Consider the following 57671-nt stretch of genomic DNA (forward strand, 5'->3'; position numbering starts at 1 on the left):
GCTGTTTGTTGTCTATTGTGGTTCATGCTGCCAATATTCATGACACAAAAAGTGGAATATCTACCGCCAAACGAGCGCATGAACGGTATCCATCTATTCAGAAATTCTGCGCAGACGCCGGATATCGGGGCACCTTCGTTTCTGATTTGAAGGACCAGCTTGACCTTAATGTCGATATTTCAGAGAAAATCAAGCCCCACCAATGGGAAAGACTCCCTTGGCGCTGGGTAGTTGAACGCACCCTCTCCTGGCTCAATCATTCCAGACGTCTCAGTAAAGATTATGAGATATCCGTCTCATCTGCTGAGACTATCGTCAAAATTTCTCATTTCCATACCTTGCTTAAACGCTTATGAATACAGCTTCTAAGGGCGCGTTCCGGGCCAAGTTCCTCAACGGCGAACGGGTCAATTCGATGGCTCCCTTCGGCTATGTGAAACACCCTGACATCAAGAACAAGCTGATGATTGATGAAGAGACTGCCTGGATTGTCCGCAAGATTTTCGACCTTGCTTTTCATGGTATGGGTATGTCCAGAATTGCACAGACATTGACCCGCGAAAAGATTCCCTGCCCCGGCTGGTTCCAGTATACCCGAAACGGAGGCTGTGCCCGCTTTTTTGAGGGTCAGCCGGAAGAGAAAAAGTATATGTGGTCACTTCCCTATCTCAAGGTTCTGTTAAAAGATGAAACCTATATCGGTAACACGATTCACAACAGGTGGGGAACTGTATCTTACAAGAATAAGCGGATGGTTCGAACCCCGGATGAGAAGTGCCTGCGGATTGAGGGAACCCATGAAGCGATTATCACGCCGGATGTTTTTGAATCGGTGCAAAAGCAGATTGCCAGCCGCCGCCGAGAATGTAAGAATAAGAGGGTTCATATCTTTGCAGGACTCTTAAAGTGCCCTGACTGCGGCTGGGGGATGCGCTATGGTCTGAGTACTTCCAAGAAGCCGTATGGCTACTATATGTGCGGCAAGTATCGTGACTATCAGACCAGGGGATGTACCACGCACTATGTTCGCTATGATACGCTCTATGCGTATGTGTTGGCGAGAATCCAGCACTGGTCGGCAAGGGCCATTGAGGACGAGGAAAAGCTGCTGAACCAGCTTTTGAGCGCCGGGGATCGGGAGCGGAACGCTACTCAGAAAAAGCAAGTCGCAGAATTAAAGAAAGCCGAGAAGCGCAAAGCCGAGGTTGATGGGCTGTTTGCGAAACTCTATGAGGATTGGGCAGTTGGACGCATTACGGAGTACAACTTCAATATGCTCACCAGCAAGTACCAGACCGAGCAGGGCGAATTGGCAGAGAAAGTTGAGGCGCTGACTGCTGAGTTGGATACCGTAAAGCAGACGGAGAGCGACGCCCGAAAATGGATCGATCTCATCCAGCAGTACGCCAATCCCACCGAATTGACCGCCCCCCTGCTGAACACTCTGATTGAAAAGATTCTTGTCCACCAGAGCACCACGGGCGAGGACGGTGAGCAGGAACAGGAAATTGAGATTTTCTACCGCTTTATCGGCAAGATTGATTGAACACAGGATTTGTATCCTTAACAACTATACACAGAGGTCCTCTTTCGAGAGAAGGGTGTCCGGTTCATCGCCGTCGGCAACAGCGTGGACAGCGCAGACCGTAGTTCGGGAGAATTTGTGCCGTTTCTTAATATCGTAAACGAATGGTTTTTGCGAGATTGCAGCCGGAAACAGTGCGCGGCATATCAGGCCAGAGGACACGCTGGCAAGCCCACCACCAATCACGCGATCTACGGCTACCGGAAGGACCCGGAGGACAAGCACCACTGGCTGATCGATGAGGAGGCCGCTGCCGTTGTGCGGCGCATCTTTCATCTGAGCATGGAGGGACACGGCCCCCATGAGATTGCTAGCATCCTTCGGGATGATAGAATTGAGCGGCCCTCAGTCTATATGGGCAAGCGGGGGCAGGGAACGCAGCGGAACAGCTACGATGACAGCCGCCCCTATGACTGGAGCGGCACGTCTGTCTCGAATATCCTCGCCAAGCCGGAGTACATGGGGCATACGGTCAACTTTCGTTCCTATAAGGAATCATACAAAGATAAACACGCCATCAAGCGGCCTCCAGAGGAATGGACGGTTTTCGAGCATACCCATGAGGCCATTGTGGCCCCGGAGACTTGGAAACTGGCACAGCAGGTCAGAAAGACCGTCCACCGTACCGACACCACCGGGGAGGCCAACCCGCTGACCGGCCTGCTCTACTGCGCCGACTGCGGCGCAAAGATGTATAACCACCGGGGCCGGGCGCAGGCCAACAAAGAGAACCGGGGCAAAGACCCGGTAAGCGGCCTCTATCCCTATGACCACTACGACTGCTCCACCTACGTGCTGACATTTCGCCATTACCATCAGGAGTGCTTCGGCCACTACATCAGCACCAAGGCGCTCCGGGCGCTGATTCTGGATACAATCAGAACCGTCAGCGCCTATGCGATCACCAACGAGGCGGAGTTCATTGAGAAGGTCCGGGCGGCATCGGAGGTCCGGCAGGCCCAGGCCGCGAAGGACTTGAAGCGGAAACTCAACAAGGACCGCAAACGGTCTGGCGAGCTGAATGGGCTGATAAAGAAACTCTATGAATCCTACGCCACCGAAAAGATTTCGGAGAAGCGGTTTGAACTGTTGTCCAGCGAATATGAGCAGGAGCAGGAGACGTTGGAGGAATCCATCGCCAAGGCCCAGGCGGAGTTGAATGCTTTCGAGGCGGACACGACCAGGGTAGACCAGTTCCTGGCGCTGACGAAGAAATACACCGACTTCTCCGTACTGACCACACCGATGATCTACGAGTTCGTGGACAAGATCCTCGTCCACGCGCCGGATCGTTCCACTGGTGATCGCACCCAGGCGGTAGACATCTATCTGAAATTTATCGGCAAATTTGATGTCCCTCTGCCGGAGCCGACAGCGGAGGAATTGGCCGAGATGGAAAAGCAGCGGAAACAGCGGGCTTATTACCGCGAGCGCAGTAAGCGGCAACGGGAACGGGACAAGCAGAAGCATTCAAAAAGCGCATAACCCATTACGAGGGCTTGCCATGTGGCAGGCCCCCTTTTTGCTCTGTGAATTTCAATCCATGTGAAATCAGCGAACAAAACAGTATCAGCGTAACAATTTATCGTGAAAATACGCAACGCTGGACAGCGAATACAGTACGCTGCCCTCTGCTGGTATTTCGCCGTTTCACATAACATCACGCTGAATATTGAAATCCGATGTGCGCTCCCGTGACCTGGGCATGGTGAACAGGCTACCCGGTTCACTGGGGGTGCTTTCTATTTCTACGCCGGATGGCGAACACAATTTTGAAAAGGAGAACGATTTTTATGAATATCAGGAATGAAATCAAAGCCTACATTGTCCGGGAGGGCTTCACCATGAACGAGCTGGTGGAGAAGCTGGCCGAGCAGTACGGATGGAGCCCCAGCGTCCCCAATCTCTCCGACAAGCTGCGCCGGGAATCTCTGCGCTACAAGGAGGCCGTGGAACTGGCTGACGCTCTCGGTTACGACCTCGTTTGGCAGAAGCGGAGATAAGGGGGAGAGATCATGAAAGTTGCGATCAGTGAGATCAAAATAAACCCAGGGCGGCGTCCGGCCAACCTGGATGGGATCAACGAATTGGCACGGAGCATTTCCGAGATTGGACTACTCAATCCCATCACCATTGACCAGGAATATATCCTTGTCGCTGGCCTGCACCGTCTGGAAGCCGCAAAAATGTTAGGATGGACGGAGATTGAGTGTAACGTCTGTACCCTTGATGCCCTGCAAACGGAACTGGCTGAAATTGACGAGAATGTTGTGCGTACCGAACTGTCCGTGATAGAGTACGGTGAACTGCTGGAACGCCGGAAAGAGATTTATGAATCCCTCCACCCGGAGACGAAAGCGGGTCAAGCCCAGGCAGCGGGGATGAATCGGGCGATTGGGAACAACGTCAGCGACAAAATGTCGGTCACGTTGAGATCATTCGCCCAGGATACCGCCGACAAGCTGGGCGTATCGTCCCGGACGGTAGAACGAACCATTCAAATGATGAACGGCCTGACGGAAGATACACGGGAAGTCTTTCGCCATTTTCCCAATTATAAGCTCAATCAGAGCAATGCAATGAAACTCTCGCGTATGGAACCCGGCAAGCAGAAAACCACCGCTATCTTGCTGGCTTCCGGTCAGATTCGATCCTTGGACGAGTATCAACCCGTAGAGGTACGCGCCGCTTCAGGACACGCAAAATCGGCCCGGCAGCAGAAGGTGGAATTTTTGGAGAGCGTTGCGGACCTGAAGGACCCTACCAAAGATTGTAGGCAGTCGCCGGAAGCCTTTATTTTGGAATACAGCGCCTTCATTGAAAGAGTTCAGCGAGGTGTGGAGAGTTTCCATCTGCCCAATTATGAGGAAGTGCTTCCCAATCTTTCACAGGAACAGCTTCACACTTTGATGGGTTTGACTGATTCCTGCCGCAAAACACTGGAGGACTATCTCAGCTTTGTTAAGGAGGCCTGCGCCAATGTCTGAATGCGCCAAAGGCAAAAGCGGCGGCATCTATTTCAAAGTTACGGACGAGGAACGGAGGTTGATTGAGCAGAGGATGGCTCTGATGGGCGTTCACAACATGAGTGCCTATATTCGGAAGATGTGTATTGACGGCTACATTGTCCAATTGCAAATCAAGGAGCTGGACGAGTGTGCCAAGCTCCTGCGGTATACCTCCAACAATGTGAACCAGATCGCCCGCCGGGTCAATTCCGGCGGCGGTGTCTATCCTGACGAAGTGGATGAAATCTGCGGCAAGCTGACGGAGGCCAGCGGCCTGTTCGGCAGCATATTGGAACAACTATCGAAAATCAAATGACAGTCTGGTGGTGGGCGAAGATTTTTCGTCCACCACCATTTTCTTTTGAGGAGAGGTTTTGAAAATGGCAACAACACGCCTGATGCCCCTGCACAGTGGCAAGGGCCGGACCGTGGCCGAAGCCCTGGGCCGGGTGACGGACTATGTGAAGAATCCAGAGAAAACCAACAGCGGCGATTTGGTCACGGCCTACCACTGTAACCCGTCTATCGCTGACCAGGAGTTTCTATTTTCCAAACGGCAGTATGCCGCCATTACCGGCAGGGAACGGAAGGACAATGATGTGATCGCCTACCATCTGCGGCAGTCCTTCAAGCCGGGGGAGATTACACCGGAACTGGCGAACAAGATAGGCTATGATCTCGCTATGTCGCTGACCAAGGGCAATCATGCTTTTATCGTCTGCACCCATGTTGACAAGCACCACATTCACTCGCATATCGTGTTCAACTCGACCGCCATAGACTGCACCAGGAAATTCCGGAACTTCTGGCGCTCCTCATTCACAGTTCGGAGAATCTCCGATATGATGTGCCTGGAAAATGGGCTGTCGGTGATTGCGGAGCCGAAGCCCAGCCGGGGCAGTTACGGTACATGGCTGGGGGAGAGTAAGCCACCTACCATCCGGGGACAGTTGGAGCGGATGATCGACACCGCCCTCGGTCAAGGCTGTAAGGATTTTGACAGCTTCCTCGCCGATATAAAAGCGATGGGCGTGGAGGTAAAGCGGGGTAAGCAGCTGGCGTTCAAAATTCCCCACGGCAAGAGGTTCGTGCGCTGTGATTCCCTCCGCGCGGACTACTCCGAAGCGGCGATTATGGAGCGCATATCCGGCAAACGAATTGTCGCTCCCAAGGCAAGGACGGCGGTGAAGTCCAAGCCCAATTTGCTGATTGACATTCAAACGAAAATGCAGCAGGCCAACTCGCCCGGATTCGAGCGGTGGGCGAAGATTTTCAATCTCAAGGAGATGGCAAGGACGGTCATTTACTTGCAGGAAAACGGATTGACAGACCTCGGAGAATTGGAAAAAGCCTGTGATGCGGCAGTCCAGAAATTTAACGATTTGGGCGATCAGATGAAAGTCGCTGAACGGAGAATGAAAGACATTTCCGAACTGCAAAGGCAGATCGGTACCTACGGAAAAACACAGGAGATTTACGCGCAATATCGGAAATTGTCGGACAGGAAAAAGGAGAAATTTTATGAACAACATAGCAGTGAAATCACGGCTTGTCAAGCGGCGAAGCGGTACTTCAATTCACTTGGTTTGAAAAAGCTGCCCTCCATGCAATCGCTGAAACAGGAGTATGCCGTGTTGCAGGCTGAGAAGAAAAAACGGTATCCAGAGTACAGGCAGGCGAAGGAAAAAATGACAGAACTGCTCATAGTCAAAAACAACGTGGAGCGGATTTTGGGCCTGATGGAGAAAGAGAAAAATCGTGACCGCCAGCAGGGGGCGCGGTGATGATTTTTCCTTTCCCTGCGGGTAACAGCAGACGCCGAAGGCGGCTTAAAAGGACCGGCGCAACTGCGCCGGTCCTTACGGGGGCTTGGGGGCGGCAGCCACCAACAAGCGAGCGCCGGTATATACCGGCGCATTGCTTGCCACTACCACTACGCCACTACCACTACGATCAATTTTACACTAACTTTACAATACTTGTCTTTTGACTTTTACACAGCGGCAGTATTCTTCTCTCGTACCCAAAAGTTGAAAGGAGAGAATTTGAACATGAAAAAATTTGCAAGTCTTATGCTGGTTGCTGTGCTAGCCCTGTCGGTTATGGCGGGATGTTCACAGAAAACGTCCGGCACCGTCACCACCGACGGCTCCACCTCCATGGAAAAGGTAATCGGCGCGTTAGGCGAGGCATTCGAGGCGCAGAACAAAAATGTGACTTTTACCTACAACCCCACTGGCTCCGGCTCCGGCATCCAGGCGGTTTTGGAGGGGCGCTGCGACATCGGCCTCAGCAGCCGCGACCTGAAAACGGATGAATCCGCCCAGGGGCTGACCGGGACGGTGCTGGCCTATGACGGCATTGCGGTAATCGTCAACCCCGACAATCCCGTTTCTGATCTCGATGTAGATACCATCGCCAAAATATATATCGGCGAGATCACCAACTGGAAAGACGCGGGCGGACAGGATGCGGAGATCGTCCTGATTGGCCGGGAAGCGGGCAGCGGCACCAGGGACGGCTTTGAATCCATCACCGGCACATCGGACAACTGCCAATACCGCCAGGAGCTGACCTCTACCGGCGATGTGATCACCGCCGTGTCCCAGAACCCGGACGCCATCGGCTACGCCTCCCTCGCCTCCGTCAAGGACACCGTGCGGGCCGTCACAGTAGGCGGCGTAGCACCCACAGAGGATGCGGTGAAGGACGGCAGCTATGTCATTCAGCGGCCCTTTGTCCTGGTCACCAAGACGGACACGCCTCTTTCGGAACCGGCGCAGAAGTTTTTCGACTTCGCTATCTCCCCTGACGCGGCAGAACTGATTTCCAATGCGGGCGCTGTGGCGGCAAATTGACGATGCGTAGCAGAAAACAACTGGCGGAAAACGCCGTCCACGGGATATTTCTGATGCTGGGATTGGTTACGGTAGGCTGTGTCTTGCTGATTACCGTATATTTGGTGGTCTCCGGCATCCCTGCCATCCGGCAGATCGGGCTTGTGCCCTTTCTACTGGGTGACACCTGGGAATCTACCGCCGCACAGCCCTCATACGGCATCCTCCCGTTCATTCTCACCAGCATTTACGGCACAGCGGGCGCTATCCTGTTCGGTGTCCCGGTAGGATTTTTCGCGGCGGTTTATCTGGCGAAAATGGCCCCTGCAAATGTGAAAGCCGTTGCGGAATCCGCCGTCAGCCTCCTGGCGGGTATCCCCTCGGTGGTCTATGGCCTGGTGGGGATGCTGGTGCTTGTACCGGGTATCCGGGCGCTGTTCCATGTGCCGGACGGGGCCAGCCTGCTGGCGGCAATCATCGTCCTGTCGGTCATGATTCTGCCCTCCATCATCAAAGTATCCATTACCGCGCTGGAGGCAGTACCGAAAGAGTACGAGGACGCATCCCTGGCCCTCGGCGCGACCTCGATAGAAACCTATTTTCGGGTATCCGTCCCTGCGGCGCGAAGCGGCATCGCGGCGGCGGTGGTGCTGGGAGTAGGCCGGGCCATCGGGGAAGCTATGGCGGTGATGATGGTATCCGGCAACGCGGCAAATATGCCCTCACTGTTTGAAAGCGTCCGATTTCTTACCACGGCGGTATCCAGCGAAATGTCCTATTCCAGCGGCCTACAGAGGCAGGCGCTGTTCTCCATCGCCCTGGTGCTGTTTCTGTTCATCATGCTGATCAACGCCGTGTTGAATTTCTTCCTCAAGGGGCAAAAGGAGGGCTGATTATGCTGGACAGACCAATCTCCCCATCCCGGAGGGCCTATATCGGTGTAATGGGGCTGCTGTGCGCCCTGTCGGTGCTGCTGGTGTGCGCTCTGGCGTTGTTCCTCATAGGCTATGTGCTGGCTGCGGGCCTCCCCAACCTGACCTGGGAGCTGCTGACCACCAAGCCCAGCTACTTGTCGGACACCATCGGTATCCTGCCGGACATTTTGAACACCATCTACATCATCCTTGCCGCCCTGCTGATCGTCCTGCCTTTGGGGGCAGGGGCGGCGGTCTATCTGACCGAGTACGCCGCAAATAAGCGTCTGGTATCTGTCATCGAGTACGCGGCGGAAACCCTCTCCGGCATCCCGTCCATCATCTACGGCCTTGTGGGGATGCTGGTATTTACCGGCGTGTTGGGAACCTCTCTGCTGGCGGGTGCGCTGACGCTGGTTATCATGAACCTGCCCACCATCATGCGAACGACCCAGGAGAGCCTGAGAACTGTGCCCCAGAGCTACCGCGAGGGGGCCTTTGGCCTGGGGGCCGGGAAGTGGCGGGTCATCCGCACGGTGGTACTGCCCGGATGTGCGGACGGCATCATCACCGGCTGCATCCTGTCGGTGGGGCGCATTTTGGGTGAATCGGCGGCGCTGCTGTTTACGGCGGGCTTTGCCCATGCGCTGAACGGCTTTATTACCGGCCTGACCAGTCCGGGAGCCACCCTCACCGTGGCGCTGTACGTCTACGCAAAAGAGCAGGGAGAATTTGGCGTGGCATTTGCCATCGCCGCGATCCTGATGCTCCTGACGCTGGCGGTCAACCTGACTGCCGCCCTGGTGGGCCGCTGCTTCAAGAAAAGGAGGGCGTTATGAATCACGCGATCACCGCAAAAAATCTATGCCTGTGGTATGGCAGTACCCAGGCGTTGAAAAATATCAATATCCAAATCCCAGAAAAAAACATCACCGCCCTGATCGGCCCTTCCGGCTGCGGAAAGTCAACCTTTCTGAAAACGCTGAACCGCATGAATGACCTGATCCCCGGCGTCAGGATTACCGGGGAGGTGCAGTATCAGGATACGGACATTTTTGCCCCCAGCCTGGATGTGAACGCTCTGCGTAAGGAAATCGGCATGGTGTTCCAGAAGCCCAACCCCTTCCCCATGAGCATCTATGATAACATCGCCTACGGCCCCCGCACGCACGGCGTCAAAAACAAAGCCAAGCTGGATGAACTTGTGGAGCAGTCCCTCCGGGGGGCGGCCATTTGGGACGAGGTGAAAGACCGGCTGAAAAAGAACGCCCTGGGCCTGTCCGGGGGCCAGCAGCAGCGGCTTTGCATCGCCCGCGCCCTGGCCGTGGAGCCGAAGGTGCTGCTGATGGACGAACCCACCAGCGCCCTGGACCCTATTTCCACCTCTAAAATTGAGGAGCTTGCAATGCAGCTGAAAGAGCGGTACACTATTGTTATCGTGACCCACAACATGCAGCAGGCGGTGCGTATTTCAGACCGCACGGCGTTCTTCCTCTTGGGAGAGCTGATCGAGTATGACGAAACGGAAAAGCTGTTCTCTCAACCGGAGGATCAGCGGACCGAGGACTATATCACAGGGAGGTTTGGGTGATGCGGAGCAGATTTGACAGCCAGCTCGCCCTTCTGAATACGGAGCTGATCCAGATGGGCGCGCTGTGCGAGGAGGCCATCTCCAAGGCGGCGAAGGCGTTGGAGAATGGTGACAGCACGTTGGCGGAACAGGTCAAGCCATTGGAGGGCGGGATCGACCAGATGGAGCGGGATATTGAAACGCTGTGTCTGAAACTGCTGCTCCAGCAGCAGCCGGTGGCCCGCGACCTGCGGCAAATCTCCGCCGCCATGAAGATCATCACAGATATGGAGCGCATCGGAGATCAGGCCGCCGACATCGCGGAGATCATTCTGGCAATGCTGGCCCAGGGGTATGTGCCGGAGGATGTGGGCCATATCCGGGAAATGGCGGCGGAGGTCATCAAGATGGTCACGGAAAGCGTGGATTCCTACGTCCAGAAAGATACTGTCCGCGCCAAGCTGGTGATTGCCCATGATGACATTGTGGATCAATGCTTTGACCGGGTAAAACAGGTGCTGATCGGGAACATCGCGACAAACCCCGACTGCGGCGAACACGCCCTTGATCTGCTGATGATCGACAAATACCTAGAACGCATCGGAGATCACGCGGTCAATATCGCGGAATGGGTGATTTTTGCCGTGACCGGGGAACACAAAGGAGAAGCGCTATGATTTGGTGTGTAGAGGACGATGCCAGCATTCGGGAGATTGAGCTTTACACCCTGCGCTCCACCGGCTTCGAGGCCAGGGGCTTTGAGGACGGCGGAGCGTTCCTGGCGGCGCTGGAAACAGAGCGGCCGGAGCTTGTCATTCTGGATGTCATGCTGCCGGGAATGGACGGCGTGGAGTTGCTGCGGCGAATGAAAGCGGCGGCGCATCTTGCGAATATCCCAATCATCATGGCCACCGCCAAGGGCGCGGAGTACGACAAAATTCAAAGCCTGGATTTGGGCGCGGACGATTACCTGGTGAAACCCTTCGGTATGATGGAAATGGTGTCGCGGGTAAAAGCCGTCCTGCGCCGCTGCCAGCCAGCATCTCCGGCAAAGCAGTTGACAGCCGGTGGTCTGACGATGGATCTGGAAGAACGGACAGTTACCGCAGACGGAGCGCGTATCCCGCTTACCTACAAAGAATTTGAACTGCTCCGGCTGTTCCTTTCCCGCCCCGGTGTTGCGTTCACCAGAGAACAGCTTTTGTCCGATATTTGGGGCGTGGATTATGCCGGGGAAACGCGGACGGTGGATATGCACATCAAAACGCTCCGGCAGAAGCTGGGGGACTATGGCAGGATGATTGAAACGGTGCGGCATATCGGCTACCGGTTGGAGGCAAAGGCATGACAAAGAAAATCTTCCGTTCGATCCTGCTGGCGGCGGTTTCCGTTCTCCTGGCAAGCCTGGTGATCATCATGGGCTGTCTGTATGACTATTACAGAAACGTCCAGGAGAAACAACTGCGGGATGAACTCCGTCTGGCCTCCTATGGAGTAGAGGCGGACGGCTTGGATTACCTGGAGCAGTTGGCTTCCCCCTATCGATTCCCATCCACAGCAGATTTTCGTCTGACCTGGATCGCCGCTGACGGCGAAGTGCTGTTTGATACCCACGTCCCGGCGGCGGAGATGGAAAACCACGCGGGCCGGGCGGAGGTAAAAGAGGCCCTGGCCGAAGGTGAAAGCGACGGGGTCCGCTACTCGGAGACACTGACTGAACGGACGCTGTATTATGCACAGCGGCTGACGGACGGAACCATCCTGCGCATTTCCATCAGCCAGCTGACGGTGTTTGCTCTGGCAATGGGGATGCTTCAGCCGATTTTGCTGACTGCAATCCTGGCGGTCATTCTCTCCGCGCTGCTGGCCCGCCGGATGGCAAAGCGCATTGTTGCACCGCTGAACCGTCTGGATTTGGATAAGCCTTTGGAAAACGACGCCTATGAGGAATTATCTCCTCTCCTGGGACGCATCCACCAGCAGCACAGGCAGATCGAGGCGCAGCTCCGGGAATTGAGAAGGAAAACCGAGGAATTTGAGCAGATCACAGAAAACATGAGTGAGGGGCTTGTTCTGCTGGATGGGAAAGGCGTCGTTTTGAGCATTAATCCCGCTGCGAGGATGATCTTCCGTGCAGGCGGCTCCTGCGTTGGACAGGAATTTCTTGTGATAGACCGTGACCATACAATCAATCTTGCTATTCAGACCGCGCTGGAAGGGGGACATAGCGAAGTCCGCGCTGTGCGAAATGACCGGGAGTACCAATTTGACATCAGTCAGATCACGGCGGATGGTGCTGCGGCGGGAACGGTGCTGCTGGCCTTTGATGTTACGGAGCAGGCCGCCGCAGAACGCAGCCGCCGGGAGTTTACCGCCAACGTGTCCCACGAACTGAAAACCCCCTTGCAATCCATCATGGGCAGCGCCGAGTTGTTAGAGAACGGCCTTGTCAAGCAGGAGGATCTTCCGCAGTTCGTGGGCGTGATCCGCACAGAGGCGGCACGGCTGGTAACGCTGGTGGAGGACATCATCCACCTGTCGCAGCTGGACGAGGGAATCGCACCGGCAAAGGAAGAGGTAAACCTTCTGGAGCTTGCGGACAGCGCGGCCTCCGCTCTGCGGGAGCAGGCGGAGAAACGGCATATTTCCCTGTCCGCGACTGGCGAAAGCGCCAAGATAAGCGGAGTGCGGGGCTTCTTGTATGAAATGCTCTATAATCTGATTGATAATGCCATCAAATACAACATAGACGGCGGCAAGGTGGAAGTTACTGTTTTAACAGGTGATACTGCCGCAACTGTTTCCGTGAAAGATACCGGGATCGGCATCCCCCCGGAGTATCAGGCCAGGGTGTTTGAGCGGTTTTTCCGAGTGGACAAAAGCCGCTCCAAGGCCTCCGGCGGCACCGGGCTGGGGCTGTCGATTGTCAAGCATATTGCGCAGTACCATCATGCGGAAATCAGACTGCAAAGCGGAATTGGAAGAAGCGGAACCAATATTGAAGTCTTATTTGGCTTGAGTAAAGTGGGAGATTCTTGAAACTTTCCCTTGACAAAAGCTCTCTGAGGACAATGTGTCCGGCAAGCTGACGGATGAGCGTTTTATGAAGATGTCCCAGCGATATGATGAAGAACAGCAGCAGCTCAAAAAGGATATTGAGGAATTGCAGCGCCAGTGTGACAGGGAAAACGACCGGGCCTTCTGCAAGGAACAGTTTTTGAAAGCGGTGCGGAAGTTCATGGAGATGAAAACGCTGACGCCCACCATTCTGCATGAGCTTGTGGAGCGTATCGACGTGTACCAGACCAAAGGTAGGGGAAAGAACAGGACACAGCGCATCGTGATCCACTATAATTTCATCGGCGTCCTGGATTTGCCGGAGGTAGAGGAATACCCGGAGAACGTGGTGCTGGACAGCCGCCAGGGTGTGGCGATTGAGTATCTTGTCGGCAAGGCCGGGTAAAGAAAACGGAGCGGCCCGAAAGCCGCTCCACCGGGGCAGACCGCCCCATAGAAATAGCAAAGGAACAGCCTTTCGACTGTTCCTTTACATACGAGTGTTCAGTTGCGTTATGAACACTCGACATGGTGCGGGTAACAGGACTTGAACCTGCACAGCCTTGCGACCATTAGAACCTGAATCTAACGCGTCTGCCAATTCCGCCATACCCGCGAATCAATTTCGATTGTGTGGTTATTATAGCGTATCCATTTGTAAATGTCAAGCATTTTCAGAAATTTTCCCATCATAAAAATGTGAAACAAATTTCAATCAGGGGAAAATCCTTGCCTCACGCTTTTTATCCACTGTCAGCGGCAACAGGTTACAGAGATCCGAAAAAACACTTCCCAAACGATCCTCCGCTGAACAGCTGCAAAACCAAAAAATCGTTTGGGCGTGTCCTTGCTGAAGCAGTTTATAAAATAAGAAAACAGCATAGCACACATGCTATGCCGTTTCCAATCAGGCTGCTATTTCGCGTATTCGATCGCGCGGTTTTCCCGGATGCAGTGCACCTTGATCTGTCCCGGATAATCCAGCTCATTCTCGATCTTACGCACGATGTCGCGCGCCAGAATCGTCATCTGGTCGTCCGATACAACCTCAGGTTTCAGCATAATCCGTACCTCTCGTCCGGCCTGGATTGCAAAGCATTTATCCACGCCATCGAACGAATTGGCGATCTCCTCCAGCTTCTCGAGCCGCTTGATATAGTTTTCGAGATTCTCACGGCGTGCACCCGGACGCGCTGCCGAAATCGCGTCCGCCGCCTGTACAAGGCAGGCGACAACCGTTTTCGGCTCAACATCGTTGTGATGGGCTTCGATCGCGTGGATGACCTCCCCGCTCTCCTTATACTTTCTGGCCAGATCGACACCGATCTGCACATGCGACCCTTCGATCTCGTGGGTCATCGACTTACCGATATCGTGGATCAAACCAGCGCGGCGCGCCTGAGTCTCATCCGCGCCCAGCTCCGCTGCCATCATGCCCGCGAGCTGGGAAACCTCGATCGAATGGCTAAGTACATTCTGCCCATAGCTGGAGCGGTAACGCATCCGGCCGAGCAGCTTGACCAGCTCGGGATGCATCCCGTGGATACCGCATTCCATAACCGCGCGCTCGCCATCCTGCTTGATTTTGCCTTCGATCTCCCGGCGCGCCTTCTCGACCGTCTCCTCAATCCGCGCCGGATGGATCCGGCCGTCCTGAATCAGCCGCTCGAGCGATATTCTTGCAACCTCACGCTTCACCGCGTCGTGGCTCGACAGGGTGATTGCCTCCGGGGTATCGTCAATAATCAGGTCAACACCGGTGAGCGTCTCAAGGGTGCGGATATTGCGCCCTTCACGCCCGATGATCCGGCCCTTCATCTCGTCGCTCGGCAGCGGCACGACCGAAACCGTGATCTCCGCCACATAATCCGCCGCGCACCGGCCGACCGCAGCCGAAATGATCTCCCGGGCGCGCTGGTCGGACTCATCCTTGAGCTGCGCCTCAAACTGTGAGATTTTCAGCGCTTTCTCGTGGGTCAGTTCCCCTTCGAGGTTTGCCAGCAGGTAGTTTTTCGCCTGATCCGAGGTAAACCCGGAAATTTTTTCGAGCATCTCGACCTGATGCGATTTGATCTCTTCAGCCTGTTGCAGCTTGAGGTCGGCCTCCCGGAGCTTGTTCTGGATGAGCTCCTCTTTCTTTTCGAGGTTGTCGAGCTTTTTGTCGACCGACTCCTCCTTCTGCTGGATCCGCCGCTCGAGACGGGAAACCTCCGACCGGCGCTCCTTCATTTCCTTTTCGTTGTCCTGCTTGAGCCTGTAGATCTCGTCTTTCGCTTCTACAATGACTTCTTTCTTTTTGCTTTCTGAAGTTTTGATTGCGTCGCTGATCAACTTTTTGGCCTCTTCCTCTGCGGAACCGAGGGTGGCTTCCGCAGATTTCTTCCGATATTCCACGCCCAGGAAAAAGGCGATGACCGCACCAATTAAAAACGCAGCAATAACACAGACTGCAAATGGGATGATGCCTACCATCAGAAATGATTACCTCCTTTATTCAATTATCAATGTCCGCAACCTGCACAAAGGCAGAGGATATATTTTCGGTGGCGCCTGTATGGTTTCCACAAAAAGATGAAAAGCTACAGCCGCCATAAAACATGATGCATGACACTCTATATTCTATATAGAAAACCGGGAAATGTCAAGAAATTTATCTATTGACAAGCCTTTCGGCTGGTGATAGTATAGGAGCTGTGAAAGGCAGCTTTCAGACGATGCTGTCTGACTGCATCATCCCGAACAGAGCGCAAAAGTGCGATGAAAGGGGACGTCCACCGCTTATCAATGCGTCACAGAGAGGCATGGCAGTCCGCTGTGAGCTGTGCCGGCGTATGGCTGGGAGACGACCGCCCCTTGAGCGTGTGCGATGAGCACAACGGCTGACCCCGTTACCGGTCTGCGAGCGGCAGGTTTTCTGCAATTCGGGTGGAACCGTGGAGTTTTTGACTTCATCCCGTGGTATACTCGGGATGGAGCTTTTTTTTTCCTGCGCATGTTCTGGAGCGCAATGGCAATTTTTCGGAAAGGGGAAACAAAAGATGAAAGTAACATTAAAAGGCGGCGTGGTCCGGGAGTACGATGCCGGCACAACGGCTGCGGAGGTTGCCAAAAGCCTGGGAGCCGGGCTTTACAAAGCGGCCTGTGCTGCAAAAGTAAACGGCGAGCTGGCAGACCTGCGGACCGTCCTGAATGAGGACTGCGAGCTGGCAATCCTCACCTTTGATGACCCGGACGGCAAAAAAGCCTTCTGGCACACCGCAGCGCATGTGCTCGCGCAGGCAGTCATGCGGCTGTATCCCAACACCAAATATACCATTGGACCGGCGGTGGAAAACGGGTTCTATTACGATTTTGACGTTGAAAAACCGTTTACGACCGAGGACCTTGCCGCGATTGAAAAAGAGATGGCCAAGATCGTCAAGAGCGGTGTGGAGGTCAGCCGGTTCACCCTGCCGCTCGACGAGGCCAAGCAGCTGATGAGCAGCCAGCCGTACAAGCTCGAGCTGATGGAGAAGCACGCGGCAGAAGGCGGTGAGCTGAGTTTCTACAAACAGGGGGATTTCACCGACCTCTGTGCAGGCCCGCACCTGATGACCGTTTCACCGCTCAAGGCGGTCAAGCTGCTCCAGAGCACCGGCGCCTACTGGCATGGCGACAGCAATCTCCCGATGCTCTGCCGGGTTTATGGCATCGCGTTCCCCAAGGCGGGCGAGCTGGACGCCTACCTGACCATGCTGGAGGAGGCCAAAAAGCGTGACCACCGCAAGCTCGGGCGGGAGCTGGACCTGTTCGACCTCTATGAGGAAGGCCCCGGTTTCCCCTTCTTCTTCCCGAAAGGGATGATCCTTCGCAACCAGCTCGAAGCCTACTGGCGCGCCGAGCATACCCGGTGCGGTTATCACGAGATCCGCACCCCGATGATCCTGAGCGAGGAGCTGTGGCACCGCTCGGGGCACTGGGATCATTACAAGGACAACATGTACACCACCAAAATCGACGACCGGGATTTTGCGATCAAACCGATGAACTGCCCGGGCGGAATGCTGGTCTACAAACGCCGGATGCACTCCTACCGTGACCTGCCGCAGCGGATGGCCGAGCTTGGCGTGGTGCACCGCCACGAGCTTTCGGGCGCGCTGCATGGCCTGATGCGGGTACGCTGCTTTACGCAGGACGACGCGCATATCTTTATGACGCCCGAGCAGATCGAAGAGGAAATCCTCGGGGTCATGGAGCTGATCGACAGCTTCTACAATGTCTTCGGGTTCGAGTATATGCTTGAGCTTTCGACCCGTCCGGAGGATTCGATGGGCACCGACGAACAGTGGGAGACCGCAACCAACGCGTTGACCGCTGCCCTGAAAAAGAACGGCAAGGAATATATCATCAACGAAGGGGACGGCGCCTTCTACGGGCCGAAGATCGACTTCCACCTCAAGGACTCGATCGGACGCACCTGGCAGTGCGGCACCATCCAGCTCGACTTCCAGATGCCCGAGCGGTTCGACCTGACCTACACCGGCAAGGACGGTGAAAAACACCGTCCGGTGATGATCCACCGGGTTGTGTTCGGAAGCATCGAACGGTTTATCGGCATCCTGACCGAACATTTCGCGGGCGCATTCCCGCTCTGGCTCGCCCCGGTGCAGGCCAAGCTGCTGCCGGTCACCGACGAGCACAACGCCTATGCCGAGCAGGTCGCGGAGAAATTTACCGCTGCGGGCCTGCGGGTCGAGGTGGACAACCGCAATGAGAAGGTCGGCTACCGGATCCGTGAGGCCCAGCTCCAGAAGGTCCCCTACATGCTGGTCATCGGCGAGAAGGAGATCGAAGCGGGCGGTGTGGCCGTACGTTCCCGCCGCGATGGGGATAAAGGCGTCCTGCCGGTGGATGAGTTCCTCAAACTCGCACTCGAAGAGATCGAAACCAAAGCACGATGAGATGGCAGAGGTCTGGTTTCAGACCAAACCTCCGGGCGCAGAGCGCTCTCCTCGAGATTCGTCCGCCTTCTGCCCCGGCCCGCAGGGCGGCAAGCGGGGACCTTTTGCAAAAGAAAAAGCCTTCTCCAATTGGCCTGGCGGCATAAGTCATGCCGAAGGTTGATTGGGATAGGAATTTTAGCATTCTCTTTCCAATTAGGTTTCTGAAGCCGGATTATTAGAACCTGTATTCATAATCAGAGGATGCCGGATGGGCGAGGGATTTTGCTGCCCTGCAAGGCGAAAAAACGCAGACAATACTTTGTGTATTGCAAGATTTTTCAACGCGGCAGGCCGGCAAAAGACCCGCTCAGACGGTGTCGAATGGTTGTGAATACGGGTTCTTACAATGGTCAAAAAGAAAGGAAGCGATTTTTATGGCAAAAGCAACATTTACAGCCAAGGAAGGCGAGCAGGTTTTTGCACAGAAGGTAGCAGCGGACTGCTGGCGCCAGCCCGCGGTCATCGGCAAACGGCAGATCAGCGGAAGAGCCTATTTCACCGACCAGCGGGTGGTTTTTCTGGCCAGCGGGCTGGTTGGAACCGACAAGGTCAGCTGGGAGATCGCATTGAGCGACATCCAAACCGTCTCCCCCTGCCTGACCCCGCCGTTCTTCCCGTTCGGCGTCAAAATGATCCTGAAAAACGGTGACACCTATCTTCTGGGAATCATAGGGCGCAACAAATACGTCCAATGGATTTCGGAGCATCTTTCCTGATATATCCTGTCCGCGCGGCCGTTGGAACGGCCGCGCGGTTGTATTTTAGGGATGCCGGCTGGTTTATACACAGGTTATTCACAAAATGATGAAATTATCGCCATATCTCTCGTCGCATCTACACAAATCCCCCTGTAAATTTGCCGCAACGCTATCCAAAACCGCTAAACTTACCCCTCGCATACTTGCTAAAACTGTGTTTTTAAGATATAATTATATTCGAGTGATCTGAAAAGGCGTCTGTTTGCAGGCCCGCCTTTTCGGAATCCGGCAGAGTCTTGACAGAACGACCTCTCACCCCCCTGCCTGACGATATGCGGCAGAGCCGGGACTTCAAATGGAACCGCGTAATCGGCGGAACAGGCTCGGAAGGAGTTGATGCGCTTGAAAAAAGAGAGGGACGATGAACGTTACACCGGCGAACCGGAAAGCCCGCAGGAGCCTGGGCAGCCGAATCGCACGAGTGAGGAGAATACCCCGGAAAAAGGGGATCAGATAGAGAAAAAACGCGGCAACCCGATCAAGCGGGCATACTATTATTGTGTGAACCGCATCTATCGGTATCTGTATTTTGTCGGCATCCAGCTTCTGCGTTCCACCAGAACCCGGCGGCGGCATCTTTCTGTGCGGCTCTCCGGCCTTGGAAGATGGTTCCAGGCCCGGTTCCTCCGGCTCCGAAAGGAAACCCGCATCCACCTGCGCAACCTGCGGCACGAGCTTACCAGCCCGATCCGCGACCTCAAGGAAAAACGCCGGCGCTTCCGCGTGGAACTGGAAAATGCCAGGAAGTTCAGCGGCGAGGCCGGCGTCTACCGCAGCTATCTGCGTATGGCAGGTCTGCTCCTCACCGGGTTCTGGCGTGCAGCCGGCTTTGTCTTAAGCTATCTGGCGCCGCTCACCGCGCTCATCGCATTGGTGCTCCTGCTCCAATTTTTCAGCGGGCTGACCCTTGCGCTCAACCTCGTTTATGATGGGCGCGATCTCGGCTATATCGCGGACGAATCGGTCTTTACCCAGGCCGAAAACGAGATGAAAGCCCGTATCGTCAACGAACAGTACATAAAACCGGAAGACATCATCCCCCGGTTCCAGATCACCATTCTGAAAAAGGGCGGCAGTTTTCTGAATCCGGACGACTATATCACCGAAGACGATCTTCTGGAAGTGGACGAGCTTACCAACCTGCTGATCCGGGCCTCGGGCAACGAGCTGGAGGAAGCGGTGGGGCTTTATGTAGAAAACCGGTTTGTCAGTGCGGTGATGGACGGAGATGCGCTGCTTGACTATCTGGACAGTATGCGGGAACAGTACCGCACCAACGATATGAGCCGGGATGCCGAGATCAGCTTTATGAAGAAGATTCAGGTCAAAAAAGGCCTTTACCCAGTCTCCTCGGTCAAGCCGTTTGAACAGCTTGCCGAGATCCTCAGCAGTGAGGAGGAAGGCGAAAAACGGTACACCGTTATTGCGGGGGATACCCCCATTATGATTGCGGCCAAAAACGGCATCACCTTCCGGGAGCTGAAACGGCTCAACCCCGAAGTAGATATCAAACTCTTCCCGGGCGACAGCCTGCTGATCTCCAATTCGGTTCCGTATCTGGGCGTAAAGGTGATCCAGACCGAAATCTATGAGGAGGAGGTCGGCTACAAGATTGAGCAGCGGACCAATCCCAACCAGAATATCGGCTGGACCAGAACGGTCCAGGCTGGTGAAGCTGGAAAGGCCCGCGTGGTCGAGCAGGTTACCCTTGTGGACGGCGTGGAAACCGAGCGCAAAGAGATCGACCGTACCGTCCTCCAGCCGGCAGTCCCGCAGATCATCGAGGTCGGCGGAAATCAGCCGCTGGCGTTCATCCCGCAGGCGTCCGACAAACCGACGCCCGCCGGCACCTGGGGCTGGCCGACCGTGGTCGCCCGCATCGGCACCGGCTACGGCGGATATTACGGCCATACCGGCTCCGACCTCACCTGGAGCGGCTGCTACGGCTCTCCGGTTCTGGCCTCCCAGGCAGGTACCGTCGTGGTTGTCCGCCAGAGGTACTACGGTTACGGCTTCCACGTTCGTATCGACCATGGCGGCGGCGTGCAGACCCTATACGCCCATATGAGCCGGATCGACGTCGTGCCCGGCCAGCAGGTCCAGAAGGGCCAGCAGATCGGTCTGATCGGAAGCACCGGAAACAGCAGCGGACCGCATCTGCACTTCGAAATCCTGATCGGCGGTACACCGGTCAATGCGGCGCCCTACCTCTACGGGCAGAAATAAGAGCGTTGATCCCCCATCGGAAGGTCTCCGGTGGGGGATGCTTTTTGATAACGGATATCCAGATTCCAAACCGAATGCTCCGGCTCGGAAACCGGGCATTTGGGCTGGTGAAACAGCATTTTGTAAAATTCAGGGAACCCATGTCTGCGGTTTAGCGCAAAAAGCGCTTCAAAACTGGCTGCTAGCCGTTTTAAGGCCTGCTTTGGAAAAAATTCCTCCTATATTTTCATGGAAAAAGACAAAAAATTCCCTTTTAATTCGGCTGAGTTGGTGTTATAATAGATGCAGAGAAAAACTGCTGTTTGTTTCCCACATGGTGCGCGGAAGAACAGTCACATCTGCTGTTTCTGATGTCTGGCACCGTATTTCAAGTTGTCTGGAAAGCTGTTTCAACGGCTTTTTCCTGCCCTGATTTCGATTTCACATTAACATCACCTGGAATCCGTAAAGTGCGGCTGCTGCCCGCGGCTGCGGATTCTGGTTTTGCCTCGGTATTATGTGAGGTAAAATATTGGAGGTTTCATAAACTTGGAAAAATATGTTGTTGAAGGCGGGACCCGTCTGAAAGGCGAGGTCATCATTAGCGGCGCAAAAAATGCTGCTGTTGCGATCATTCCGGCCACTGTTCTGGCGCAGGGCAAATGCGTCATTGAAAATATTCCCAATATCAGCGATATTTCTGTCCTTTTCAAAATCCTGCGCTCGTTGGGCGCACAGGTGCGGGTGCTCGACCGCACCACTGTCGAGATCGACACCACCTATATCGGTGAGCCGGTCGTCCCTTACGAGCTGGCGCGGTATATGCGCGCTTCTTACTATCTGCTTGGTGCGCTGCTCGGCCGGTGCAACCGCGCAAGCGTCTCGATGCCGGGCGGCTGCAACTTCGGTGTGCGCCCGATCGACCAGCATATGAAGGGGTTTGAATCGCTGGGGGCAAAGGTTTCGATCGACAGCGGCATGATCAACACCCAGGCCGACCTGCTGCTCGGCGGGCACATCTATTTCGATGTGGTTTCGGTTGGGGCCACCATCAACGTCATGCTCGCGGCGGTCAAGGCGAAGGGGATCACTGTGCTCGAGAACTGCGCCAAGGAACCGCACATTGTCGATCTGGCGAACTGCCTCAATTCGATGGGTGCGGATATCCGCGGCGCCGGCACCGACGTCATTAAAATCCATGGGGTAGACATCCTGCATGGAACCACCTATCCGATCATCCCCGACCAGATCGAGGCTGGGACCTATATGGTCGCGGCGGCAGCCACCGGTGGGGACGTGCTGGTGAAAAACGTGATCCCCAAACATCTCGAAGCGATCAGCCAAAAGCTGGAAAAGGCGGGGGCGACAGTGATCGAATACGATGATTCGATCCGCGTGATCCGCGAAGGCGCGCTGAACAAGGTCAATGTCAAAACCATGCCGCATCCTGGGTTTCCCACCGATATGCAGCCCCAGATGACCGCTTTGCTCTCGCTTGCGCATGGTACAAGCATTGTGACCGAAGGGGTCTGGGACAACCGGTTCCGGTATGTGGATGAACTGCGCCGGATGGGCGCGATGATCCAGGTGGATGGAAAGGTTGCCGTTGTGGAAGGGACTGCCGGCCTCACCGGCGCACCGGTACGCGCGGTCGATCTCCGGGCGGGCGCGGCCGTACTGATCGCCGCAATGGCCGCCAAAGGGGTCACCGAGATCGAGAACATCGAACATGTTGAGCGCGGCTATGAGGATATTGTCGGCAAGCTGAGTGCACTCGGGGCAAACATCCGGAAAGTGGTGATCCCCGACCACGTGCTGAAAGCGGTGCTTTGAGATGGCGCGGTTTTGTACGCTGTTCAGCGGTTCAAACGGCAACAGCACCTATATCAGCGGATCGGATACCGCCCTGCTGGTCGATGCAGGACGCTCCTGCAAACAGCTTATGAGCGCGATGGATGCGCGCGGGATCGACCCGAAGTCTATCCAGGCGATCCTCATCACCCATGAGCACACCGACCATGTGAGCGGCCTGCGGGTGTTTCTAAAAAAAATAAAAGTCCCGGTTTACGCGGCACGTGAAGTGCTCGACCGGCTCTGTTGGGATAACATCTTCTCCCCGGAGCAGCCGCTTTTTGCGGTTGAGGATGGTGCACGATTTCAGGTGGGTGCCCTCGAGATCGAGAGTTTTGATACCCCGCATGACAGCGTGCACAGCCTGGGCTACCGGATCTCCACCCCTGACGGCCGCAGGCTGACCGTCGCGACCGATCTTGGCTACATAAGCGATCCTGTGCGGGAACGTCTCACCGGGAGCGATCTCGTTCTGATCGAATCCAATTACGACCAGCGGATGTTAAGCGTCTCCGACTATCCGTATCAGCTCAAAAAAAGGATCGCCTCGAACATCGGGCACCTTTCAAATGAGGACTGTTCTGGCGAACTGTCCCGCTTGGTGCGCACCGGGACCACCCGTCTGGTTTTGGGGCATCTCTCACAAAACAACAATCTTCCCGAACTGGCCTACCAGACCGCGCAGTGTTCCCTCTCGATGAGCGGTATGCAGGAAGGCCGGGATTATCTGTTGCAGGTCGCGTCGCGTTCCGGCCCGTCCGAAATGGTGGTACTGTGATTTCCCTACAGATCATCGCGGTCGGGAAACTCAAAGACGCCTGGATGCGGGAGGGCTGCGCTGAATACTGCAAACGTCTGGGGATGTGGAGCAGCGTCTCGGTCGTTGAGGTGGAGGAGTACCGTCTGCCCGACCATCCCTCCCCCGCCCAGATCGCCGAATGCGTGGAAAAGGAAGGGGAACGCATCCTCGCCAAACTCCCGAAGGGCGCGTGTACGGTCGCCATGTGCATCGAGGGGAAGACGATGTCCTCTGAACAGCTGGCGGCGTATCTGCAAAAAACAGCGGTCGATGGGGTTTCCACCTTCGCCTTGGTGATCGGCGGTTCCTATGGGCTTTCCGAGCGGGTCAAAGCGTCCGCTTCCCTGCGCCTTTCGATGTCTCCCATGACCTTCCCGCATCAGCTCGCGCGGGTCATGCTCCTGGAGCAGCTCTACCGGGCGCTTTCCATCAATGCCAACGCGAAATATCACAAATAGGCTCCGCCTTTCCGGGGCCTATTTTCCATTTGCGGGTCACCCATAGCCTCGAAGCGCCTTCCTTGCAGCAGGCCGGAGACATCCTTCTGAAATCCGGATGTTTCCACGCCAGTTCCTATTCTGCCATCTTGTTTTGACAGAGGGAAGTTGCTATAATGAGAAGAAAAGTCTTTTCGAACTCCAAAAGATAAATCAGGTGAGAAATATGGCAATTATCGGAATTGATCTCGGCACAACCAACAGTCTTGTCTCCGTCTGGAAGGACGGCAAAAGCGTTTTGATCCCCAATTCACTCGGCGGGTTCCTGACGCCGAGCGTCGTCAGCGTGGATGAGGATGGCTCCATCCTCGTGGGGAACGTCGCGAAAGAGCGGCTGATCTCCCATCCTGAGCGGAGCGCTGCTTCGTTCAAACGTCTGATGGGGACTTCCCGGAAACAGAATCTCGGCGGGCAGCAGTTCAGCCCCGAGGAGCTTTCCTCGTTTGTACTGCGCCGCCTGAAAGAGGATGCACAGGCCTATCTGGGGGAACCAGTCACCGAAGCGGTCATCAGCGTCCCGGCCTATTTCAACGACAACCAGCGGTTCGCCACCAAGGCCGCCGCGCGTCTGGCCGGCCTGCACGCCGAACGTCTCATCAATGAACCTTCGGCGGCAGCATTGGCGAGCCGTTTGAACAATACCGAAAAAGACCAGAGTTTCCTGGTCTTCGACTTCGGCGGCGGCACTCTCGACGTTTCGGTGGTCGACTGTTTTGACAATGTGATCGAAATTTCAGCGGTCGCCGGGGACAACCACCTCGGCGGAAATGACTTCGACCAGGCCATCGCCCGCTATTTCTGCCAGGAAAACGGGCTTGCATTTGATCTGCTCCCGTCTGTCAGGCAGGCAGCACTGCTCAAACAGGCGGAACTTTGCAAGCAGGCGCTCACCGAACAGCCGCAGGTGCTGCTGTTCCAGGAGGAGCAGGAGCAGAAGCATTCCCTGCTCCTCACCCGGGAGCTGCTTGTGCGGATCGCCGCGCCGCTCTTCCAGCGGATGAACAAGGTGATTGCCCGCGCGCTTTCCGACAGCGGCCGCTCGATCCGCGAGATCGACGAGGTTCTGCTGGTGGGAGGCTCGTGCAGGATGCCGGTGGTGCGCGCCTATCTCTCCCATATCCTCGGCATCGAGCCGGCAGAACTCGGCTCGCCCGATACGATCGTTGCGCAGGGGGTGGGGGTCTACGCCGGGATCAAGGCGCAGGATGGGGAAATCCGTGACATCATGATGACCGATGTCTGCCCGTTCACCCTTGGGATTGCCAGCTACAACGACGAAAAGGACACCCGGCCACATATGTCCCCGATGATCGAGCGCAACAGCGTTCTGCCCACCAGTGTGGAGCACTCGTTCTACACGCTGAGCGACAACCAGAAGGCAATCACTGTGCGGGTCTACCAGGGGGAGGCTTACTATACCGAGGCCAACCTCAAGCTCGGTGAGCTTGAGGTTGAGGTCCCGCCTGCCCCCAGAGGACAGGAGAGTGTTCAGGTGCGGTTTTCGTACGATATCAACGGGATTCTGGAGGTCGATGTACATAACAAAACCAATGGGGTCCACAAAAGCAAGGTAATCCTTGGGGAGAACACCCGGCTTTCAGAGAAGGAACTGCAAAAGCGGCTGTCCGAGCTGCAAAAACTGAAAATCCACCCGATGGACCGGGAGGAAAACCGGCTGGTCGTCGCCCGGGGGGAGCGCCTGTTTTCCGAGGCGGGCAGCGAGCTGCGCGAGCGGGTAGGGGCGTATCTCGCCTATTTCCAGCGCGCGCTCGACAGCCAGTCCCCCAGCCTGATCCATCATGCGCGGGAACAGGCCAACCGGTTCTTTGACTCGGTTGAACGGTATCTGTTTGATCATCAGGTTTTTCCCGGTCGCGACTATGAACCGTTTGACGAGGACGAGGAGGACTGATGGATGAGCAACTGGGAGATTCTCGGCATCGAGCCGACCTATGATACGCGCGCGATCAAGCGTGCGTATGCGGCCCAATCCAAACTGCACCATCCTGAGACCGACCCCGAGGGGTTCCAGGCGCTCTATGGTGCCTATCAGTGGGCGCTCGAGCGTGCCAAAACCCGACAGCCCCAAGCCGATCAGCGTCAGATCAGCCGTTCCATGAACAAAGCGGTCACCAAATATGGCAGCGGTTCCAATCCGTCGTCCCGAAAGCCGCGCCCCCGGTTCCCGGCCTTCTCGGGCAGCGCGTTTGATGTGCCTGCCCCGGTACTGCCTGCTGCCCGGCATACAGACTCCGGGATTGATTTTGACGGGATTTTTGGTGAGGTGCAATCAAAGCAGGAGGAGCAGGTCCGCAGCTGCGCTGCGCTTCAGACGTTCATGCAGATGTTTGGGGACCACAAGAAGCGGGACTCCCGCGGCTACTGGCAGGAATATTTTTTCTCGGATGTATTTTTAGGGATGCAGCACGACCCGCAGTTTATCGCCATGCTGGTCGATTTCCTCGAAACCCAGCGGGAGCTCCCCGCCTATCTGCTGCCCCGGCTGCTCTGCGTGGGGCTTTACACCGCATACAGCCTCGCCCCCGCACAGGCGCTGCCGGGCGGCATGGGCAGGATGCATCCGTTGGTGCGGCTGCTTGAATCCCAGCGGGATTCCGAGCAGATTCAGAAACAGCTCATGCAGGAGGAATTCCTCGCGCGGCAGGCAGCGTTCCGGATTTATAACCAATTGGTCGGGCTTTACCCGGACAGGCTGCAAAAAAACGAATGGGAAAGCCTGCTGCGGTTCACCGATGCGCCCAATCTCCACGCCGGTTATACGGGAAAACGGATGGTCAAACGTCCGCCGGAATTCTTCGCCCTTCTGGCGTTTTTCGTAACCAGCTATCCCGACCTTCCGCAGGAGTTCCTTGCGTATCTCTACAAACTGTACCATTTTAAATATTTTGGACGTTCCAGTACAAAAGTGGATGCACGTCCGCTCTACCTCGCGCTTCAGGAGCGCCTGGAATAAACAGCCGCCGCCGGATTTCTCAACCGGCGGCGGTTTTCGATTTACAGGCTTTTCAGCCGGTTTCCCTTACTCACTGCAAAGGTTATTTTAACCGGTAGCCCTGTTTGGGACGCCCGACCTTGCCATAGGTGCTGTTCACCTCGACAATCGACTCGGACGCCATATATTGCAGATACCGGTAGGTGGTCTGGTCGGCAAGGCCGGTACCTTCGGCGATCTTGTCCGCGGTGATAAACTCCGGGTTCTGCTTCAGATAGTCACGGATCAGCTCAAGTGTGGTGCGGCGGATCCCCTTCGCCAGAACCGGCTGTTCGCTCTCGGGCGAGGGAACCTTCTGCTGGCTCTCGAGCAGCCGGATGTGCAGGCGGATGCGGGAGATCAGGTCCGGGGCCTTGATCGGTTTGAGCGCGAAGTCGGTCGCACCCGCCTCCAAAAACCGGTTGGCGACCTCCTGGTTCTCGTCGATGGTAAAGACGAGGATCGGCACAGTGGGGGAAAGCCTGCGGAGCATCCGCACCCCCTCGATCCCGTTGATCCGCGGCAGGTGGTAGTCGATCAGCACGATATCCGGCTGATGCTTCCGGAAGAGCGCCAGCCCTTCCTCCACATCTGCGGCCATCACCGCGTTCCAGTGTTCAAAATCGAAGATCGCCCCGAGCGCATAGCGGATTTCCGCTTCATCGTCGATTGATAAAATTTTGATCTGCTGGTTCATCCTTCTACCCCGCTTTCTGGAAGCTGTATGGTCACGACGGTGCCTTCGCCCGGCGTGCTTTTGATTTCTACCGTACCGTTGTTATTCTGTACCACCTGCTGGACAAAGTTCAGCCCCAGCCCGCTGGAGCCGCGGGTACTGAACCCGTCCGCCCAGACATAGTGCAGCAGCTCTGCATCCATCCCCCTGCCGTTGTCGATCACATCGAACTGGATCATGCGCTGACCGTCCCGGTCCTGCCCGGCGGAGACCCGCAGGAAGATCTGCTGTTCCTCCTTGTCCATCGCGCAGTAGGCGTTTTGCAGGACGTTTGCCAGCGCGCGCAGCATCCGCACTTCATTGATCCAGACGCGCAGTTCCGGGACCTCGTTTTCCGCCCGGACCACCCTGCCATAGGGCGTATTGGAAATCTGCGAGAGCAACGCGGTTACCAGCCGCTGGGTGGTGACACTGGCCCGGCGGTTCTCGTAGAGGATTTCCGAGATCATCACACTCATGTGTTCCATCGACGCCTCCACCCGGGTCAGATATTCGCAGCTCTGCGCATCCGGCGGGTCGGTGCGCAGCTGGTTCATCTTTACCACGCCCACCAGTGCCTGTGCCGCAGTGAGCGGGGTTTTCAGGTCGTGCACAAGGTTGCGCAGCTCCTGTAGGGTGCGTTCCTCCAGCATCTGGATATATTTTTCGGTGCGCATCCGTTCATTCTGCTCCTTCAGCTCACTGAGCAGCTTGAGGTCGTTTTCGTCCATAATCAGTTTACAGAAGAGCAGCGCCCCTACAAACAGCAGGAAAAAGAGGAGCGTGGCCTCAAACTGTAAAAAACCGTCCGCTTCGAGAAAAAATGCGATCCGCCTGATGTCGGTGGAGACCTCCCCGCCCCCGACCGGCAGCCCTTCCAGCGCGGGCATCACATCAAGAAACTGCACCGAAGCGATCAGCATGACCAGCATCAGCATCTTTTTAGAGATGTTGATTAAGCTGAAGTCGATCTTTTCCAGGATGACCAACAGGGCGATCAGCAGGATGGCAGGTCCCCCGAAGTCGTAGCGGATGTGGTAGATTTTCTCGATCAGAAAATAGACCGGCGGGATCATGACACAGACGATCAGCAGGCGCAGCCACCGGATCGTCTTTTCCCGGTAGGCGAAATCCATGGATTCCCCGATCAGGTAGGCCCCCAGATAGTGCGGCAGGCTGCGGATGCTGTTGAGGGCGACCAGCCGGAGCGCCGCATAGACCACATCGGTCTTTTCCTGATGTGAGAGCGCCGAAAAAAGCATCGGGTAGATGCCGAAATTATCCACGTGGACCACCATCGGCAGCAGCAGGCTCAACCCCATCAGCAGGGTGCCGATCAGCAGTTCCCGCAGGTTGATCTTAACCGCGCGCAGACGTTCCATCATGACGCCTCCTTTTCCGCTCGAAAATCAGGACCGCCCCTGCGGAGAAAACCGCCAGCAGCGCCGGCAGCCTGGGATAGGAAATCCGGTAGTAGACCGCGCTGGTTCCCGGCTCGGGCAGGGATACCGGGTCAAACGCCAGCCCATAGTCAGCGGTGAGCCGTTTGAGGTTGAGCAGGTGGATCACTGGCAGCCCTTGCGCATGGTACAGCTCGAGCATACCACTGTTCCCATCAACCGGGTGGAGCGGTGCTTCGGGCGGAATCAGGCCCTGGGTGCGGATACTGTCCTCCTGTCTGCCGAGTGACATCAGGTTTCCCCCGACGTTGACATAACAGGCGATCTCCCCGTAAATTTCCAGCCGCTTTTGCAGGTTTTTCTGGTAATCCGGCTCCCGCCAGAGGTCCACCCCGCGCCGCTCCAGCCGCTCCACCGCCGCCTCCCGAAGCTGTCCATCCATCTCCCGGCCACAGTCGTAGTCGCCGCCGATGGTCGCGCTGTGCAGGCTGTCGGGCAGCAGGCCATCCGAGATCAGCAGCGAAAGCATCTCGGGGAAGGTCAGGCCCGGGTTGTTCGCCCCATGCGTCGAACTGCCAATCGACGCGATGCAGACCGTGTCCAGCCCCAGCTCCGCGCAGGCACTCAACATCGCAAGATTGAGCGCCGGGAACGATCCCGAAAGCCCCAGCCCGACCCGGTCGCCCGGCTGCATCCCGGCCTGCTGCAACAGCTCGACCGCCAGCGCCGCCATATCGCTGTTGGCGGAGGTGCGTTTGGCCTCGAGCGCACCCAGCGATGTGGTCATTCCGTTAAATTCTTCCCCGAGCATCCCGGTCTGATGCAGGTCGCCCGGGTGCAGCGGGATGCCGCGTTCCGACTTATAGCCCTTGACCGCGTCCATGCACGCCTGCATCCGCGCGGCTGCCGCCAGCTTGACCGCCCGGTTTTCCGCAGGGATCAGTCTGCCATTCTGTGCGATCCCCAGTCCGCAGGCGAACAGGAAAACCGTCAGCAGCAGGAGCAGAATCCCTTCCCGCCGCCGTTTCATCTCCACACCCCCTGCGTGCCGAAAACCGGATGCCCCATCGCAAGCAGGAGCAGGGAGAGGATGCCGGTCACAACACCCAGTGCGCCGAGTGAGCGGACGATCCCCTGCCGTTCCAGCTCACGCGCGAGAATCCCCGCAACCAGACAGCCGATCATACCGGGATTGCCCGCCCAGATGCCCGACGCCTGGATCGCTCCGTCGATCAGGAACGAAAGCAGGATCAGCGCCGCGAAACTCCGCCGCCCATAAAGGATCATCACCCGCCCCAGCAGCTTCTCCGCCCCAAGCGCGAGAAATGCGATCAACAGGGTATAGGCGGCCCGCATGGGGGAATGCAGGCTCAGGACGAAATATCCCGGTACGACCAGTCCGGCCGGGGAAAGACGGGTCAGTTCGGAAAAAAGGATGCTCACCACCACCCCCAGCACGATGATGTCATAATACATATGGTTCCCCCTCCTGTTTGATCCGTTCGATCAATTCCTTTCCCTGTTTGGCGATATTGCCCGCCGCAAAAATTACATCTTGTTGATTTATAATAGAAAAATCCAATTGGTCAACTGATTGGAACCACTTGATTGGAGGTGTGCCCTCTCCCATCCGCATTTGAAGCCTCCGCGTCAGCATTCCGCTGTTCGCCCCGAGCATCCAGATGCGCACAGGTGCAACCGCTTCGGCCAATTCCGCCATCTGCATGGTACGGGCCACTCGATCCCCCCGGTTGTTGAGCAGCAGGGTTACCCGCTTCTCCGTAAGCCCGAGCGGTTGGACAAGGGATTCGTAAACCATCCGGGTCGATTGCGGGTCGTTGATCGACAACCCATTGACAAAAAGCCCACCATTCTCCAACCGGTAGAAAGAGAGCGCATACGGGTCGCGCTTATAGACTGCCATCCCCGCGCGGGCGTCCTCTTCCGATACCCCCAGATGCTCACAGACCGCGAGCGCAAGCGCGACATTTTCCGGGAAGTCGACTGCGGAAAGGCTGCTGCCGGTTTCCGCATCCGGCCGGATGCGGACAGCTCGAGTCCCAAGCCGCTGTGCTGCCCCCTCCAATACCGGAAACTGATCCTGCTCGGCGGTGAAGAGGACCCCGCCGCGCGGTACGGTATTCGAGAGCGCCTCCGCGATCTCTGGCAAGGTTTCTCCCATTACATCTGTGTGATCCAGCCTCACATTGGTAATCACACCGATGTCTGCGCAGAGCATCCGGTGTTGGGCGACCTTCTGGTAAGCCGGATCGACTGCCATACATTCGATCACGAGCACCTCTGCCCCGGATTGTGCCGCCTGCCGCAGGATCGAGAGCTGTTCCCGGATATTTGCACAGCCAAACCGCCGGATCGGGCGATCTATCCCGTCAGTCCCGATCGTCATGGGGACGGTTCCAGTGGTTTTGCAGAACACCCGCAGCCCGCCCGCACGAAGCCCGGCATCAATCAGGCGGGTGACGCTCGATTTCCCGCGGGTGCCGTTGACGTGGATCACATGCGCAATCCGCTGCCGGTAGTGACGCGCCAGCCGGTTTTCCACCACGAGCCATCCGAAAAAGAGGAGGGAAAGCAGCAGGATCAGACTATACATTTTGTTTTCCTCCGTTTATCTATTCCATATCGTAATATCTGAGCGTGTAATGTATCAGATCCAGGTGATCCTGTACCCGTTTTTCGAGGTCGTCCCCCCGGAAGGTTTCGACGGTCAGCACCCGCAGGCCCAACGCATCGTTCACCACCCGGTTGATACTCCCGATCGGCGCGCCTGTATAGCAGGTGAACGGCCCAGAGCAAAGACTGCCCGACTGGGTCTCGAGCAGCATTCCCAAAACCAGGTCCTCGATCCCGTCGATCGAATCAAAGATGATCGAACTGCCGAGGTCATCCCGGTTGGCACGCTTTGGCAGGGATTCATGCAGATCGAATACCACCGCCGGAGCTGCCTGTTCGATCTCTGCAAACAGCTCGGCTGCTAGCTGTTCGCTCGCATCCCCGTCCAGCCTGCCGGGAAACAGCCGGTTGAGGTCGCGGTTTTCAGCGGTCAGGCGGTTGTTGTGCGCAGCTCCCCACGCATTAGCCGGGGAAACGATATACAGCGCCCCGGATAAGATCCGGGCCTCTTTGGCAAGACGGTCCGCCGCAGTCCAGCCCGCGGTTTCATCCCCATGCACCCCGCCCACCACAAAGAGTGCCGGTCCTGGCCGCTCCCCTTCAAGAATGGTCAGTCGGGCTTCGGCAGGGGTGCCTTCCGCGAGTTTTTTGCAAACCGGCTTCTGTGCGGCGTGCAGAACAACCGCCAGAGTGGTCAGAATTGCTGCTGCGGCCAGCAGGCAGAAACACTTGCGCCGGTTCCAATGCAGGTTCATCCGATCTTCCTCCTCCCAATAAAATGGCTTTCCGAGCCTATGCCGCAGGCGCTGTTTCCCCCCGTTTTTTCACTGAACATAGGTCAACCGGTACAGGCCAGCATCCTACAATCGGCGTAAAATAGCGGAAGCAACGGGCAGGGCTGCGATGCGCGCATACGGCAAAACATCTGTCCGGACGCGGGCGCCGCCAGAAAAGCGGCTTTTGAGGACGGATTGCCGAAAAACGGACAGGAGAAAAAGCCTCCTGCCAAACCTGTGAACCGCTTCTCAGACAATTTGATTATAAACATACCATACAACCCAGCCGGAATACAACCCTTACCTGTGCCGCAGCCCTGATTTGCAATAGTGCGATAGGCCGTTCTGCATGCTACAGATACGGCCTACCGCGGTTATAGGAAGAAAAAGAAAAAAGCGGAATTAGTTTAGATATTGTCCAAGGCGGGTCCCGCCGAGCTCGGACGGGTCCGCATCCAGGAACAGCTCCTGATAGCTGGGAAGCCCGCTGTAAACGATCGGGGTGTCCGGATACTGGGCGCTGTACGCTTTGGAGTACTCATAGACCCCTTGCAGGTGACGCCCGACCCGCTCCTCAATCGGATGCCCGGTTTCATCGTACGGGACATAGAGGAACCCGAGCTTCTGCGCCTTCACATAGCATTTGTCCTTTCCGGTGAGCACGAGGTCTGCATTGGTTTTTCCCCGCAGACGGCCCTGCGATGCGTTGGCGGTCTCCATCAGAAGCGGGAGCGTGTCGGTATAATCCCCCAGCTCGCGGTGGGTCAGGCCATGCAGGTTGGTCGGGGAAGGCTCGAGGCTCATTGCGATGCCCGCCATCTGAAGCTCGAACATCCCATTGGATGCGATCGACATTGCGGTTTCATGGGCAACCGTCGCATTGATGACCGGATATTCAGGGGATGCCTCGTGCAGGTCGAAGGTCAGGTTGACCCCTTCGTTGTCGATCAGCTGCCTGATTGCGTAGGAAGCCTTTTCGGTCAGGGTACCGTCCGGGCGGCCCGGATAGGTTCGGTTGATGTTGCGGGTCTCCGAGCCGGAGAGCCGCTGCCCCGATGCGGCATGGACATAAACGTCCGGATCGGGCCACTGGTCGAGCGGGTTGGCCGCACGCGAGCCATAGCGGAACTGGCGCGGACCGCCCTTGGTCTGGATCGTGTAGTACTGCGGGGAACCTTCCTGCGGGTCGTTGTGGGTGAAGCCGCTGTTACAGGTGCGGGGGATTACAAACACAGTCCCCTGCTCCACTTTACCCGACTCCACAAAGGTAATCGCCGCGAGATACCCCGAAGGTTCATTCGCATGGGTACCGCCCAGAACGAGCATCTTTCCGCCCGGCTGCTCCCCCTCCATCACATAGACGGTGCTGTCGGCATTGGTGCCCGCGATATCCGGGAAATAGTCGCTGAGCATCTTGGTCTGGGTCACACCCGGGCCGGGACGCAGCTCATCCGGCTTCTTGACATCCATGAAATTTTTGCCGGTGATCCCAGCGATCGTGAGCGAGGCCAGGAGGCAGACCGATGCGGTAATGATCTGTTTATTCATCGTTGCCCCTCCTTTACTTAATCATCAGAAGGCGCAGCAGCAGCGGGATCAGAACGATCGCCGCGTTCGCCTGGAGCGCGATCTTTTTTTCGGTGTACAGGTTCCATACGGTAAAGGACATCACGATTGCGATGATCCCGCGATAAATCAATGTAATCATAAAGAGTTCAGCTCCATTCTGTTAAGGAAGGATTGCCGCAATCTGCGGGGAGAATACGATAATCAGGATCGCCCATGCAATCAGGATCAGCGCGGGAACGATGCACCGCTTGAGCACGTCGGTATATTTCTTAAGGCCGACCACCTGCGCGGCAAAGATTCCTGCAAGCGCGGTGGGGGGCATCATATCTCCCAGAGAAGCAATCAGCGAGATTGCCGCCGCAGTGATGATCTGATCCTTAGCGAGGAATGCCATCAGGAACGGGACACCCAGAACCGAAGCCGCGCCGTAGGACGAAACCGCGCCGAACAGCGGGATCGAAATTGCCATCGCCACATAGAGCAGCAGATTGGGCAGGCTGATGCAGGAGGTAACGATCAGGCCGCGTACCCCGGTGAGGGTCATGATCTGGATGAACATGCCGACGCCCATCAGGATACCGAGTACAGGGAGGACGCTGTTGATCGCCTCTTTGCAGGTCTTGAGGATGTCGATTTTGTAGCCGGTGAACAGGCCGATCACCGCGCTGATCAGAAAGACCAGCGGCATTCCCAGGTCGGGAATCTGCGGAACTGCCTTGTTGACCACCATCAGGATGATTGCGGCAAAGATCGGGATATAAACCCGGAAGCCGAACTTTTCGCGCGGCTCGTTGTTGAGCTTGGGCGCGATCTCCTCATAGGAAATCTTCTTCGCGTATTTATAGCCGAACATCAGTACAAACAGGAATGCGAGCGGGAAGGTGAGGATTGCCAGCGGAATCTCAAACCCGACATACGGGATATCGATACCGCCGCCGATAATCATGGCCGGAATGTTGACCGGCGGGGCGATCATACCGAGGATGCCGCCCATCGCAATGATGCAGGCGGTTTCGAGCATCGGGACGCCCATGAGGATCAGAACCGGGGACATGATCGAACCTGCGGTGAGAACCGCCGCGGTCGAGGAACCGGTAATCATGCCCGGGAACATGATCACCAGCATAATCAGGCAGAGAAGCAGCGCCGGGATTTTGTGGAATTTCTCGATAATCAGGGCAGAGAGCGCATCGAGCGCGCCGCTCTCCTGGATCACCTTCATAAAGATCATCGCGGTTGCGATGACGAGGATGGTGTCGACATAGGAGAAGGTTCCCTCCACCAGATGCCGAAGCGGGACCCCCTGTCCGCCGACCAGCGCGCCGACCACAGAGGAAAGCACCATCGAAATACTGACCGGCAGCTTGAGCAGGAAGCAGCCGCCCGCAAACACCACAACCATGGCGAGAAAGATCATTAACTCTATACTCATGCAAAAACCTCCTTGCGGATGGGCCACCTGCCCGTAAAAAGCTGTTCCGTGTCTTTTGCGTGGAGGGTTCCGGACACAGGCACCCTCCCAGGAGTCTCTCGGCTTGCGCCGGGACGCGGTATTCGTTGATATCCCCGCGGGTAGCATCCTGCCCGGGGGACGGGACAGAAAACCGAATCAAAGTTCAGATACGAAACAAACTCCAGATTCCAAAACAGGCTCTGCCGTTCCACATTTTTTGATGCCTCCGTCCGTCTCTGTGGAAACCCAGGGACGGTATCCGGGCAAAGAAAATCAGCCGGAACCAGACGTAATGCCCTGTCCCGGCTGATTACGCCTCAAACCTTATTTGAAAGCAGCCTTGAGCGGCTCAACAACGTCCGCCATCGTCGTAACCTCGTCCATCGGGATGCCGGCTTTGGAAGCCAGATCGGACATCAGCCCGTCCTTGTTGCCGTCCGCAACCACGATCGCGTAATCGGCCTTTTCAAAGCTCGGGGGTACAAACTTGTCGGAGAGGTCTCCTCGGCGGGCTTCCCCGCCGATATGCAGTGCAATGATCGTCATGCCCTTCTCATCTGCCGCAGCGATCAGCTTGTTGACCCGCTCCAGCTCCTGGTTCGCGTCGATACCGGCCGCGCCCAATCCCTTGGAGGAACCGCCGATCGCCAGCACCAGGGTCTTGCTATCGCCCAGGTCGGCTTCGGTCGCCAGGCTGTTGGTTTCGGGGGAAAGTCCGCCCTTATCCATCATCACCTTGACCATCTCGACATCCGCGCTCTGCCCGACCGAGGTCAGCAGAATCGGGGACTCGGCAATCGGCCCTTCCAGGCCTTTTACCTCACCGCCAGCCGCTGTACCATCGGCTGCTTCGGATGTGGCGGGCGCGGCAGGAGCTGCGCTGCTCGCCGGAGCGGAAGAACCACCGCCACAGGCGGTCAAAGATACGGTCAACATCAGCGCCAGACCCAGCGCTGCAAATTTCTTTCTCATCATTTCATCTACCTCCGTAGTATCTGTCCGTATGGCCCCGCCTGCCCGCTTTGGTCACAGCAGGCTGGCAGGGGCCGGTTCCGTATTTTTTCGGGGAGGGGGCTTTTTAAAGAAGAAAAGCCCCCTTAATCCACACAAAAGCGATGGAAACTGCCTGATGCGGTTTGTGATTAGTAACCCAATGCTTTACCGTCACGTCTCGGGTCGGCAGCGCCCTGAAGCACACCGTCCTCGCCGTACAGGACCGCCTGGACCGAACCGAACGAGCGGTTCCACTCCTCGAGCGGGTTGCAGATGTGGCCCATCTCAACCAGTTTGTCGATCACCGCCTGATCAATGCGGGTCTCATAGTCGATCGTGTTCTCCTTGAAGCCCTTGATGCGGGGCGCGTCGACCGCTTCCTGCATGGTCATGCCATGGTCGATCACCTTGGAGATGACCTGTGCGACTGTGGAGATGATGGTGGTAGCACCCGGGGAGCCGAGCACGAACGCCGGTTTTCCATCTTTGAGGACAACCGTCGGGCTCATCGAAGAGAGCGGGACTTTACCGCCTGCAATCGAGTTGGGCTTGTCGGGACCGAAGTCAAAGTCGCCCATCTCGTTGTTCAGCATGAATCCGTAGCCATCGACACAGACGCCGGAACCGAAGATGCCGTTGACCGTCTTGGTGACCGAAACCATGTTGCCTTCTTTGTCCGCGATCGAGTAGTGGGTGGTCTCAACATGCTCATACGGCCACGGATCGTTTGCCTCTACCGTTTCAGCCGCTTTTTCAACGTCGATCTGTGCCGCAAGGGTTTTTGCATATTCCTTGTTCATCAGGCCGGCGAGCGGGACGTCAACATATTTCGGGTCGCCCATGTATTTTGCGCGGTCGGCGTACGCCAGTTTGAACGCCTCGGAGAAGAGGTGCAGCTCCTCTGCGGAGTTCGGCTCCATGCCTGGAAGGTCGAAATTCTCAAGGATGTTGAGGATCTCGATCACGATGGTACCACCCGAGGACGGCGGCGGGGAAGAGAGGATCTCATAGCCGCGGTAGGTGCCTTTGACCGGCTCGGTGACCTTGACCTGATAATTTGCGAGGTCCTCCATGGTCATCAGGCCATCATACTTGTTGTTCGCAGCAACGATCGCCTCGGCCAGCGGGCCTTTGTAGAAACCGTCTGCGCCCTGCTCCGCAATCAGTTCAAGGGTGCTGGCGTAATCCGGGTTCTGGAAGATCTCACCGACGCCGTAGGGCAGCCCGTCCTCACGCAGGAAGGTTTCGCCGAATTCCGGATATTTCATCATCTTGTCAAACGAATCCATCATATCGTTTGCGAGGGTCGGGGTAACCGTAACGCCCTTGCGCGCCAGATCAATGGTCGGCTGGAGCACCTGCTGACGGGTCATGGTGCCGTAGTTCTCGAGGATGTAGAGCATACCGGCAACCTCTCCCGGAACACCGATCGACTTGCCGCCCTCCATCATCTCGTTGCCGACAACCTTACCGTCATCCCCCATCACCCACATATCCGGGGTGGCTGCTGCCGGGGCGCACTCACGGAAATCAATAAACTGGGTTTCGCCAGTCTCCGCGAGGTAGAGGGTCATAAACCCGCCGCCACCGATGCCGGACGAGTTCGGCTCAACCAGGCCGAGTGCAAACGCTGCTGCAACCGCCGCGTCGATCGCGTTGCCGCCCTCTTCGATGATCTGGCGTCCGATCTTGGAAGCCTCATATTTACTGGTGGAGACGATGCCCTGTTCGCCGGTCGCGTCACGCCCGGTGCGCAGGGTCTGTCCGTCCTTGTCAAACAGGACGAAATCGTCCAGAGAGGTATACGCCGGCTCCTCCGGCACTTCTTCCTGTGCGGGTTCCGATTCTGATGCAGGCTCGGACGGCTGCGCCGCGCTGGATTCCGGGGCACTGCTCGCCGGCGCCGATGTACCGCCGCAGCCCGCAGCCGAAACGGTCAGCATGGCCGCCAGCAACAGCGCGAGAATTCTGCGTGTCTTTTTCATGGTTTTTCCTCCTTCATATCTTCCAGCCGCCTACAAAAAAGGCGGTCTGTTCACAGAATTGGGATGGTCTTTCCAATCAAAATTATAGCATTTCAGGCCCTGGGTTCATATTTTTTCTCTTATTTATTAAAAACTCATTCACTTTTGCCAATAAAATCTTCAGAAATCTTCATTTTCAGCCTCATTTATGTGCAATATGTTAAAAAGATGTGGATTCCGACCGTCCACAGGCTCCGGGAAAACAAAAAAGGCTGCATCCTTCTATCCTGGTGCAGATCTCAAAAAGCGCTGTCCGGCCGCTTTTGAAATACCCTGTTCATAGATAGAATTATGCAGTCTCTTTGAAAAACTTTCCTTGCCTCGGGAACCAGTTTTTTCTCCAACCCTTCAACCGATGTTCCCGGAAAACTATGCGCCGGAGGGTGGGACTCCGCTGCCAGACCGACCGCCGGGAAACGAACCCGGGGCCTTTTCCCCCTGCTTGCAGGCGGAGGAAAAAGACCCCTTATTAGAGAGAAAACAAGCCCGGTTATTTCGAATGAGGCGTTACGGGTTGATGGAATAGTTCGGGGCCTCTTTGGTGATATAGATGTCGTGCGGGTGGCTCTCTTTCAGCCCCGCCCCGGTGATCCGGATAAACTGTGCCTTTTCGTGCATCTCGGGGATAGTTGCACAGCCGGTGTAACCCATGCCCGCGCGCAGGCCGCCGACCAGCTGGTAAACTGTTTCGGAGACAGCCCCCTTGAACGGGACACGCCCCTCAACCCCTTCCGGGACAAACTTTTTCTTGCTGTTGGGGTCCTGGAAATAGCGGTCGCTCGAGCCTTCGCCCATCGCGCCGAGCGAACCCATACCGCGATAAACCTTGAAGCTCCGGCCCTGATAGATTTCAATTTCGCCGGGGCTTTCCTCGCAGCCGGCGAGCAGCGAACCGAGCATGACTGTAGATGCACCGGCTGCCAGCGCCTTGACCACATCGCCCGAATATTTGATGCCGCCATCCGCGATGATCGGGATGCCGTATTTAGAGGCGACACAGGCAGCGTCATAAACTGCGGTGAGCTGCGGCACGCCGATCCCCGCGACCACACGGGTGGTGCAGATCGAGCCGGGGCCAATGCCGACCTTGATCGCATCCGCGCCCGCATTGATGAGGTCTTCGGTCGCGCGGGCGGTGGCGACATTGCCCGCTATGACCGGAACGTTCGGATACTTGGCCTTGATCTGTTTGAGGCAGTTGAAGATCATGACATTGTGCCCATGCGCAGAATCAAGCACCAGAACATCCGCGCTGGCTTTGACCAGCTCGTCCACCCGGTCCATAAAATCGCGGGTAATGCCGATTGCCGCACCCGCCAGCAGACGGCCGCTGACGTCGCGCGCCGAATGCGGGTAGCGGACAGCCTTCTCGATATCCTTAATGGTAATCAGGCCCCGCAGGCGGAATTCATCGTCCACGATCGGCAGCTTTTCAATCTTGTGTTTCCGCAGGATCTCCTGTGCGCCCTTGAGGTCGGTGCCGACCGGGGCAGTCACCAGATTCTCTTTGGTCATGACCTCTTTGATCGGGATGCTGTAGTCCTCCAGAAAACGCAGGTCACGGTTGGTCAGGATGCCGACCAGCTTGCCGTCCTTGCCGCAGATCGGCACACCCGAAATCTTATATTTGCCCATAATCTCGTCCGCATCATAGACAAAATGATCGGGCGAGAGGAAAAACGGGTTCGCAATGACGCCGTTTTCCGAACGTTTGACCGTATCAATCTCGTCCGCCTGCTGTTCGATGCTCATATTCTTGTGGATGATGCCGATTCCGCCTTCACGCGCAATCGCAATCGCCATTTTGGAAGTGGTGACCGTATCCATGGCAGAGGTCAGAAACGGCGCATTCAGCCGAATCCCCTTCACCAGGTCTGTAGAGATGTCCACGTCCGCCGGGACCACCTCTGAGCGCGCCGGAACCAAAAGGACGTCGTCAAAGGTCAGGCCTTCCTTGGTAAACTTCTCGCTTGCATTTGTGTTCAGCATAGTTCCTCCCATCCAGTCTCTCATAACTCGGTGTTCACCAGATAATTTTATCTATTGTATCATTTCCGCTACAGGGAATCAATAGTGTGATTTGCCAAACTTTGTGGTTTTTCTCCGCCCATATCCACACAAAAAACTGGAAAAGAGACCTGGCTTTCATCCGCTATTTGCAGTGCGACCCGGCGGACCCTTTTTCCGGGCTTCCGGGCCCGTTCCCCGAACCTGTTTTTTGATCCCTTTCATATATAAAAAACAGCACACAAGCCGCCCAAAAAGGACGCCCCATATGCTGTCTGTTTTAAAGCGGCTGGGAATCGGGCGGCGCGGTGTCCTGCCGCGCGCGGTAGTCTGCAAGCAGGAGGTCGACCATCCGGCCATAGCTCTGCACCCCGTCCGACTGGTTGTTAACCCGCAGATAGGTGTTGTTCACCGCTGTGGAAACCTCGGCAACCGGGCCCTCATAACGCGCCCAGTAGGCGTTGTTGTCGGCAAAGTCGAGGCGCACCCCCTCGGACATAAGCGCATTGACCTCCAGAAACGCGTCATAGTCTGCATCGTACAGGCGGTTGATCGAATGCACAAGCGCGAGCATGGTGCCGCTGTACTGGAACTCAGCCGAATCACTCTCCCGGCAGGCGAGATACCCGATAAAATTGGCCTCGTCCTCCCGCATGAATCCGCGGGAGTGCGCCAGTTCGTGGCACATGGTCGCCGGGATGTTGTAATCGGGTGCGGCAATGTTGATATTGGCTTCAAAGGTATAGGGCGTAAAAATGCCGGTAATCTGCAACATCGACATCCACCAGGAGTTCAATACCGGTTTTGGGGTGATCGGCAGGTCGGGCAGAACCTCATATTCCAGCGCCAGGCGGCCGAAGGCTTCCCGGGCCTGCCTGGCTGTCTGGCTGCTGCTGTTTTGCAGCTGCATTACCCCATTCTCATCTGTCTGCACCTGCTCCCGCAGCGCGTTTGCCTGCAAGGTAAGGTCCGTACAAAGAGCAACCAGTTCGTCCGACGGTGACTCCCGCACGTCCAGCCCGCTGAAAGAGGCAAATTCAGGGCGGTAGTAGTTCAGCCCGCAGAGCAGGACAAACGCAAACAAAAGGCAGCAGAGCAGCTTTATGACCCGCTCGAGCAACAGACCCCAGCCCAGCGGTTCCTCCGGCTGTAGCAGGCCGCGCCGGACACGGAATTTATGTATCAGGGCCCAGAGCAGCAGTACCACACAGGCCGCAAGCGCGGCACAGACCAGCAGCTCGAGCAGCGAGAATGGCAGCAGAGAGGTAAGCCTGCCAAGCGTCCGGGCAAAACAAGGATAGACCCTGCTGGAATAGAGCGATTCGGTGAGGGCCGGGTCGGAGCGTGCGAGGAGGATCATCCCTGCGGAGAGCGGGAGCAGCAGGAGAATCCACCACCGTTTCAGATAGTCCCGGAACCGGGGACGCGGCCGGTCCCGCATCACCGGCTGGATGACCGGGACTGGCTTAATCACCTGAGCAGTGCGGAGACCGTTTCCGCATCCAGGGTCAGGTCGCAGGAGGACATGCTGTCCTCAAGCTGTGCGACAGTGGAGCAGCCGATAACCGCTGCACTTTCCACCGGATTGGAGGTCAGAAATGCGAGCGCAATCGCTGCGGCTGACTGCCCGGTCGCTTCACAGACCTCCTTCACCCGTTCGAGCCGGGCGCGGTTGACCGGGTTATCGTACCGCAGGCGGAACCGTTCGCGCACCGGCTGCCCGGCGAGCATTTTGGTGAAATAGCCGCCCCCCTGCGGAGCAAACCCCATCACCGGGATTTTATTGGCGAGGTAGCCGGCGTATTCGGTATCGTTCATACAGACGATCGTCGGGTCGTTCCAGCCTGCGGGATCGGACCACGCCAGCCCCCATTGGATCTGGGAGATGGTGATGGGCGTGCGCCCGTTGGCTTTGGCATAGGCATTTGCCTCATTGATCCGGCTGACCGTCCAGTTCGAGACCCCCAATGCGCGGATTTTTCCCGCCCGTACCTGTTCGTCCATCAGGTCGATGATCTCGCCTGCCGACATGTCGGGGTTATCCCGATGCAGGAAATAGACGTCAACGTGGTCCACACCGAGCTGCTCAAGGCTGGTGCACAGTTCGGTCTCGACCACCTCTTTACAGATGCGGCTTTTGGTCAGCGCCGCCCGGTCGGGGTGCGCTCCCTTGGTCACAAGCACGATGCCGCTGCGGTTGCCGCGGGATTTCATCCAGCGCCCCACAACCCCTTCGCTCAAGGCAGGGCTTTCCGGTTCCGGGCCGGCCTTGCCATAGATGCGCGCGGTATCAATCGTATTGCCGCCCAGTTCAAGGTAGCGGTCCATCAGCGCAAACGCGGTATCCTCGGAGATGTCCGTACCAAAATAATCCGCGCCCTTGGCGATCTTCGCCATCCGGATGACCCCGTCAACTGCCTGCACATCCATAAATTTCATCTCAAAACCTCCTATTCACTGCGGGTTCTGTCCGGCAGCTCACCCGCGCATCTTCCCTTACTGTATTATTATAAGGCTTCCCAGCCGGTTTGACAAGCGGCCCTTTGGCGAAATTTCCAAAAAGGTTTTCCAGATTCCCTTCCAGAAAGTCTCAGCTGCAAGGGTGTCCGGGCAGACAAAAGATGCCCTTGCCAGATACGGGAGAAACCAGTAAAATAAGGGAAAGACAGAAGGAGGGCAACAGAGATGGAATGGCCGGATGGAAAGGTACGATGCAGCTGGGCGAACCCGAAGAACGAGCGGTATATCCGTTATCATGACGAGGTATGGGGCGTCCCTGTGCACGACGACCAGAAACTTTTTGAGATGCTGATCCTGGAATGCTTTCAGGCCGGGCTTTCGTGGGAGTGCGTCCTGAACAAGCAGGAGGCATTCCAGCGCGCGTTCGACGGCTTTGACCTGGAGCAGGTCTGCGCCTATGGGGAAGAAAAGCTGGAGGAAATCCGGCAGGATCCGGGCATCATCCGCAACCGTTTGAAAATCCGGGCCGCGGTGGCCAATGCGAAGGTTTTCCGGGCGATCCAGCAGGAATACGGGAGCTTTTCGGACTATCTCTGGAACTGGACGGATGGACAAGTGGTTCATGAGGTTGGGGAAAGCTGCTCCCCGCTGTCCGACGCCATCTCTCGGGACCTGAAACGCCGAGGTATGAAATTTGTGGGCACCACCATCGTTTACGCTTATCTACAGGCGGTAGGCGTGGTCTGTTCCCACGAGGAAGGCTGCTTTCTGGCAGGTACAGAGGGTGACCGTCCTTCCGGTTGAAGCCGGCATTGTTGTTTCCCTGAATTCGTGATATACTATAGGGACAAAACCGCAGTTTTAGGAGAAGGAAAATGGAAATTTTAAAACCCGAGCAGTATGGCGAATATGAAACATTTGTCAGCTCCCATCCCAACGGGGAGTTTACCCAGAGCATCAACTGGCAGAAGGTGAAAAACAACTGGGAATTCGAGGCGGTTGTCTCGCGGGATTCACAGGGAAAGATCGTCGGGTCGATGGGGGTGCTGATCCAGCGCATCCCGCTCATAGGTACCTCGTTTCTCTATGCGCCCCGCGGCCCGGTCTGCGACCTGCACGACCGCGATGTGCTCTCCGACCTCAAAGCGGGCGCGGACCAGCTTGCCCGCAAACACAACGCGCATATGCTCAAGATCGACCCCAATGTCCCGATGAGCGACACCCGGTTTATCGAGATTGCCAAGGGGCTGGGCTTCCGGCAGAACTACGGCCCGGAAGGGTTTGAAGGGATTCAGGCGCGGTTCAACTACCGGCTCTACCTGAACGGGCGCACAGCGGACGAGCTGTTTGCCAACCTGACCCAGAAAACCCGCTATAACTGCCGGGTAGCGATGAAAAAAGGGGTGGAAATCCGGGTGGTCGGCAAAGAATATCTGGATGAATTTGTGCGGATCATGCAGGCAACCGGGGAACGGGACGGGTTCAATACCCGTCCGAAAGCATACTTTGAGCGTATGCTCGATGCTTTGGGGGAGCATGTGCGGATGTACATGGGCTTCTATCAGGATCAGCCGATCTGCGGCGCGATTACGACCAACTACGCGGGGAAAGCCTGTTATGTTTATGGTGCGTCGGACAACGTCTACCGCAATGTGATGCCCAACTATCTGATCCAGTGGGAGATGATCCAATGGGCGGTGGAGACCGGATGCACCGTCTATGATTTCCAGGGGGTCAGCGGCAATCTGGACGAGAATGCGCATATGTACGGCCTTTACCGGTTTAAGCGGGGGTTCAACGGCACGCTCGACGAACTGGCAGGGGAATTTGACTATCTTTATCAGCCGCTCAAAACCAGAATGGTCAGCCATGCAATCGCCCTGAACGGAAAGCTGGGCGGGCTGAAACGGAGGCTGAAACGGGGATGAAGCCGCTGCAGGAAGCCGTAGGCAGTTACCTTGCGAAGGGGCGCGCCTGGTTCCATATGCCGGGCCACAAGGGGCGCGGGGACGGCGCATTCGCGGAGATTCTGCCATGGGATGTGACCGAGGTGGACGGCTGCGACAGCCTGTTTCACGCGGACGGTCCGATCGACCTGCTGGAACAGGCATTTTCCAGGGTTTACGGGACCCGGCGCACCCTGCTCTGTGCGGGCGGTGCGACCCTCTGCATCCAGACCATGCTCGCGCTCGCGTGTGGGATCGGGCGTAAACTGGTCATCAGCCGGAACATCCACCGTTCGGCGATCAATGCATGCGCCCTGCTCGGGCTGGAACCGGTGTGGGTCTACCCCGAACAGGATGCAGGGGACTGGTTCCTCGGGCGGTACAGCCCCGAAGCGGTCGGGCAGGCGCTCGCGGCGCATCCGGATGCTGCCGCGGTCTACCTCACCTCGCCCGACTATTTCGGCGTGATGAGTGACCTCACAGGGATTGCGGAGGCCTGCCGGGATTATGGGGTGCCGCTGCTGGCCGACAATGCCCACGGCGCCCATCTGCCGTTCCTGCCTGAACGATACGGCTGCCTGCACCCGATCTCCTGCGGTGCGGCGCTCTGCGGGGACAGCCTGCATAAGACCATGCCCGCGATGACCGGCGCGGCGCTGCTGCAAATCGGGGAAGAACGGTTCGCCGGCGATGCCAAACGGATGATGTCGATGTTCGGGTCGACCAGCCCCAGCTATCCCATCATGCTCTCCTGCGAGCGGGCGCTCGGTTATGCCCAGAAGGGGGCAAAGGAAGGGTTCGCCCGGACCACCACCCGTCTGGATGCGCTGCGTATCCTCGCGCAGCAACACGGGTTTGCACTGCCCCAGGGCGTCACCGATCCTGCCCGCCTCACATTGGGGTTTGGCGCGCTCGGCTGGCCGGAGCAAGCTTTCGGCGATTACATACGGGCACATGGGATCGAACCGGAATACATCAGCGGCTCGGCCTGCGTCTTTCTGGCGAACGGGATGAATTCTGATGAAGATTTCGCAAGGCTGGAAGCCGCGATCAGAGGGATCAAGCCGAGAGGAAACCCGGACCCGGTCAGACCGGTACTGCCCCATCCTGTGCGGGCGATGGGGGTGCGGGAGGCCGCGTTTGCACCGCAGGAACAGGTCCCGGTGGGGCAGGCGCTGGGGCGGATTGCCGCTGCCGAAGCATCCCCCTGCCCGCCGGGAATCCCGGTGGTGATGGGCGGTGAACGGATCGGCCCCGCGGAGCTGGAGTCCCTCCGGCTTTATGGGGTCAAAACGGTCAACGTTGTCAGATAGGTTCCCCACCTGAAGCTGCCCGGTCAAGCGCCTTTGAACCCCTCCCCAAGCACCTCGTTCGACTCAAGGATGATGATAAACGAATCGGCATCAGCCGCCTTGACCTGTTTTTGCACCGTATACATCTGTTTGTTGCTGCACGCGCACATGACCACCTGTTTGTCCTGACGGGTATACCCGCCTGACGCTTTCAGGATGGTTGCCCCGCGCCCGCAGCAGCATTCGATCTCCTGCACCACCTGCTGCCCATGCTCGGTGACGATCAAAGCCAGTTTGCCCGAGTCGATCCCATAGGCCACCTTATCCACCACGACCGCAAACAGGTAGTTGATAATCATGCCGTAAACCATCCCTTCCACATCCCGGAAGAGGATGCCTCCCGCAAGCACGACCCCTGCATCCGCCAGAAAGACGATCTTTCCGAGGGACATATGCGGGCGCAGCACCTTGACCGCCATCACGATAAAATCGGTGCCCCCGGTCGAAGAACCGCGCATGAAGATGATCGCATAGCCAAACCCCGCGATCACGCCGGTACAGATCGCGGCGAGCATCCGGTCCCCCTGGAATGCGGGGAAAAGGGGGGCTGCATAGTCGATCATCACCGAGGAAATCACCATACAGCGGATCGACTTGATGAAAAAGCCGCGCCCAAGCAGCCGGCAGCAGACCGCCGCCACCGGCAGGTTGAGCAGGATGGTCATAATGCCGATCGGGAAACCGGTCAGCCGGTTGACGATCATCGCAACGCCTGAAAAACCGGTCATCGGGAATTCGGCATGGACTGCAAAGTTGTAGATGCCCACCGCAATACAGATGCTCCCGAAAAATTCCACCGCAAGGTCAATCCCAACCTCCCGGAGCCTGGTCTGGTTCGCCATCCTGCAACACCCTTTCTTCTGTATAAGTATCCCGTATACCAAGCCCTGTTTCCCACCCTGCCGGATGCGGAAACAGGCGATAACAGAAAAAGCATCCGCGAATTCTTCCCTATCATTCGCGGATGCTCTTTTCTGTTTTCACTATAGCACAGCGGACAAACCGCTGTCAACACTCTGTTTTTCCCTCTGCCTGCCGCTACATTTTGATGGTCATAGCCATCCGGCTGGTCTCCTCCTCGGGCGGGAACTCGTCGGCATAGCGCGGGCGCCGCCGTACAGGCTCCGGCTTTTGCTTTTTCTCCTCGGCAATCGAAACCGCATTTGCCAGCATCAGCTTGATCCGATTTTCCTGATTGATCCGGGTGGCGCCGGGGTCATAATCGACCGCCACGATGTTCGATTCGGGGTGCCGCTCCTTGATGACCCGCATCATCCCCTTGCCGACGATGTGGTTGGGCAGGCAGCCGAACGGCTGGGTACAGACAATGTTGCAGACCCCCTGCTCGATCAGTTCGAGCATTTCGGCGGTGAGCAGCCAGCCTTCCCCCATCTTGACGCCGTGGTTGATATAGCCGCGGGTGAGGTCGACGGTGTGGGGGAAATACCCGCCCGGCCGGAAGCTGCCTTCCGACTGGATCGCGTCGATCACATCCGCCTGTTTTTTGACCAGCATATGGTAAAACCGCTCAAGGATTTCCTGTTTGATCCGGGAATTCAGCCCATACAGCTTATGGTCCATCAGCATATTATAGACGCAGTAGAGGCAGAAATCCAGCAGGCCGGGCACCACCGGTTCTGCGCCCTCCTGAAGCAGGAATTCTTCCAGGTTGTTGTTGCCGAGCGGCGAGAACTTGACATAGATCTCCCCGACGATCCCGACTTTTACCTTTTCCTCTTTGCGGCGGGGGACCGCGGCAAAGTCCCGCAGGATTGCGCGGTAGTTCTGTTTGACCTGATGGTAACTGAGCAGGCCACGCCCCTTCATCTCCCCGGTGAGACGCCGCGACCAGCGGTCGACCAGACGGTCGGATTCGCCCCGCTCGATCTCATATGGGCGGCACTGGTTGGCGAGCAGCATCAGCAGGTCGCCATACAGAATCGCGTAAAAGATCCGGTCGATCATCGTGGGGGTGAGCTTGAAGCCGGGGTTTGGCTCCATCCCGCTTGCCGAAAGCGAGATCACCGGGATCTGCCCCATCCCCGCTTTTTTGAGCGCCTTGCGCAGCAGATGGATGTAGTTTGACGCGCGGCAGCCTCCGCCTGTCTGGGAGATCATCAGCGCGACCTTGTTCAGGTCGTATTTCCCCGATTCGAGCGCGTCGATCATCTGCCCGATCACCAGCAGCGCCGGGTAACAGGTGTCATTGTGGACGCTGCGCAAACCAGCGTCCACAACCGGCTTGCCGGTATTTTCGAGCAGCTCGCATTTGTAGCCGTATGCCCGCAGGATATTGAGCATCAGCTTGAAGTGGATCGGCAGCATGGTGGGCACCAGGATTGTATAGTCCTTTTTCATCTCCCTGGTGAATACCACCCGTTCCTCATTCTGCGGCATAGCTGCGCCTCCTTTCTTCGACCGCTTCCAGCAGGCTGCGGATGCGGATTTTGACCGCGCCGAGGTTGGTGATCTCATCGATCTTGAGCTGGGTATAAAGTTTCCCGCCCTCCTCAAGGATTTCACGCACCTCGTCGGTGGTGATCGCGTCGATCCCGCAGCCGAACGAGACGAGCTGGACCAGCTCCATGTCCGGCTGGGTGGTGACATATTTTGCGGCGTTATAAAGCCGGGCGTGGTAGGTCCACTGGTTGAGGACGTTCACCCGGACCGGCTCGACCAGATCACAGACACAGTCCTCGCTGACCACCACAATCCCAAACGAGGAGATCAGCCGGTCGATCCCGTGGTTGATCTCGGGGTCGATGTGGTACGGCCTGCCCGAGAGCACCACAATCCGCCTGCCGTTTTTGCGGGCATATTCGATCGCGCGCCTGCCCTCGTCCCGAATCTCCTGCATCCATCTGGCATAGGCGAGGTTGGCCTCCTTGACCGCCTCGCGTACCTCCCGCAGCCGCAGGCTTGGGTAATAGTTCCACAGCTCGGAATAGAGCCGGGGAGCCATCTTTTTGCCCAGATGGATGCCCACATGGGGATAGATGAATCGGACCCGCTCATCCGAAAGCTCGGCGACATTGGCGCGGAGCAGCTCGGGGTAGTAGGCAACGACCGGGCAATTGAAGTGGTTATCGCCCTTGTGCTCGTCAAAATTATAGGTCAGGCAGGGGTAAAAGATGTCCGTGACCCCCTTCTCGAGCAGGTTGGCAATATGCCCATGCACCAGTTTGGCCGGATAGCAGACGGTATCCGACGGAATCGAGAACTGCCCCTTGATGTAGGTATTGCGGGTCGAGAGGTCGGACAGCACCACCTCAAACCCCAGATGGGTGAAAAAGGCGTGCCAGAACGGAAGGTTCTCGAACATGTTCAGCCCGAGCGGAAGCCCGATTTTCCCGCGTTTCGCGCTGCCCGACTTCATCAGCGCGCGCACTTTATCCAGCTTGTATTTGTAGAGGTCGGGAATCTGTTCGGGGTCACGGTTGCCGAGCGGGCGTTCGCACCGGTTGCCGCTGATGAACTTTTTTCCCCGTCCGAACGAATTGACCGTCAAGTTGCAATGGTTGCCGCAGAGGCCGCAGACGGTCGATTTGGAGGTATGTACAAACTGCCCCAGCTCCTCCAACTGGATAAGTCCGGACTTTTCCAGTCCCAGCTCTTTGGCATAGAGGGCGGCGCCGTACGCGCCCATCAGGCCGGCGATCTGCGGGCGGATCACCTTCCGGCCCAGTTCGACCTCAAAGCTGCGGAGCACCGCGTCATTGAGGAAGGTCCCCCCCTGTACGACAATGTGCTCCCCCAGCTCCTTGGCGGAGGCGGCGCGGATCACCTTGTAAATCGCGTTTTTGACGACCGACATCGAGATCCCCGCCGAGATATCCTCGACCACCGCTCCCTCCTTCTGCGCCTGCTTGACCGACGAGTTCATAAATACGGTGCAGCGGGAGCCGAGGTCAACCGGGTATTTCGCGAACAGTCCAAGCTTTGCGAACTCAGCGACATTATAGCCCATCGACTGTGCAAATGTGCTGATGAACGAGCCGCAGCCGGAAGAGCACGCCTCGTTGAGCATGATCGAGTCGATCGAGTTGTTGCGCACCTTGAAGCATTTGATGTCCTGCCCGCCAATATCGAGGATGAAATCGACCTGCGGGTTGAAATGGCGGGCAGCCTTGAAATGGGCCATTGTTTCGACCAGCCCCGCGTCGACCGAAAAGGCGTGTTTAATCAGGTCTTCGCCATAGCCGGTGGCCGCGCTGCCCCTGATCGTCACCCGGCCCGCACAGCGGGGCAGCAGCTGCGAAAGCTGCTCCTTGATGACCTGCACCGGATTGCCCTTATTCGGGGCGTAGTATTCATACAGAATCTGGTCGTCCGCGCTCATCAGCACCAGCTTGGTGGTGGTGCTGCCGCAGTCAATGCCAAGATAGGCGTCGCCGGCGTAGGAGTCGAGGCTTGCTTGGTCGACCGAAGCGCGCGCATGGCGGTTGCAGAAGGCTGCATAGTCATCTGCATTTTCAAAGAGCGGCTCCAGCCGGCGGGAGGTCGGTGCACTGTCGGTGCTGTCCTCGATCCGGGAGGCCAGCTCCTCATAGGTGAGCAGCTTCCCGGCTTTTTCCGCGTAGAGCGCGCTGCCCATCGCGACCGCGTACCGGCCCATATCGGGAAACACCGCGTCCTCGGAAGAAAGCCCGAGCGCCCGGACAAATTCCCGCTGGAGCGCCTTGAAGAAATAGAGCGGCCCGCCGAGGAAGAGCACCTTGCCTTCGATCCTGCGGCCCTGCGCCAGACCGGTGATCGTCTGGTCAACCACCGCGCGGAAGATCGAAGCTGCGATATCCTCGTGCCGCGCGCCCTGGTTGAGCAGCGGCTGGATGTCGCTTTTGGCGAACACGCCGCACCGAGAAGCGATCGTGTAAACCTTCTCGCTGCCGAGCGCGAGGGTGTCGAGCTGTTCAGGGGTCACGTCGAGCAGGGTGGCCATCTGGTCGATGAACGCGCCGGTCCCGCCCGCGCAGGAGCCGTTCATCCGCTCCTCCAGCCCGCCGGTGAAAAAGATGATCTTGGCGTCCTCCCCGCCCAGCTCGATCACCGTGTCGGTATCAGGCGCCATCGTCTTGACCACCTCGCCGGTCGCGAACACCTCCTGAATGAACGGCAGGTTCGCCGCTTTCGCGAGCCCCAGCCCCGCCGAACCCGAAAGCGCAATCGTAAACTCCCGGTCGCCGATCACATCTTTTGCCATCCGGATCAGCTCGAGCGTCTTGGGGCGCACCTGCGAAAGATGCCGTTCGTACTGTTCATAGACGACATCGCCCGACTTGATGACCACGATTTTTACGGTGGTCGAGCCGATGTCAATTCCAATCGTCATTCCCATTTTGTTTTCCCTTTCCGATGATTCCGGACCCCTGCCCTCCTCCCGCCGCCTTACGGATAATCGGCGGCGCGCCTTTGGGAAACAGGCCAGGCTCCGGTAGCTGATTCTATCTTAACACGTCAAATGCGCCGTGGTCAACGCCCCCTGCCGCAGAAAATTCTACTAAAACCGTCGATTTTTCATTCAGCCTGCACAAACCTGCATAAAAAGGCAGGGAAGCGGTTCCGCATCCCGAACCAGAAGCAACCTCCTATCCAAAGTCCTGCTTCTGCATACGTTTCATAAAGAAGGATATTTTGCACAGAGTCCATCCCCCAAAAGGCAAAAAAATGCCCTGCATTTTTCAAAAGCAGGACATTGGGTGAAACGGGTTATTTGGGACGGACATAGATCAGCTTTGCGCTGTTGTCGTTGGTGCGCACGCTTTTGATGTCGAACAGGTCGAGCGATTCGATGAACGGGGTCAGCTTGGAAAATCCAAAGTTGCGGACATCAAAATCAGGGTACCTCTTGACCAACAGGCTTCCGATCGTGCCGATGAAGATCCAGCCATCCTCGTCCGAGGTTTCCTCCGAGATGCTCAGGATTGCCTCTTTGAGGGTTTCCAGATTGCCCATCTGCGGCTGGGGCTTGTCGACAGTCCGGGCACTCTTGACGGGCTTGCCCCCCGGCAGCTTCTCATTCTTTTCCAGTTTTTCAGGTTTCGCCGGTTTTGCGGACTTTTCGGTGTTCTTTTTCTTCTCCTCCTCCGCGCTGGCAAAGAGGATATCCAGATATTTAAACCGGTTGCACGCCGAAATGAACGACTTGGGCGTTTTGCGCTCCCCCATGCCGATCACCTGCATCCCCGATTCCCGCAGCCGGGCGGCCAGACGGGTGAAATCGCTGTCCGAAGAGACGATGCAGAATCCATCCACCTGCCCCGAATAGAGGATGTCCATTGCGTCGATAATCAGTGCGGAATCGGTTGAGTTTTTGCCGGTCGTGTAGTTATACTGCTGCATGGGAAGGATCGAGTTGTCGAGCAGGATCGACTTCCACGAGGAAAGCGCGGGTTTGGTCCAGTCGCCGTAAATCCGTTTATAGGTGGCGATCCCATCCTTTGATATTTCATCCAGGATAATTTTAATATATTTATCCGATATGTTATCAGCGTCGATCAGTACCGCGAATTTGCAATCATTTGGCATTTTTTCCATCCTGTCTGTTATTTCATTTGTACACCCAGACCCGCTTGCGCGGCCCGGGTGCCGCTTTTCACCTGCAATGCGTTAGCCGTGGATGTCTACCTGTGGGTTATCCCAGCTATTTTGTTATGATATCACAATTGTGAAGCGATGTGATATCATTGGCCATCGGGACGGGAGCGGGCTCTGCCTGCGCATCATCCTGGCCATAGCTCTGGTATAATAGCTGCTTTGCAACTATTATATCACACCGAAGGTGGGATGTCCACAGGCTTTGTCTTGCGTACTATTCTCAGTTGTGCTAGAATATAGATTGTATCATTGCAGGGAGCCGGAATCTTGAAAGCCGCTGGCCATGCAATGTGAGGTAAGGCCACTTTTGGCCGCAGGTTTTAAACTCCTATTTTGCGCTATTTTCGATTATAAATTTGAGATTTAAGAGAGGTTCTGTTTGAATTTGAAAAAGAAAGTGGTAGCCGTACTGTTCGGCTCAGTTTCCAGTGAATACGAAGTCTCGCTGATGTCCGCAACTTCGGTTCTGCAAAACATCCCGCGCGAGAAATATGATGTGGTGATGCTTGGCATCACCAAAGACGGGCGCTGGCTGGAGTATACCGGGGACATCGCACTGATCCAGCCCGACCAGTGGCAGCAGAGCGGCCATGTCACGCCCGCGGTCCTTTCGCCCGACCGCTCAACCGGCGGACTGCTGCGCATCCTCCCGGACGGGCGGACCGAAACCATCCGGATTGACGTGGCTTTCCCGGTGGTCCATGGGGAAAACAGCGAGGATGGCGCCTTACAGGGCCTGTTCCAACTGGCAGGAATCCCTTATGTGGGGTGCGGCGTGCTCGCCTCAGCGACCTGTATGGACAAGGAGGTCACCCACATCCTGCTCGAAGCGGCAGGTATCCGGACCGCGCCTTACAGAGTGATGACCCGCCCGATGATGGAACGGTTTGAAGAGATGGAACCTGCGCTCCAGAAGTCTCTGGGCTATCCGATGTTCGTCAAGCCGGCGAATACCGGCTCCTCTGTGGGAGTGGGCAAAGCCAGGGACCGGGCCGGACTGAAGGCCGCGCTGCAAGAGGCGTTCCGGTACGACCGCAAAGCGGTTGTCGAAACCGCGATCACTGGTGCAGAGGTCGAATGCGCGGTGCTTGGCAACTATGGCGACTGCACTGCCTCGGTGGTCGGCGAGATCGTGCCCCATCACGAATTTTACGACTACGAGGGCAAATACCTCGACGATTCAACCGACCTTTATATCCCAGCGCGGATTCCGGAGCCGGTCAGCAAGGTCATCCGGCAGACAGCCTGCGACGCATTCGCCGCGATGGGCTGCACCGGACTTTCCCGGATCGACTTTTTCGCGCAGGAAGATGGCGGTGTGGTCCTCAACGAGATCAACACCCTGCCCGGCTTCACCGCGATTTCGATGTATCCCAAGCTGTTTGACGCGGCAGGCATCCCCTATCCCGAACTGATCGACCGGCTGATCCAGCTTGCGCTCGCGCGTGCAGCGGAACAGTGACCGGCCTGCCGGAATCTGGATTGAGAGGTAGCGGATATGGATAACAGAGCCATCGGTGTTTTTGATTCGGGACTGGGCGGTCTGACGACCGTTAAGGAGCTGCGCCGCCTGCTCCCGCAGGAAAACCTGATCTATTTCGGGGATACCGGGCGGGTCCCCTACGGCACCCGCAGCCGGGAGACGATCCGCCAGTACGCGATGCAGGATATCGCCTTTCTCAAGCGGCATGACGTCAAACTGATTATCATTGCCTGCGGGACGGTCAGTTCCCAGCTTACCCCCGAGATGTCAGAAAAAATCGGGGTGCCCCATTCGGGCGTCGTGCTCCCCGCAGCGCAGGCCGCCTGCGCCGCTACTGCCACCGGCAGGGTCGGGGTGATCGGCACCACCGCGACTGTCCGGTCGGGTGCTTACGGCCGGGCGATCCGTTCGATCAATCCGGGGGTGCATGTATTCGGGAATGCCTGCCCGCTCTTTGTCCCGCTGGTGGAGAACGGGTTCATCCAGCCGGATAATGAGGTGACCGCCAAAGTTGCCGAACTCTATCTTCAGCCGATCCAACAGGCAGAGGTTGACACCCTGATCCTTGGGTGCACCCATTATCCGATCCTCTATGAAACGATCAACCGGGTGCTCGGCTACAGGGTGACCTTGGTTGATGCAGGAAAAGAGGTTGCACGCTGGGCACAGCAGTTTCTCTCGGCGGAGGACCTGCTTTCAGACGGGTCTGGCGGAACCATCAGCTTTTATGTGAGCGACTCCCCCGAGCTGTTCGCCGAAACCGCTGAACTCTTCCTTGGGGAACGGGTGAGCGGAAAGGTCCACCAGATCAGCCTCGAACTTTTAACCGACAGATAAAGGAACAATAAAGATGAAAAAAGATGTACTGATTGATATTAAAGGGATCTACCGCCAGGACGGGGAACAGGATCAGGTGGAGCTGGTCACAACCGGTTCCTACTATAAGCGCAATGGGGATTACTATATCGCCTATGACGAATCCGAGATGACCGGCTTTGACGGTACCCATACGGTACTCCGGGTCGAAGGTTCCCAGCGGGTGACCCTCTCCCGCTCGGGCAGCACCAAGAGCCAGCTCATCATTGAGCGGGGGGTCCGGCACCAGTGCCACTATGACACAGGATATGGTGCAATGACCATCGGTGTCTCGGGCGACCGGGTCTTCTCCGATCTGGATGACCATGGCGGCAAGCTCCAGTTCTCCTATTCGCTCGATGTGAACACCTCGCTCGCCAGCGAAAATGAAGTGTTTATCAACGTCCGGGAGAGTGCGGGCGCGCCAGTTCTGCCGGTTGGCCAGTAATCCCTGGGCTTCCTTCTCAAGTTTGCTTTTATCCAAGGTTTTACTCGATTCTTTGCTCCGGTCTAAGAGCCGGCGCTTTGTGCCGGTTGGCCGCACGCCGATCTTGGCGCTAAGAGCCGTTTCTTCGCAACGGTTGCGCTCCGAAACACTCGCTGCGGCTCGTAGTGCGGCGGCAGTGGGACAGCGTCAGTTTGGTTCCAGACCCAACTGACAGGCGCAAAGCGCCTTCCTCGAGGCTTCTCGGGCTTTCAGCCCGAAGCGCAGCATCCGCCGCGATGCCCCTGCGGGCTGTCTTGCGGGCTAGGGGTCACCGGGCGCATGTTGTTTTGGCCTCCCGACCAAAACAACGCCCTTCGCTTCTCGGGCCTTCGGCCCGAAGCGCGCCTGCGGCGCGACGCTCGGGCAGGATGCGCCTCACGGGCGAGGGGTCACCGGCCCCTCCCCGTGTGCTCCTCCCCAGCAAGCTAAGAGCGGCCTCCTTTTTTCTCAACCTAAAGTTTTACTCAATTTTTTTCAAAAAATTGCGGGGTCGAGGGGCAGAGCCCCCGCTGCCCGCTGGCAATTTAATAATTAGGATGTGTAAAAGATGATGAGCAACCCGGTATCCGACATCAAACAATCAATCACCGCGCTGGTACGCGCCGCACTGGATGCTGCGGCAGCTTCCGGTACGCTTTCCGCCTGTGCGGAGCTGCCCGCATTTGTCGTGGAGATCCCTGCGGACACCTCCCACGGGGATTTTGCCACCAATGCCGCCATGGTCTGCGCCCGCACCTTCCGATGTGCACCCCGCAAGGTTGCGGAGGCGATCTGCCAGAACCTTGTGCTCGAAGGCTCCGGGATCGAGCGGGTCGAGATCGCGGGTCCCGGCTTTATCAACTTCTTCCTCGGCCGGGGCTGGTTCTCTGAGGCGGTGCATTCGGTGCTCGCGCAGGGAGACGCCTACGGCCGTACCAGTTTCGGCAGCGGGGAAAAAGTTCAGGTCGAGTTTGTCTCGGCCAATCCCACCGGCCCGATGCATATGGGCAATGCCCGCGGCGGCGCTATCGGCGACTGCCTTGCTGCCGCGCTCGACTGGGCGGGCTACGAGGTGACCCGCGAATTCTACGTGAACGATGCGGGCAACCAGATCGAAAAATTTGGCAGGTCGCTCGAGGCACGTTATCTTCAGATTTACCAGGGAGAGGATGCAGTGGAATTTCCCGAGGACGGTTACCACGGGGACGATATCAAAGCCCGCGCGCAGGAGTTCGCTGACCTCCACGGAAACCGGCTGGTGCAGGCGGACGGCCCGGATCGCAGGCGGGAGCTGATCGGCTACGCGCTCCCCAAGAATATCGAAAAACTGCGGCAGGACCTGGAATCCTACCGGATTGCTTACGATGTGTGGTTCCTTGAAAGCACCCTGCACAATGGCGCGATCGACCAGGCGATCCAGCGGCTCTCCGACCGGGGGATGACCTACGAAAAAGAAGGTGCGCTCTGGTACAAAGCAACCGAAAACGGCGGAGAGAAGGACGAAGTGCTTGTCCGGGCGAACGGCTTCCCGACCTATTTTGCAGCGGACATCGCCTACCACTACAATAAGTTTGCGGTGCGCGGGTTCGACCGGGTCATCAACGTCTGGGGCGCGGACCACCATGGACATGTGGCGCGTCTCAAAGGTGCGATGGATGCGATCGGCCTGGACGGCTCCAAACTCGACATCGTATTGATGCAGCTTGTCCGGCTGATGAAGGATGGAAAGCCGTATAAGATGTCCAAACGCACCGGAAAAGCGGTTTCGCTCACCGATCTGATCGAGGAGGTCCCGGTGGATGCGGCGCGGTTCTATTTCAACATGCGTGAGCCGAATTCAACTTTCGACTTTGACCTCGATCTCGCGATCGAGCAGTCGGCCCAGAATC

The 57671-nt window shown here is 57.0% G+C and carries 50 protein-coding genes and 1 tRNA gene (1 of these 51 running past the window's edge); 31 read left to right on the top strand and 20 right to left on the bottom strand.

All coding sequences use genetic code 11. The features are described from left to right. The 15 genes from D5269_RS00005 to D5269_RS00075 all read left to right on the top strand — a co-directional run. On the top strand, positions 1-356 hold a 356-nt coding region (locus D5269_RS00005), incomplete at its 5' end, for a transposase (RefSeq protein ID WP_166545109.1). Further along, entirely contained in the window at positions 353-1546 is a 1194-nt protein-coding gene (locus D5269_RS00010) for a DUF4368 domain-containing protein (RefSeq protein ID WP_120481516.1), read from the top strand. The genes D5269_RS00005 and D5269_RS00010, both read left to right, overlap by 4 nt. 117 nt (positions 1547-1663) lie before the next feature. After that, complete coding sequence (locus D5269_RS00015; RefSeq protein ID WP_347707276.1) at positions 1664-3070, top strand: DUF4368 domain-containing protein; 1407 nt, start codon at positions 1664-1666, stop codon at positions 3068-3070. A gap of 308 nt (positions 3071-3378) precedes the next feature. Continuing rightward, on the top strand, positions 3379-3588 hold the full coding sequence (locus D5269_RS00020) for an LLM class flavin-dependent oxidoreductase (protein WP_120481518.1): 210 nt from the start codon (positions 3379-3381) through the stop codon (positions 3586-3588). Between the two features lie 12 nt (positions 3589-3600). After that, positions 3601-4572, top strand: a complete 972-nt coding sequence (locus D5269_RS00025; protein WP_120481519.1) for a ParB N-terminal domain-containing protein — start codon at positions 3601-3603, stop codon at positions 4570-4572. Further along, complete coding sequence (gene mobC / locus D5269_RS00030; RefSeq protein ID WP_120481520.1) at positions 4565-4909, top strand: plasmid mobilization relaxosome protein MobC; 345 nt, start codon at positions 4565-4567, stop codon at positions 4907-4909. The genes D5269_RS00025 and mobC overlap by 8 nt, the downstream gene beginning before the upstream one ends. A gap of 64 nt (positions 4910-4973) precedes the next feature. Beyond that, positions 4974-6377 (top strand): relaxase/mobilization nuclease domain-containing protein, encoded by a 1404-nt coding sequence (locus D5269_RS00035; RefSeq protein WP_120481521.1) that lies wholly within the window; start codon positions 4974-4976, stop codon positions 6375-6377. A gap of 267 nt (positions 6378-6644) precedes the next feature. Then, entirely contained in the window at positions 6645-7451 is an 807-nt protein-coding gene (locus D5269_RS00040; RefSeq protein WP_120481522.1) for a phosphate ABC transporter substrate-binding protein, read from the top strand. Positions 7452-7453: 2 nt separating this feature from the next. Then, positions 7454-8323, top strand: a complete 870-nt coding sequence (gene pstC, locus D5269_RS00045) for a phosphate ABC transporter permease subunit PstC (RefSeq protein WP_120481523.1) — start codon at positions 7454-7456, stop codon at positions 8321-8323. Between the two features lie 2 nt (positions 8324-8325). Beyond that, positions 8326-9183 (top strand): phosphate ABC transporter permease PstA, encoded by an 858-nt coding sequence (gene pstA / locus D5269_RS00050; RefSeq protein WP_120481524.1) that lies wholly within the window; start codon positions 8326-8328, stop codon positions 9181-9183. Next, positions 9180-9935 (top strand): phosphate ABC transporter ATP-binding protein PstB, encoded by a 756-nt coding sequence (gene pstB, locus D5269_RS00055; RefSeq protein WP_120481525.1) that lies wholly within the window; start codon positions 9180-9182, stop codon positions 9933-9935. The genes pstA and pstB overlap by 4 nt, the downstream gene beginning before the upstream one ends. Continuing rightward, entirely contained in the window at positions 9935-10591 is a 657-nt protein-coding gene (phoU, locus tag D5269_RS00060; RefSeq protein ID WP_120481526.1) for a phosphate signaling complex protein PhoU, read from the top strand. The genes pstB and phoU overlap by 1 nt, the downstream gene beginning before the upstream one ends. Beyond that, positions 10588-11262, top strand: coding sequence for a response regulator transcription factor (locus tag D5269_RS00065; RefSeq protein ID WP_120481527.1), 675 nt, complete (start codon positions 10588-10590; stop codon positions 11260-11262). The genes phoU and D5269_RS00065 overlap by 4 nt, the downstream gene beginning before the upstream one ends. Further along, on the top strand, positions 11259-12953 hold the full coding sequence (locus D5269_RS00070; RefSeq protein ID WP_120481528.1) for an ATP-binding protein: 1695 nt from the start codon (positions 11259-11261) through the stop codon (positions 12951-12953). Before D5269_RS00065 ends, D5269_RS00070 begins: the two co-directional genes overlap by 4 nt. Positions 12954-13017: 64 nt before the next feature. Next, positions 13018-13377: a DUF4368 domain-containing protein gene (locus D5269_RS00075; RefSeq protein WP_022788488.1), complete on the top strand. Its 360-nt coding sequence runs from the start codon at positions 13018-13020 to the stop codon at positions 13375-13377. A 123-nt stretch (positions 13378-13500) separates the two neighbouring features. Here the strand turns inward: D5269_RS00075 and D5269_RS00080 are convergent. Together D5269_RS00080 and rny are read right to left on the bottom strand one after the other, a co-directional pair. Continuing rightward, positions 13501-13587, bottom strand: a tRNA-Leu gene (locus tag D5269_RS00080). Between the two features lie 299 nt (positions 13588-13886). After that, complete coding sequence (rny, locus tag D5269_RS00085; protein WP_016316573.1) at positions 13887-15443, bottom strand: ribonuclease Y; 1557 nt, start codon at positions 15441-15443, stop codon at positions 13887-13889. A gap of 566 nt (positions 15444-16009) precedes the next feature. On the opposite strand from rny, the gene thrS reads away from it, so the two are divergent. The 9 genes from thrS (at position 16010) to D5269_RS18465 (ending at position 27037) form a co-directional block, all read left to right on the top strand. Continuing rightward, positions 16010-17911, top strand: a complete 1902-nt coding sequence (thrS, locus tag D5269_RS00090) for a threonine--tRNA ligase (RefSeq protein WP_120481638.1) — start codon at positions 16010-16012, stop codon at positions 17909-17911. A gap of 416 nt (positions 17912-18327) precedes the next feature. Further along, entirely contained in the window at positions 18328-18669 is a 342-nt protein-coding gene (locus D5269_RS00095) for a hypothetical protein (RefSeq protein WP_016316571.1), read from the top strand. Between the two features lie 384 nt (positions 18670-19053). Then, the gene (locus tag D5269_RS00100) at positions 19054-20937 is read left to right on the top strand and encodes a M23 family metallopeptidase (RefSeq protein WP_158604792.1); all 1884 of its coding nucleotides are present in this window, start codon (positions 19054-19056) and stop codon (positions 20935-20937) included. A gap of 37 nt (positions 20938-20974) precedes the next feature. Then, a complete protein-coding gene (locus D5269_RS00105) occupies positions 20975-21349 on the top strand; it encodes a hypothetical protein (RefSeq protein ID WP_147407881.1) in 375 nt (124 codons plus the stop codon). 116 nt (positions 21350-21465) lie between these two features. Then, entirely contained in the window at positions 21466-22749 is a 1284-nt protein-coding gene (locus tag D5269_RS00110; RefSeq protein WP_016316569.1) for a UDP-N-acetylglucosamine 1-carboxyvinyltransferase, read from the top strand. A gap of 1 nt (position 22750) precedes the next feature. After that, positions 22751-23545, top strand: coding sequence for an MBL fold metallo-hydrolase (locus D5269_RS00115; protein WP_016316568.1), 795 nt, complete (start codon positions 22751-22753; stop codon positions 23543-23545). Then, positions 23542-24024: a 23S rRNA (pseudouridine(1915)-N(3))-methyltransferase RlmH gene (gene rlmH, locus D5269_RS00120; RefSeq protein ID WP_120481530.1), complete on the top strand. Its 483-nt coding sequence runs from the start codon at positions 23542-23544 to the stop codon at positions 24022-24024. Before D5269_RS00115 ends, rlmH begins: the two co-directional genes overlap by 4 nt. Before the next feature lie 205 nt (positions 24025-24229). After that, entirely contained in the window at positions 24230-25975 is a 1746-nt protein-coding gene (locus D5269_RS00125) for a molecular chaperone HscC (protein WP_120481640.1), read from the top strand. 3 nt (positions 25976-25978) lie between these two features. Further along, on the top strand, positions 25979-27037 hold the full coding sequence (locus tag D5269_RS18465) for a J domain-containing protein (protein WP_243126521.1): 1059 nt from the start codon (positions 25979-25981) through the stop codon (positions 27035-27037). Between the two features lie 82 nt (positions 27038-27119). Here D5269_RS18465 and D5269_RS00135 read toward each other — a convergent pair whose 3' ends face one another. From D5269_RS00135 to D5269_RS00200, 14 genes are all read right to left on the bottom strand, one after another. Continuing rightward, the gene (locus tag D5269_RS00135) at positions 27120-27752 is read right to left on the bottom strand and encodes a response regulator (protein ID WP_016316564.1); all 633 of its coding nucleotides are present in this window, start codon (positions 27750-27752) and stop codon (positions 27120-27122) included. Beyond that, positions 27749-29155, bottom strand: coding sequence for a HAMP domain-containing sensor histidine kinase (locus tag D5269_RS00140; RefSeq protein WP_081645022.1), 1407 nt, complete (start codon positions 29153-29155; stop codon positions 27749-27751). Before D5269_RS00140 ends, D5269_RS00135 begins: the two co-directional genes overlap by 4 nt. Next, positions 29130-30200, bottom strand: a complete 1071-nt coding sequence (gene pgsW, locus D5269_RS00145; RefSeq protein ID WP_016316562.1) for a poly-gamma-glutamate system protein — start codon at positions 30198-30200, stop codon at positions 29130-29132. Before pgsW ends, D5269_RS00140 begins: the two co-directional genes overlap by 26 nt. Next, on the bottom strand, positions 30197-30646 hold the full coding sequence (locus D5269_RS00150) for a poly-gamma-glutamate biosynthesis protein PgsC/CapC (RefSeq protein ID WP_120481531.1): 450 nt from the start codon (positions 30644-30646) through the stop codon (positions 30197-30199). Before D5269_RS00150 ends, pgsW begins: the two co-directional genes overlap by 4 nt. After that, positions 30636-31784, bottom strand: a complete 1149-nt coding sequence (pgsB, locus tag D5269_RS00155; protein ID WP_120481532.1) for a poly-gamma-glutamate synthase PgsB — start codon at positions 31782-31784, stop codon at positions 30636-30638. Before pgsB ends, D5269_RS00150 begins: the two co-directional genes overlap by 11 nt. A gap of 19 nt (positions 31785-31803) precedes the next feature. After that, a complete protein-coding gene (locus D5269_RS00160; RefSeq protein ID WP_120481533.1) occupies positions 31804-32559 on the bottom strand; it encodes a succinylglutamate desuccinylase/aspartoacylase family protein in 756 nt (251 codons plus the stop codon). A gap of 423 nt (positions 32560-32982) precedes the next feature. After that, positions 32983-34128, bottom strand: coding sequence for a hypothetical protein (locus tag D5269_RS00165; protein WP_016316558.1), 1146 nt, complete (start codon positions 34126-34128; stop codon positions 32983-32985). 13 nt (positions 34129-34141) lie between these two features. Then, positions 34142-34288 (bottom strand): hypothetical protein, encoded by a 147-nt coding sequence (locus D5269_RS00170; RefSeq protein WP_016316557.1) that lies wholly within the window; start codon positions 34286-34288, stop codon positions 34142-34144. 21 nt (positions 34289-34309) lie between these two features. Further along, positions 34310-35581, bottom strand: a complete 1272-nt coding sequence (locus D5269_RS00175) for a TRAP transporter large permease subunit (protein ID WP_016316556.1) — start codon at positions 35579-35581, stop codon at positions 34310-34312. 345 nt (positions 35582-35926) lie between these two features. Next, positions 35927-36577, bottom strand: a complete 651-nt coding sequence (locus D5269_RS00180) for a DUF6305 family protein (RefSeq protein WP_016316555.1) — start codon at positions 36575-36577, stop codon at positions 35927-35929. 167 nt (positions 36578-36744) lie between these two features. After that, on the bottom strand, positions 36745-38580 hold the full coding sequence (gene ggt / locus D5269_RS00185; protein WP_120481535.1) for a gamma-glutamyltransferase: 1836 nt from the start codon (positions 38578-38580) through the stop codon (positions 36745-36747). A gap of 546 nt (positions 38581-39126) precedes the next feature. Further along, complete coding sequence (guaB, locus tag D5269_RS00190; RefSeq protein ID WP_016316553.1) at positions 39127-40608, bottom strand: IMP dehydrogenase; 1482 nt, start codon at positions 40606-40608, stop codon at positions 39127-39129. Between the two features lie 298 nt (positions 40609-40906). Next, the gene (locus D5269_RS00195) at positions 40907-42100 is read right to left on the bottom strand and encodes a DUF3810 domain-containing protein (RefSeq protein WP_120481537.1); all 1194 of its coding nucleotides are present in this window, start codon (positions 42098-42100) and stop codon (positions 40907-40909) included. Then, complete coding sequence (locus D5269_RS00200) at positions 42097-43065, bottom strand: aldo/keto reductase (protein WP_120481538.1); 969 nt, start codon at positions 43063-43065, stop codon at positions 42097-42099. The genes D5269_RS00195 and D5269_RS00200 overlap by 4 nt, the downstream gene beginning before the upstream one ends. Positions 43066-43311: 246 nt before the next feature. Here D5269_RS00200 and D5269_RS00205 point away from each other — a divergent pair, with 246 nt between their 5' ends. The 3 genes from D5269_RS00205 to D5269_RS00215 all read left to right on the top strand — a co-directional run bounded on the left by D5269_RS00205 (position 43312) and on the right by D5269_RS00215 (position 46345). Further along, positions 43312-43890, top strand: coding sequence for a DNA-3-methyladenine glycosylase I (locus D5269_RS00205; protein WP_120481539.1), 579 nt, complete (start codon positions 43312-43314; stop codon positions 43888-43890). A 71-nt stretch (positions 43891-43961) separates the two neighbouring features. Beyond that, complete coding sequence (locus D5269_RS00210) at positions 43962-45014, top strand: peptidoglycan bridge formation glycyltransferase FemA/FemB family protein (protein WP_120481540.1); 1053 nt, start codon at positions 43962-43964, stop codon at positions 45012-45014. Then, the gene (locus tag D5269_RS00215) at positions 45011-46345 is read left to right on the top strand and encodes a DegT/DnrJ/EryC1/StrS family aminotransferase (protein WP_120481541.1); all 1335 of its coding nucleotides are present in this window, start codon (positions 45011-45013) and stop codon (positions 46343-46345) included. Before D5269_RS00210 ends, D5269_RS00215 begins: the two co-directional genes overlap by 4 nt. 23 nt (positions 46346-46368) lie before the next feature. Here the strand turns inward: D5269_RS00215 and D5269_RS00220 are convergent, their stop codons facing one another. The 4 genes from D5269_RS00220 to D5269_RS00235 form a co-directional block, all read right to left on the bottom strand. Beyond that, positions 46369-47226, bottom strand: coding sequence for a YitT family protein (locus D5269_RS00220; RefSeq protein WP_016316547.1), 858 nt, complete (start codon positions 47224-47226; stop codon positions 46369-46371). A 196-nt stretch (positions 47227-47422) separates the two neighbouring features. Continuing rightward, positions 47423-48781, bottom strand: a complete 1359-nt coding sequence (locus D5269_RS00225; RefSeq protein WP_166545110.1) for a 2-hydroxyacyl-CoA dehydratase — start codon at positions 48779-48781, stop codon at positions 47423-47425. Next, positions 48768-51719, bottom strand: coding sequence for an acyl-CoA dehydratase activase (locus D5269_RS00230; RefSeq protein WP_120481543.1), 2952 nt, complete (start codon positions 51717-51719; stop codon positions 48768-48770). The genes D5269_RS00225 and D5269_RS00230 overlap by 14 nt, the downstream gene beginning before the upstream one ends. 371 nt (positions 51720-52090) lie before the next feature. Continuing rightward, a complete protein-coding gene (locus D5269_RS00235) occupies positions 52091-52909 on the bottom strand; it encodes an NYN domain-containing protein (RefSeq protein WP_120481544.1) in 819 nt (272 codons plus the stop codon). A 454-nt stretch (positions 52910-53363) separates the two neighbouring features. On the opposite strand from D5269_RS00235, the gene D5269_RS00240 reads away from it, so the two are divergent. The 4 genes from D5269_RS00240 to argS form a co-directional block, all read left to right on the top strand. Further along, the gene (locus D5269_RS00240; RefSeq protein ID WP_120481642.1) at positions 53364-54440 is read left to right on the top strand and encodes a D-alanine--D-alanine ligase family protein; all 1077 of its coding nucleotides are present in this window, start codon (positions 53364-53366) and stop codon (positions 54438-54440) included. A gap of 36 nt (positions 54441-54476) precedes the next feature. Continuing rightward, the gene (gene murI / locus D5269_RS00245; RefSeq protein ID WP_120481545.1) at positions 54477-55298 is read left to right on the top strand and encodes a glutamate racemase; all 822 of its coding nucleotides are present in this window, start codon (positions 54477-54479) and stop codon (positions 55296-55298) included. A 13-nt stretch (positions 55299-55311) separates the two neighbouring features. Continuing rightward, entirely contained in the window at positions 55312-55764 is a 453-nt protein-coding gene (locus D5269_RS00250; protein ID WP_016316541.1) for a DUF1934 domain-containing protein, read from the top strand. Positions 55765-56353: 589 nt separating this feature from the next. Beyond that, positions 56354-57671 carry the 5' portion of an arginine--tRNA ligase gene (argS, locus tag D5269_RS00255; RefSeq protein ID WP_120481644.1) on the top strand. The gene runs 377 nt beyond the window's last position, so the window shows 1318 of its 1695 coding nt (coding positions 1-1318); it begins with the start codon at positions 56354-56356; the stop codon falls past the right edge of the window.

The sequence above is a fragment of the Anaerotruncus sp. 1XD42-93 genome (genome assembly GCF_009917605.1).
GTDB lineage: Bacteria > Bacillota > Clostridia > Oscillospirales > Ruminococcaceae > Anaerotruncus.

Excerpts from the sequence above, each read along its gene's own strand:
- D5269_RS00010 (WP_120481516.1), top strand. The coding sequence starts at position 353 with ATGAATACAGCTTCTAAGGGCGCGTTCCGGGCCAAGTTCCTCAACGGC.
- D5269_RS00020 (WP_120481518.1), top strand. The coding sequence starts at position 3,379 with ATGAATATCAGGAATGAAATCAAAGCCTACATTGTCCGGGAGGGCTTC.
- D5269_RS00025 (WP_120481519.1), top strand. The coding sequence starts at position 3,601 with ATGAAAGTTGCGATCAGTGAGATCAAAATAAACCCAGGGCGGCGTCCG.
- mobC (WP_120481520.1), top strand. The coding sequence starts at position 4,565 with ATGTCTGAATGCGCCAAAGGCAAAAGCGGCGGCATCTATTTCAAAGTT.
- D5269_RS00035 (WP_120481521.1), top strand. The coding sequence starts at position 4,974 with ATGGCAACAACACGCCTGATGCCCCTGCACAGTGGCAAGGGCCGGACC.
- D5269_RS00040 (WP_120481522.1), top strand. The coding sequence starts at position 6,645 with ATGAAAAAATTTGCAAGTCTTATGCTGGTTGCTGTGCTAGCCCTGTCG.
- pstC (WP_120481523.1), top strand. The coding sequence starts at position 7,454 with ATGCGTAGCAGAAAACAACTGGCGGAAAACGCCGTCCACGGGATATTT.
- pstA (WP_120481524.1), top strand. The coding sequence starts at position 8,326 with ATGCTGGACAGACCAATCTCCCCATCCCGGAGGGCCTATATCGGTGTA.
- pstB (WP_120481525.1), top strand. The coding sequence starts at position 9,180 with ATGAATCACGCGATCACCGCAAAAAATCTATGCCTGTGGTATGGCAGT.
- phoU (WP_120481526.1), top strand. The coding sequence starts at position 9,935 with ATGCGGAGCAGATTTGACAGCCAGCTCGCCCTTCTGAATACGGAGCTG.
- D5269_RS00065 (WP_120481527.1), top strand. The coding sequence starts at position 10,588 with ATGATTTGGTGTGTAGAGGACGATGCCAGCATTCGGGAGATTGAGCTT.
- D5269_RS00070 (WP_120481528.1), top strand. The coding sequence starts at position 11,259 with ATGACAAAGAAAATCTTCCGTTCGATCCTGCTGGCGGCGGTTTCCGTT.
- D5269_RS00075 (WP_022788488.1), top strand. The coding sequence starts at position 13,018 with ATGAAGATGTCCCAGCGATATGATGAAGAACAGCAGCAGCTCAAAAAG.
- rny (WP_016316573.1), bottom strand. The coding sequence starts at position 15,443 with ATGGTAGGCATCATCCCATTTGCAGTCTGTGTTATTGCTGCGTTTTTA.
- thrS (WP_120481638.1), top strand. The coding sequence starts at position 16,010 with ATGAAAGTAACATTAAAAGGCGGCGTGGTCCGGGAGTACGATGCCGGC.
- D5269_RS00095 (WP_016316571.1), top strand. The coding sequence starts at position 18,328 with ATGGCAAAAGCAACATTTACAGCCAAGGAAGGCGAGCAGGTTTTTGCA.
- D5269_RS00105 (WP_147407881.1), top strand. The coding sequence starts at position 20,975 with ATGCTTTTTGATAACGGATATCCAGATTCCAAACCGAATGCTCCGGCT.
- D5269_RS00115 (WP_016316568.1), top strand. The coding sequence starts at position 22,751 with ATGGCGCGGTTTTGTACGCTGTTCAGCGGTTCAAACGGCAACAGCACC.
- D5269_RS00125 (WP_120481640.1), top strand. The coding sequence starts at position 24,230 with ATGGCAATTATCGGAATTGATCTCGGCACAACCAACAGTCTTGTCTCC.
- D5269_RS18465 (WP_243126521.1), top strand. The coding sequence starts at position 25,979 with ATGAGCAACTGGGAGATTCTCGGCATCGAGCCGACCTATGATACGCGC.
- D5269_RS00135 (WP_016316564.1), bottom strand. The coding sequence starts at position 27,752 with ATGAACCAGCAGATCAAAATTTTATCAATCGACGATGAAGCGGAAATC.
- D5269_RS00140 (WP_081645022.1), bottom strand. The coding sequence starts at position 29,155 with ATGATGGAACGTCTGCGCGCGGTTAAGATCAACCTGCGGGAACTGCTG.
- pgsW (WP_016316562.1), bottom strand. The coding sequence starts at position 30,200 with ATGAAACGGCGGCGGGAAGGGATTCTGCTCCTGCTGCTGACGGTTTTC.
- D5269_RS00150 (WP_120481531.1), bottom strand. The coding sequence starts at position 30,646 with ATGTATTATGACATCATCGTGCTGGGGGTGGTGGTGAGCATCCTTTTT.
- pgsB (WP_120481532.1), bottom strand. The coding sequence starts at position 31,784 with ATGTATAGTCTGATCCTGCTGCTTTCCCTCCTCTTTTTCGGATGGCTC.
- D5269_RS00160 (WP_120481533.1), bottom strand. The coding sequence starts at position 32,559 with ATGAACCTGCATTGGAACCGGCGCAAGTGTTTCTGCCTGCTGGCCGCA.
- D5269_RS00165 (WP_016316558.1), bottom strand. The coding sequence starts at position 34,128 with ATGAATAAACAGATCATTACCGCATCGGTCTGCCTCCTGGCCTCGCTC.
- D5269_RS00170 (WP_016316557.1), bottom strand. The coding sequence starts at position 34,288 with ATGATTACATTGATTTATCGCGGGATCATCGCAATCGTGATGTCCTTT.
- D5269_RS00175 (WP_016316556.1), bottom strand. The coding sequence starts at position 35,581 with ATGAGTATAGAGTTAATGATCTTTCTCGCCATGGTTGTGGTGTTTGCG.
- D5269_RS00180 (WP_016316555.1), bottom strand. The coding sequence starts at position 36,577 with ATGATGAGAAAGAAATTTGCAGCGCTGGGTCTGGCGCTGATGTTGACC.
- ggt (WP_120481535.1), bottom strand. The coding sequence starts at position 38,580 with ATGAAAAAGACACGCAGAATTCTCGCGCTGTTGCTGGCGGCCATGCTG.
- guaB (WP_016316553.1), bottom strand. The coding sequence starts at position 40,608 with ATGCTGAACACAAATGCAAGCGAGAAGTTTACCAAGGAAGGCCTGACC.
- D5269_RS00200 (WP_120481538.1), bottom strand. The coding sequence starts at position 43,065 with ATGAAATTTATGGATGTGCAGGCAGTTGACGGGGTCATCCGGATGGCG.
- D5269_RS00205 (WP_120481539.1), top strand. The coding sequence starts at position 43,312 with ATGGAATGGCCGGATGGAAAGGTACGATGCAGCTGGGCGAACCCGAAG.
- D5269_RS00210 (WP_120481540.1), top strand. The coding sequence starts at position 43,962 with ATGGAAATTTTAAAACCCGAGCAGTATGGCGAATATGAAACATTTGTC.
- D5269_RS00215 (WP_120481541.1), top strand. The coding sequence starts at position 45,011 with ATGAAGCCGCTGCAGGAAGCCGTAGGCAGTTACCTTGCGAAGGGGCGC.
- D5269_RS00220 (WP_016316547.1), bottom strand. The coding sequence starts at position 47,226 with ATGGCGAACCAGACCAGGCTCCGGGAGGTTGGGATTGACCTTGCGGTG.
- D5269_RS00225 (WP_166545110.1), bottom strand. The coding sequence starts at position 48,781 with ATGCCGCAGAATGAGGAACGGGTGGTATTCACCAGGGAGATGAAAAAG.
- D5269_RS00230 (WP_120481543.1), bottom strand. The coding sequence starts at position 51,719 with ATGGGAATGACGATTGGAATTGACATCGGCTCGACCACCGTAAAAATC.
- D5269_RS00235 (WP_120481544.1), bottom strand. The coding sequence starts at position 52,909 with ATGCCAAATGATTGCAAATTCGCGGTACTGATCGACGCTGATAACATA.
- murI (WP_120481545.1), top strand. The coding sequence starts at position 54,477 with ATGGATAACAGAGCCATCGGTGTTTTTGATTCGGGACTGGGCGGTCTG.
- D5269_RS00250 (WP_016316541.1), top strand. The coding sequence starts at position 55,312 with ATGAAAAAAGATGTACTGATTGATATTAAAGGGATCTACCGCCAGGAC.